Source organism: Serratia sp. TSO36 (assembly GCF_057808395.1).
Genome location: NZ_JBJZOU010000012.1, coordinates 449,214 through 505,078, shown reverse-complemented (window position 1 = coordinate 505,078; position 55,865 = coordinate 449,214). Strand labels below are relative to the sequence as shown.

Below are 55,865 nucleotides of genomic sequence, written 5' to 3'. Positions count from 1 at the left end.
GGCTGGGCGACAAAGTGCTGGGCGCCAAACGCGTGATCGTGCTCGGCGCGCTGGTGCTGGCCGCCGGTTACGCCATGGTGGCCTACTCCGGCCACGACATCTTCTGGGTCTACATGGGCATGGCGACCATCGCCGTGGGCAGCGGTCTGTTCAAGGCCAATCCGTCCTCCCTGTTGTCCACCTGCTATGAGAAAGACGATCCGCGTCTCGACGGTGCCTTCACCATGTATTACATGTCGGTGAACATCGGCTCCTTCTTCTCTATGCTGGCCACTCCGTGGCTGGCGGCGAAATACGGCTGGAGCGTGGCGTTCTCGCTGAGCGTGGTCGGCATGCTGATCACCCTGGTCAACTTTATGATGTGCCGCAAGTGGGTGAAGGAAAACGGTTCCAAGCCTGACTTCAAGCCGCTGCATCTGCCGAAACTGCTGATGGTGCTGGTCGGCATCGTGGCGTTGATCGCCGTGTCCAGCTGGCTGCTGCACAACCAGGTGATCGCGCGCTGGGCGCTGGCTCTGGTTTCCGCCGGCATCGTTCTGGTGTTCGCCAAGGAAACCTTCGCCCTGCACGGCGCCGCTCGCCGCAAGATGATCGTCGCCTTCCTGCTGATGCTGGAAGCGGTGGTGTTCTTCGTGCTGTACAGCCAGATGCCAACCTCGCTGAACTTCTTCGCCATCCACAACGTGGAACACAGCATCTTCGGCGTCGCCTTCGAGCCGGAGCAGTATCAGGCGTTGAACCCGTTCTGGATCATGCTCGCCAGCCCGATTCTGGCCGCGCTGTATAACAAAATGGGCGATCGCCTGCCGATGCCGCACAAGTTCGCTTTCGGCATGATCCTCTGCTCCTGCGCCTTCCTGGTACTGCCGTGGGGCGCCAGCTTCGCCAACGAACAGGGCATCGTGTCGGTCAACTGGCTGATCCTGAGCTACGCGCTGCAGAGCATCGGCGAGCTGATGATTTCCGGCCTGGGTCTGGCGATGGTGGCGCAGCTGGTGCCGCAGCGTCTGATGGGCTTCATCATGGGCTCCTGGTTCCTGACTACCGCCGCCGCCGCGCTGATCGCCGGTAAGGTTGCCGGTCTGACCGCCGTCCCAAGCGACATCAACGACGCGCACGCTTCGCTGGCCATCTACAGCCATGTGTTTATGCAGATCGGCATCGTCACCGCCGTCATCGCTATCCTGATGATGCTGACCGCGCCGAAGCTGTACCGCATGACGCTGGACACCACCGAAGACGCCAATCAGAAAGCGCAGGAAGCCACCGCGGCTCGCTGATCGCCGGCAGATTGAGCGTAAATAAAAACACCGGGGTTAACGCCCCGGTGTTTTTTTATGCCCGCAAGAAACGCGTTTACGCTGACTTGGGTTTTCCGCTCAGGTTGGCCCACATGAATTCGCTCACCAGCGCGCTGTGGAACGCCGCCTGTTGCTTGTCGGCGGCGGCGCTGTGCCCGCCTTCGGTATTTTCATAGAAATAGGCCTGCTGATACCCCATCGCCTGCATGCGCGCGGCCATTTTGCGGGCGTGGGCCGGGTTGACCCGATCGTCGCTGGTGGCGGTATAGAACAGCACCGGCGGATAGGCCGTTTTCGCCTGAATGTTGTGGTACGGCGAGAAGGTTTTGATATAAGCCCACTCATCCGGCTTGCTCGGGTCACCGTATTCGGCGATCCACGACGCGCCGGCGGAAAGCTGGGTATAACGCTGCATGTCCAGCAGCGGCACTTCGCAGACGATGCAGCCGAACAACTGCGGATACAGCGTCAGCATATTGCCCACCAACAGGCCGCCGTTGCTGCCGCCGCGCGCGCCCAAATGCGGCGCCGAGGTCACCTTGCGTGCAAACAGATCTTCGGCCACGGCGGCAAAATCCTCGTAGGCGCGATGGCGGTTCTGCTTGAGCGCCGCCTGGTGCCAGGCCGGGCCGTATTCGCCGCCGCCGCGGATGTTGGCCACCACGTACACCCCGCCGCGCTCCAGCCAGGCCGGCGCCTTGCCGCCGAGATAGCCCGGCAGCAGCGGCACTTCAAACCCGCCGTAGCCATACAGCAGCGTCGGCGTGCTGCCGTCCGGTTTGAGATCTTTGGCGGCAATCTGGAAGTACGGCACGCGGGTGCCATCCTTGGAGCGCGCAAAATGCTGGCTCACCCGGTAGCCTGACGCGTCAAAATCCTGCGGCGCCTGTTTCAGCAGCGTCGCCTCACCGCCGTCGAGATTGCCCATGTACAGCGAGGTCGGCTGCAGGAACCCGCTGACGGTCAGGAAATAGGCGTTGCTCTCTTCGTCGATGCCGCCGGCGGAAAGGGTGCTGATGGCGCCGGGGTTGCCCAGCGGGCGACGTTGCCAGCTGCCGCCCTGCGGCGTCAGCACTTCCAGCCGGTTGACCACGTTATCCATGATGCTGAGGATCAGATGATCGCGGGTGCCGCTGTAGCCGCTCAGCGCCTGCTCCGCCGTTGGGGTAAACAGCGGCTGCAGCTCGCGCTTGCCCGCCAGATAGTCATCGAAGTTGGCCGCCAGCAGCGCGCCGGACGGATAGCGCTTGCCGCCCACCTCCCAGTCGCTGCTCGGTTTAATCAGCAGCCATTCACGGTGCGTATCCAGCTCGGCGTCGGCCGGGATGTCGATTTTGATCTGCCGGCCGTCCTGAGCCAGCAAGAAGTAGTCGCGGCGATAGAAATCCAGGCTGCGGCCGACGAAATCGCGCTCAAAGCCCGGCGTGCGATCGTGATAGGCGAAGACCGCCATGTCCTCGGGCTGCGCTTCGTACAGCGTTTCGGCGGCGCTCAGCGGCGTGCCGCGCCGCCAGCGTTTGGCGATGCGCGCGTAACCGGACTGGGTCATCGAGCCGGGGCCGAAATCGGTGGCGATGAACAGCGTGTCCCGATCGACCCAGGAAACCCGGCTTTTCGCCACCGGCACGTTGAAGCCGTCCTTGACGAAGCGTTTGGCCATCAGATCGAATTCGCGGATTTCGGTGGCGTCGCCGCCGTCCGGCGACAGCTGCATCAGGCAATAGCGGTATTCCGGCGCCAGCGGCTGCGAGCCTTGATAAACCCAATCCTTGCCCTCCGCCTTGCCCAACGCATCGATATCCAGCACCGTTTCCCAGGCCGGTTTGGCCTTGCGGTACTCGTCCAGCGTGGTGCGCCGCAGCAAGCCGCGCGGGTTGGCCTGGTCCTGCCAAAAGTTGTAATAGTACTCGCCGCGCTTGCTCACCCACGGGATCTGGGTGTCTTTATTGAGGATATCCAGCACCTCGCGCTCAATGCGCTGAAAGTCTTCGCCCTGGCCGAAACGCGCCACGGTGCGCTGATTTTCCTGCTGCACCCATTGCAGCGCTTTTTTACCCTGCAGCTCCTCCAGCCACAGGAATTCATCGCCGGCGGCCGCGCCGCCCTCCGCCGCCATCGCCAGGCGGATACTGTTGGGTAATGAAGTCATCGCGAATACGGCTCCTGCGGTTTGCGCACTGAGTTTAATAAACTGACGTCGATTGGTGACCGGCAAAATCAAGCTCCTTTTGAGTCGGCTGCAACGCCGCCCCGTCGTGGGCGACAGCCTGTGAAATAAGCGTCATTTTCAACAAGGTAGGCGTTTGGCGGCGCGGAGTCAAAGCCCACGGCCGCCGCGTTGAGTCAGGATTGAGGGTAGTGGATCAGATCGTGGATACGCACCGTTTGTGAACTGGCGTTGCGATAAGCGTGCGGCCGATCGGCCTGAAAGCGCATCGCCTCGCCGGCGGCCAGGCTGTGCCATTCGCCGTCTATCGCCAACTCCAACCGGCCGCTGATCACGATGACATGCTCGATCACGCCCGGCTCATGGGGCGACGACTCGCTGAGCGCGCCCGGCGCAAGATCGATGACGAACATATCGAAACCCAGCGGGCGATCGTAGGGAAACAGCGGCACTACGCGCATGTCGGCGTTGTCCTGATCGTAGACCGGCAGATCGCCGTAGCGGTGCAGCGTCGCCTGCTGCTGCGCGGGAGAAGCCTCGAGAAAGGCGGAGAACGCCACGTTGAAACCGGTGGCGATCTTCCACAGTGTCGCCACCGTCGGGCTGGACTCGCCGCGTTCGATCTGCCCGAGCATCGCCTTGCTGACGCCGGTGTATTCCGCCGCCTGCGTCAGGCTCCAACCGCGCTGTGCGCGCAGCGTGCGAAGGGTGTGTGCCAAATGGCCGGCAAGTTCCTGCATCCAGTTCTCCTCTGCGTGTCGAGCCCGATTATACCCGCTTGTGCGCTATAGCGCACGATGCTATGCTGTTTTCTTGTCGTGCGTTATAACGCACAATCACCGATTGGAGCACCTCATGCGCCCAGCCCTCTCCCTGCGCCACCTGACCCTGCCCGCCGTCATGGCCGGCTTTGTCGCCGTTCTGGTGGGTTACACCAGCTCTGCCGCAATCATTTTCCAGGCCGCCGCCGCTGCAGGCGCCACGCCGGCGCAGATCGGCGGCTGGCTGAGCGCGCTGGGGATCGCGATGGGCGTCACCTCGCTCGGACTGTCGCTTTACTATCGCACGCCTATCCTCACCGCCTGGTCGACGCCCGGTGCGGCGCTGCTGGTCACCAGCCTGCCCGGCACGCCGATCAACGAGGCGATCGGGGTGTTTATCTTCGCTTCCGGTCTGATCCTGCTGTGCGGCGTCACCGGGCTGTTCGCCCGCCTGATGGACTACATTCCGCAGGCGATTTCCGCCGCGATGCTGGCGGGGATCCTGCTGCGTTTCGGCCTGGACGCCTTCGCTTCGCTGCAGCTCAATTTCCCGCTGAGCGCCGGCATGGGGCTGGCCTATCTGCTCAGCCGCCGTTATCTGCCGCGCTACGCCATCGTGCTGACGCTGGCGGCCGGGCTGGCGATCGCCGCGCTACAGGGCGATATCCAGCCGGCGCAACACGCGCCGGCGCTCGCCATGCCGGAATTTATCGCGCCGCACTTCAGCTGGCCGACGCTGCTGGGCATCGGCGTGCCGTTCTTCGTGGTGACCATGGCTTCGCAGAATGCGCCTGGCATCGCCACGCTGCAGGCGGCGGGCTACCGCGTCCCCACCTCACCGCTGATCGCCTGGACGGCGCTCACCGCGCTGCTGCTGGCGCCGTTCGGCGGCTTCTCGGTGTGCATCGCCGCGATCACCGCCGCCATCTGCATGGGCCCGGACGTGCATCCCGATCCGCAGCGCCGCTATATGGGCGCGGTGGCCGCTGGCGGCTTCTACCTGTTGGCCGGTCTGTTCGGCGGCGCCATCGGCCTGCTGTTCAGCGCGCTGCCCCTCGCCCTGATCCACACCATCGCCGGGCTGGCGCTGCTCGGCACCATCGGCGGCAGCCTGCAGCGCGCGCTGCATGATGAGAAACAGCGCGACGCGGCGCTGATCGCCTTCCTCATCACCGCCTCCGGCGTCACGTTACTGGGCATCGGTTCGGCCTTCTGGGGCATCGTCGGCGGCGCGATCGCCCATCTGCTGCTGTCGCTGCCGCAGCGAACAAGCCAAGCATAACGGGCGGTCTACATTGACAAGTGCCGCCATGGCGCCTTCACTTTCTCTGTCGTCTTGAGATCAATTCACAAAATAAGTGACGCCGTCACCAAGGAAGCCTATGACTGAGAAAGCTGCGCTGTTGGCTCAGCGCCTGATACGCAATGTCGAACGAGTAGATAAGCGGCACGATCGGCGGCCGCCGCTGTATGACAGCGTCGGCGCTCGCCTCGGCACCGGCACCGCCGCCGACAAGCTGGGCGCCTCTTTCGATTGTGTCGCGCCGGGTATGCGCTCCTGCCCCTACCATTTTCACTACGCTCAGGAGGAAATGTTCATCATTCTGGAAGGCAGCGGTACGCTGCGGGTGGCCGGAGAAATGCTGCCGATCGTCAGCGGGGATGTCATCTTCATTCCGCCGGGCCCGGAATACCCGCACCAGATCATCAACACCTCCGATGCGCCGCTGAAGTACCTGTCCGTCAGCACGCGCGAGCAGCCGGAGCTGGTGATGTACCCGGATTCCGGCAAATACCAGGCGATGGCGCGCGGCGCAGACGGCCAGCAGGTGCGCTACCTGCAGCGCCCTTCAACCTCGCTCGATTACTGGCAGGATGAACCCTGAGTCGCCGCCCGGCAGCGGGAGATCCAGCGCGCGCGCCGCCAGCTCAGCGACGCGAAAGTCGATGTCCGCCGCCTGCCCGTCTTCCATGAACCAGGCGGCGGACAGCCCCGACCAGGCCAGGATCCATTGCAGCAAGCGCCGGCGCTCCAGCCCGGCCAAGCGACAGACCTGTTCCACGCGGCGCTGGAAAATGGCCGGATCGGTGGCGATGCCGTAGTTGGGATTGCAGAAGATATTGGCGTAGTCGAAGCCCCGTTCGCCATACAAACGCTTGGGATCGATCGCCAGCCAGCCGCGTTCGCCGAAGTCCAGCACGTTGTCATGGTGAATATCGCCGTGCAGCACGCTCTCTTCTCGCGGGCTGTGCAGCAATTCTGCCGCCGCCGTGGCACAGAGACGCAGCATGCCGCCGTGCGCCTGCGCCGCCGGCCACAGTGAGCTGAACCACTCCTGCAACGGGATCAGCTCGGGCAACGGTTCCGCTCGCGGCGCATGCAAGGCGGCGATCGCCCGGCACAGGATTTGCGTGGCCTGCTCATCGTCGCCGTCACGCACCAGCTGCGCCAACGAGCCTTCACCCTGCGCGCGCTCCAGCAGAATGCCGTCGTCATGCCACGCCAGCACCTGCGCGGCGCCTTTCCCACGCCACCAGCACATCAGTTGGCCACCGAAGCGCTCCTCCTGCTCGCGGGCGATCTTCAGCATCGCCGCCTCGCCCCGGTAACGCACCGGCATCAGCAGACTGCTGTGGGTTTCGAAGGCTTTGCCGTCCTGTTCCAGTTGCCAGCGTTGCAGGTAGGGAGTAAAAAGCGGGTTCATCGTCTCATGCGTCCTTGTGGCCGATCTGCGCCGCACTGTCACATTCAGGTGAAAGACGACGTATAAAATAAAGAGGGATGATACTCTCAAATATCATCGGTGCGCGGCGTCTGGCCGCCGTTTCCTCAGTATCCTAACCAAGTTTGTCGATTTTATTAACCGGTCTTGCGCGGGGTTTGATCATGACATCATTAAAACGCACGAATTATCCGCAGTTGCCTACGCCGGGCGGCCCCTATGTGCATGCGGTGCGCCACGGCGATCGCCTGTACGTGTCGGGATTGACGGCCTTCGCCACCGACGCGCAAGGCTTGAGCGCGCCGGAGCAAACGCAGGAGATCCTCGAGCAGTTAGCCACTATCGCCGCCAGCGAAGGCGTTAATCTTAAAGCGTTGATTAAAATCAGCGTGTTCCTGACAGACATTGCCGATCTGGCGGGCGTGCGCCCGGTGCTGTTTGACTATTTCGATGGCGCGCTGCCGGCCTGTTCATTGGTGGCGGTCAGCGCGTTGTTTTCACCGCAGGTGTGCGTAGAGATAGAAGCGGTGATGGCGTTGCAATAATGCGCGGCTAGAGCGCGCCCTCATCCGGCACGCAGGGGCCGATCTTGAACCAGGCTTTGGCGATCCGCCCCTGTTCCACTTCGTAAATGGCGATGACATCCATTTTGCCACGCCCCTGCGGGAAGTTGCGCGTCACCACTTCCTGATCGACCACCATGTTCCCCACCGCCATGCGTTTTATCCGTTCACCGTACAGACTTGGCTCCTGGAAACGCACCAGATGCCGTTCGCGGATCGCCGCCTTGCCGCTGGCCAGCAACGTGTCGGGATGCTCGTAATACTGCGCGTCGTCCGCCCAGCAGGCCATGAAGGCGTCGATGTCGCGGGCGTTATAGGCGTCAAGCTGTTGTTGAACCACATCCTGCGGGCGTGCCGTTTTATCGTTCATCACATCCTCCTGCCGAAGTTAACCGCCGCATGTATCGAACCCATCACGTTAACCGCCCAGTGCTGCAGCTTGATGACACGGCGAATGTTGAATAAAAACCCAAAAATAGCGAATAAATAACCTACCACGCCCAATAGACAATTCAAGGCCCGCGCACAAATTTTCTGCCCCGCGCCAGGGGCGGGGAAAACCGCATGGCACCGCGCGTTAATCTTTGCGGCGGCGAGGGAAATTCTGCTAATTTAGCGTGAACAGCCTGATGATAACGAAACGCTATGCAGCAAAAACCGGTGTTGGACGAAGCCAGACAGTTAAAGCGACTTAACGCCGCCACGCGGCGTCAATCCCATATGTATAAATGGATCGCGCTGATTGCGGCGCTGGATGCGCTGCTGGTGTTTTGGTATGACCGGGATATGCGCAACGTCACCTTCTCGGGAGCGGTTGCGCTGGTGTGCGGCTATCTGTGGATCCGCGATCGCAACAAGGCCCGGGGCTACCGGCGCGAGTTCGACCGCAAATTCGGCAAGCGCAGCGGCGATTAAGGCTGCATCGCTTCCAGCACTTTGGCGCTGTCGACGATCTGCACGAACTTCACGATTTTGCCGCCGCGCAGCGTATAAATATGCGCAAAAGAGGCGCTGAAGGATTTGCCGGTGGCACGGTAGGTGCCGTGATAAAAACCTTGCGCGATCACATTGTCGCCAGCGTCGTAAAAGTGGTCGACATCGGCGCGGTAACCTTGCCATTCGCTGCCCAGGCGCTGATGCACGTTCTTGATGATGTTCTCCGGGCCAATATAGGTACCGGCGTAGGGGAAGCCAGCGGCCTCGGTCCACTCGGCATCGGGGGCCAGCGCCGCCAGCAGATTACGGCCGTTTTCTTCGGAACTGCCTTCATAGGTTGCGCGCACTATCTCAAGAGGGGTTGGCATGTCTCTTCTCCAATGGCTGATGAGGATATTCCGGCCATCTCCGCGGACACAGGCTCTCACCAAGCGGAGACGGCGGAATGCGGCTATTCTAGGTTGCTTGTTTCGCTGCAAAAACCGCAGTTATGACAATAGTGGGTTGCACTTTAGTAAACAATAGCCGTTTTGCTGTCATTCTCCCGGCATCCGGCGCGGCTATGCTGATTGACCGATTTCCCCCAACAGGAGCTGAACGTGTCTTTACCTTCGCTGACGCAAGAGCTGTTACAACCTTTCTCACCCTATCAGGCGCTGGCGCAAACGTTGCTGCCGCTCACCCTCGAGTCGGACGATGGTTCGCATGACGTCGCACATCTGCACCGGGTCTGGAAGAACTGCCGCCGGATCAGCAAGCTGGAAGGCGGCGACCGGCGCATTCTCTGTGCGGCGGTGCTGCTGCACGACGCCGTCGCGGTGGAAAAAAACTCGCCGCAGCGCCATCTGGCCTCGCGCATGGCGGCGGACCAAGCCACGTTGACGCTGACCCGGCTGGAGTGGGCGCCGGCGGATATCGCGGCGGTGGCTCACGCCATCGAAGCGCACAGTTTCTCCGCCGGCATCCCCCCGCAAACGCTGGAGGCGAAGATCCTGCAGGATGCCGATCGCCTCGACGCCATCGGCCTCATCGGCGTGGCGCGCTGCTTCTATATCGGCGGCCGCATGCGCAGTGCGCTGTACGATGCCGCCGACCCGCGGGCCGAACATCGTCAATACGACGACAAACGTTTCAGCCTGGACCACTTCGAAACCAAGCTGTTCAAACTGCAAGACGGCTTCCAGACCGCCGCCGGGCGGCACATGGCCGAGCTGCGCACCGAACGCATGCGACGCTTTGTCGACGATCTGCTGGAAGAGGTGTAATGCCGGCTTACCGCGCATTTCGTTATGCCCATAACATTTTCGGTCACATAACACCGTTAAACTGAAAGCCAACTTCACCGAACGGGCGGCACAGATGAAAAAGTTGACGTTGAAAGAGATGACGGAAAGCGAACAGCGGGAAGTGAAAACCGAACTGGACAAGGCGCGCAAAAGCCATGGCAGGCCGCTGACCAACGCCGAACAGCACAAGGTCAAGGATGAAGTGGTGGCGCGCATCATGGCCGCCAGAGCGAAGCTCGCCAAGGCGGAGCGTGCAGAACGCAAGGCCAACCGCTATCGGCCGAGCGGCGACACCTTCAGTTGGTCCGCCACCATCGGCTCCCGCCCGCCGCGCTGAACCAGCCAAACTCTCCCCGCCGCTGCGGGGATTTTTATTTATTAGCCAAACTCATCCTCGCTACCGAATCATGAATAACAATGTTATCAATCTGTTGTAAATTGACAGCCTGATGAAGACTATTCATTATCACCCCACTTCCCCTTTTCACGAGACCGCCATGGCCTACCCACGCAACGCTGACATGCTGATGATACCTGCGTTGCCCGTTGGCGGTTTGGCGGCGGTTAAATCGAAGAAACAGACGCTCATTTGACCGGGGCGAGCTGTCCCGTCAGATGAGCTGACTGGATGGCACGCAACGCCCCGCCTTCAATTTTCTCATCTGGCTTCTCTGTCGGTCACACAGAAGGAATATTTTATGGCCTCATTTTCGGGTATTTGGGTGGCGATGGTTACCCCTTTCAATCACGATGCCGTCGATCTGCCGGCGGTGAAACGCCTGGCGCGGCACCTGCTCGACGCCGGCATCGAGGGTCTGGTGGTCTGCGGCTCCACCGGTGAAGCCGCCGCGCTGAACAAAGAAGAACAGCTGGCGGTGCTCGACGCCGTGCTGGAAGTAGCGCCCGCACACCAGGTCGTGATGGGCCTTTCCGGCAATAACATGGCCGCCACGCTGCAGATGCAGCAGGCCATTCAGCTGCGCGACATCGCCGGCGTGCTGATCCCGGCACCTTACTACATTCGCCCTTCGCAATGCGGCCTGATCGATTATTTCACCCAGTTGGCCGACGCCTCCAGCGTGCCGGTGATCCTGTACAACATTCCGCAGCGCACCGGCATCGCCATGGAGCTGGCCACATTGCGCCGGCTCGCGCGCCATCCGCGCATCACCGCCATCAAGGACTGCGGCGGCAACCCTGACGCCACCATGGCGCTGATCGCCGACGGCGAAATCGATGTGATGACCGGGGAAGACAATCTGATCCTCACCACGCTGTGCCTCGGCGGCACCGGCGCCATCTCCGCCGCCGCGCATGTTCACCCGGAACGTTTCGTGCAGCTGGTGCAGCAGGTCGCCGCCGGCGATTTGGCCGCGGCGCGCAGCAACTTCTATGAGCTGCTGCCGATGATCCACCAGATGTTCAGCTTCCCGAATCCGGCGCCGGTCAAGACGGTGCTGGCTCAGCAGGGGCTGATCGCCAACGAGCTGCGCTCGCCGATGCAGGTAGCGCCGCAGGCGTTGCAACAGCAGATCGCCACAACGCTGGCGCAGCTGCAGCCCGCCGAGGCGATCATCGGTTAAATTTGTTAGCTAAGCCGCTGTAATTTTGGCGCTATGGGACTACGATGAGAGGTTAAGCATGCCCGTCATTCGTCATCAACAAGGAGCTTCCGATGAAACTGTTCTATAAAGCCGGCGCCTGTTCGCTGTCCCCGCATATCGTGCTGCGTGAAGCAGGGCTGGATTTTACGGCGGAGAAGGTCGATCTGGCGCAGAAGAAGACCGAGAGCGGCGCCGATTACCTCGCCATCAACCCCAAGGGACAGGTACCGGCGCTGCTGCTGGATGACGGCAGCCTGCTGACCGAAGGCGTGGCGATCGTGCAATACCTGGCGGACCGCGTGCCCGATCGCAACCTGATCCCGGCGGCGGGCACCCTGTCGCGCTACCACGCGATCGAATGGCTGAACTACATCGCCACCGAACTGCACAAAGGGTTCAGCCCGCTGTTCAACCCGAAAACGCCCGAGGAATACCAAACCATCGCGCGCGCCAAGCTGGAGCAGCAGTTCAGCTATCTGGATTCGGTGCTGGCGAAGCAGCACTTCCTGTTGGGAAGCCGTTTCAGCGTAGCCGACGCCTACCTGTTCACCGTGTTGCGTTGGGCGTTCGCCCTGCAGTTCGACGTGCGCAAGCACGCCCATCTGGCGGCCTGGTTCGATCGCGTTGCGGCGCGCCCGGCGGTAGATGCGGCGCTGAACGCCGAAGGATTGAAGTAAAGTTTCAGCCCCGGCGGCTGTCGCCGGGGCTCGATGCACTTACAGCTTTACCGCTTTGAATTCGCTGAGCGGCTGCACGATCCGATCCTGCGCCGCCACCACCTGCAGTTCGTATTCGCCCATCTCCTGCGTGGTCAGCATCACCTCATACACGGCGGCGGTCACGTGCTCCAGCGCTTTGTCCAGCGCCTCGCCCTTCAGCAGATCCACCAGCAGCAGACCGCTGGTCAAATCACCGACGCCGACCGGCTGACGCGCGCCGAAGTCCACCAGCGGCCGGCTGATGTGCCAGGCCTCGTCCGCCGTCACCAGCAGCATTTCGAAGCAGTCGGCGTGATAGCCGGCGCGGGCCAGGTGCTTGACCAGCACCAGCCGCGGCCCCTTGGCGATCAGCACGCGGGCGGCCTGCACCGCATCGGCCACGTTGGCGACGGCCATCTGGCTCAGCATCTCCAACTCCAGCAGGTTCGGCGCCATCATGTCGCTGCACGGCAGCGCCTGGCGGCAGTGAAACTCGGCCACGCCCGGCGCCACGATGCAGCCCTTTTCAGGATGCCCCATCACCGGATCGCAGAAATACCAGGCGTTCGGGTTCGCCTGCTTAACCTGACGCACGATCTCCAGAATATGGTCGCCCTGTTCCGGCGAACCGATATAACCGCTCAGCACCGCATCACAGCGTTGCAGCTGCTCGATTTTGGCAATACCCTGCGCGATCTCGGTCAGGTGGCTGGCAGGCATGACGCAGCCGGTCCACTGGCCGTATTGCGTATGGTTGGAGAACTGCACCGTGTTCAGCGGCCAGACATTGACGCCCATGCGGCGCATCGGGAATTCAGCCGCACTGTTGCCGGCGTGACCAAACACCACGTGCGACTGGATAGAAAGAATGTTTTTCATCGGAACAACTGACCTCGCCATGCCGTGTGCATCAGCCCGCGGCGAAATGATAATGGGTGCACGACGCTAAAACGTCATGCCGGCGCTGTTAAAAACAAGAAATGAGAGGGATTTTTATGCTTTCGACGGCGGCATATTGTAGCGAAAAGTCCGATCCAAAAAAAGCCGCGGGCCTGCAGCCATGGCTTCGACAGAGAGAAAAACCCGATCCACGCCAAGATATTTACGATAGTGGACTGCCACTATAGGGTTGCCCCAGTATCGAGCCTTTCGCCGCAGTGCTTTTACACAGAGGACAACCGCATTTTCGGCAGAAACAGAATTTCCTCATATTTCGCCGCATTGCAATAACCCGGTTTTGAACTGTACTTGTTGATGCTTATTTCTATGTCAACACAGGGGTTAACATGAGTTTATTGTCGTCACAACAGGATGTGGCCATCCTTTTTTACGCCACGCTCGGTAAAAAAGCCGATAGCGCCGCCTTGAACTTCTTTGCCCGCCAGTTGGAATCGGGGCAGTACAGCAGAGATCAACTGGCAGAAAAATTCATCCAGTCTCAGGATGGACATCATCGCTACGATGGCCTGACAACATCGCAAAAAATTCAATACATCTATAAAAATACGACAGGCGCGGATCCAGCGCCCGCAGTGCTGGCCACGCTGGTCGCGCAAGCCAATGCAGGAAAAACGCTGGGGCTGATTACCAAGGATCTCATCGCCGGCGTGAAAAGCTATATGGGCGACGCTGCGGCATCGGTCGCACAGCAACAGCATCTGTTTGATATTATTGATACAACCTTACACCCCGCTTTGTCCCCCTATCCCGCCAACGCCGAAGCGGCAGCCGATATTCAAGCTCTGTTTTACATCGTAGGCAGCCTTGCGGTGGCGGAAGGCGTCAATTACTGGAGCCAGGTTCTGGCGACGGGAAAAGCCGACGCCAGCTATATCGCCGGCCGTTTCGTCGATACGCGCAGCGCGTTGACCACGTTAAGTAATGAAGACTTCGTCAAAACCGTCTATAAAAATACGTTCGGCGTTGATGCAGGCGCAAGCGAGCTCGCCAATTACGTCACCGGGTTGAATAATCATACCGAAACGCGCGGCGACGTCATCATGCGTCTGATCGCCGATATTCGTAACGACACTGCCCATGACACAGCCAAACAGGCTTTTCTTAATGCTACCCATGTCTACGCTGCGGGTGAGATGGCTGCGACCAACTATCAGGAAAGCGTGGCGCTGCTCTTTCTGCAACTGGGGAAAAAGGCCACGCTGGAATCAACCGGGTTGGACAGTTACAGCAAATTCCTCGCCGCGGGAAATTCCGAGCTTGATCTGCTGACCATTCTGGCTAAATCCTCCCCCTTCAAAGATGCCGCAGACTTCGCCAGGGTTTATCACGAACTGTATTACGGCCCGGCGCTGAGCGAACTGCAAAAACAGGCAATTTTGCTCAAAGCCGGCAATAATCCGCTGCAGGCGACGCTGAATATTTTGCATGCGTTCCGTAACGGGGAAGCGCCGCTGGAGGGCGGAGTCAGCCCCAGTCACGAGCAACTCGTCAATCTCGAATACAAAATTGGCAGCGAGCTGGGGTATCAGATCCGTGGCAACGTCACGATGTCGAATGCCGACGGCGCCCTCAACGGCAGCCTGAATACCGGTAAGCAACATACGTTAAGTCATGCGGAAATCAGCCAACTGCGCGAGATCACCCTTAACGCGGAGGTCGGCTCCGCGGTCGATCTCAGCTTTGCCAAATCGTTGCAAAAAGTCACGCTGCAGGGCGATTTTGCCACCAATGACGCAATGCTGCAGTCGCTGAGAAACCTGAATATCACTCTCATTCTTAGCGAGGGCAATCTGCTGAACGCCCCCGAAGGGATTAACTTTACCAACGTTAAGAACAGCACCGTCGTCGCCGACCGGCTCGATATGACGACGGCGGCCGCGCAAATCAATCTGGCCGCCGGGAAACATCAGCTTGTCTGGCAAGGCAATGCCACCGCCGACAGCGGCAATAGGGTCAGCAGTGATTTCAAAGCGACGGCGCTTAATAGCGATCCCGAGACATCTTACTACAGTGTCTCAGCCAATTTTTTCACCAAGGTCGTCCACCTGACGGCCAGCGCCGGCGGTGGCTATGATGCTGAAATCACAAATAACGTTAATCAGTTCCTGTACTTCAACTATGTAGATTTGACCCATTATCGCGGTACCGGAGAGATTTATCTTAACGGGCAGCGGGTCGCCACCGAAGGCAACAAGGTCTTTGACTTTGGGTTGTTCACGCAAGAAGCCACCGTCTCCCATCCGATTTACGGCAACATCAACTCGCTAAAACAAGGCGAAATGGCGCAGCCCAATGCTTCGCAAAACGCTACGGGATCGGCTGGGGGGGTAATTACGGCCTACTCCGGAGATTTAACGCTGCTCAACGTCAGCAGCGGGCAATTTACCCTCGGCGGCGACTTGACCGCGAAAAGCCGTATCCATATCAGCGATACGGCGCAAAGCGACGACAGCTTTAAATTGTTCTTTACCGATGCGGCTAGCCATACGGTAACCAACCTCAATATGGGTACTTTCAGCTTTACATCGAACCATAAAGAAACGCTCGAAATCCGTATGGGCAGTAATCTCGACATTGTGCAAAATCGCACGTTGACCCTGAGCGGCGGGGACAACTCGATTAGCACGTTGATGCTGAGCGGCTATATGTACACAGGCGATAAGCCGCTGGTGCTTAATCTGACCGTCGCCGCAGATTTTAGCGATAACCTGAAGACCATCATAGGCAGCGAATTTACCGATGAACGCCGTTATTACTCCGACATGAAGCTGTACCTCGTCGCAGAAAAAGGCGGCACCGGCGGCGGCGCTTTCTACAACACGCTAAATACGCTGGCCAATAAAGACGATTTCGCCCATGTCATTGCCGAACTTGCCGGCGACCAGTTAACGGTCGACCGCACCGGATTGACCGTCTATAAAGCCGACGTTAAAGGCAACACGACGCTGGATAGCGCCGGTGCGTTACATTTTACCGATAGCAAAATAGACAATATGGTCACGCTCAATACTGGCTATGCCAACAGCGTCATCTCCGTGGGAGAAACCGATAACCCATGGGTTTTCTCCAAGACAGGAGACAAGACCGCAACCTTGTACGGCAGCGCCACCACCCAAGCTGAGTTACAAAATGCGTTCAGTGGCCTGAATGCGACGGACAATGCCCAAGCGCTGTTCTCGCAGGTTCTGGCGAAGATGACCAACGGCGCCAGCGCCAACAACCTGGCGGAAGTCGGATTGCTAAAGTTGGACAAATCGCTCTATGTCATCGTGGACAACAATCATAACCAAACGTTTGACGCCGATGATGTGGTGTTCTCGATCGGCAATCAGGATCCCTATCTGGCTGCCGTCTCTCTGCATTACCACTCGCCAGCCATTACCGTGAACGGTGTTGCGGCCGAAAACTCGCTGCCGGAGGCGTTTGCCTAATCTTCATCCGCGCCATGTGATAAAAAAAGCCCGGGGATCTCCCCGGGCTTTTCACGTCATATAGGCTGACTGACGCTTACTGCCAATCCACCAGGCAGTAGTGTTTCTTGCCACGGCGCAGCAGCGTGTAGCGGCCGAACAGACGGTCCGCATCGCTGAAGCGGTATTCGGCATCCGATTGTTTCTCGCCGTTGATGGTCACCGCGTTGGAGCCGATCATGGTGCGCGCCTGGCCGCGTGACGGCACCAGTTCGGCATTCACCAGTGCCTGCTGCAGATCGGCGTCGCGCTCCAGTTTAATGGTCGGCATGCCGTCCTGCGCCAGCTGGGCGAAGTCCGCTTCGGTCATGTCGTGCAGCGCGCCGGAGAACAGGCTCTGAGTGATGCGCTTGGCGGCCGCCAGGCCTTCCGCACCGTGCACCATGCCGGTCACTTCTTCCGCCAGCACGTACTGGGCGCGCGGCGCCTTGCCGCTGTTCTTGTCTTCTTCCTCCAGCGCGTTGATGTCTTCCAGGCTCATGAAGGTGAAGAACTTCAGGAAACGGTAAACGTCGGCGTCGGCGGTGTTGATCCAGAACTGGTAGAACTTGTACGGACTGGTTTTTTCCGGCGCCAGCCAGACCGCGCCGCCTTCGGTTTTACCGAACTTGGTGCCGTCTGCTTTGGTGATCAACGGCACGGTCAGGCCGAACACCTGCTTCTGGTGCTGACGACGCGTCAGATCGATGCCTGAGGTGATGTTGCCCCACTGATCGGAGCCACCAATCTGCAGCTCCACCTGGTGGCGGTTATACAGCTCGGAGAAATCGTAGCCCTGCAGCAGGTTATAAGAGAACTCGGTGAAGGAGATGCCGGAGTCGTCGCGATTCAGGCGCTGCTTGACCGCTTCCTTGTTGATCATCTGGTTGACGGAGAAGTGCTTGCCGATGTCACGCAGGAAGGTCAGCACGTTCATGCCGCCGAACCAGTCGTAGTTGTTGGCCGCGATAGCGCTGTTGCTGCCGCAGTCGAAATCGAGGAACGGGGAAACCTGCTTGCGGATCTTCTCGACCCACTCGTTCACCGTATCGGTGGTGTTCAGCTTGCGCTCCGCCGCTTTGAAGCTCGGATCGCCGATGAGGCCAGTGGCGCCGCCCACCAGTGCTACCGGCTTGTGGCCGGCCAGTTGGAAGCGCTTCAGGCACAACAGAGGAACCAGATGGCCCAAATGCAAGCTGTCAGCGGTCGGATCGAAACCGCAATACAGTGCAATTGGCCCTTGCGCCAGTCGCTCCGCTAACGCTTCCTCATCCGTAACCTGGGCAACGAGGCCCCGCTCTTGCAGTTGTTTAATCAAGTTGCTGCTTGCCATCAATGACTCCATGTATAAACGAATGCACCTTTGCCGGTACACGGCCTTTCGCCCAGTGGCGAAATAAAAATTCAGGGTAGCGCATAGAATAAAGCGCCGGCGGCGTCAGCACCAGCGCTTAGAGGGGATTTTCCGTCTTCAGGGTGCCAGTCGGTCAATTTTCCAGTCATTCCCGTCCCGCTGATACAGGAAACGGTCATGCAGGCGATGGGCGCCGCCCTGCCAGAACTCGACGGAGTCAAATTTCACGCGGAATCCGCCCCAGAAACTCGGCAACGGCACCTCGCCCTGCTGGAACTTCTGCTTCAGCTCAAGGAATTTGCTTTCCAGCACGCCGCGCGCGGAAATGCGCGACGACTGCTGCGACACCCAGGCGCCGATCTGGCTGTCTTTCGGCCGGCTGTTGAAATACTTCAGCACGTCTAGGGTCGACAGGCGCTCCGCCTGGCCGAGGAAAATCACCTGGCGATCGAGCATGTGCCAGGGGAACAGCAGGCTGATATGCGGGTTGTGCGCCAGCTGCTGCGCCTTGCGGCTGCCGAGGTTGGTGTAGAACACCAGCCCCTGCTCATCGAAATGCTTCAGCAGCACGATGCGTTGATAAGGCTGGCCGTGTTCGTCGACGGTCGCGACGCACATGGCGGTGGGATCGGCCAGGCGCGCGTCGCAGGCCTGTTTCAACCAACGCTCGAACAGTTCGAGCGGGTTGGCGGTCAGATCGTTGCGGCGCAGGCCGCCTCGGGTGTATTCACGGCGCAGGTCCGCAACATCAAACTCACTCTTTTCAATCATCTGGGTTATCGACCAACTGAAAAAATCCGTCGTTACATTCTGCGCCTGCGGCGTCAGGAACTCAATCGCTCCGACGCCGCCGTCGACCTTCACTCCGTCAACACGCAGTCGCTCATGACTACCTTGCCGTTGCGCTCAAGATAGGCGTTACGGTCTTTCGACCAAAAAGTGTATTTGCCGTCGCTGTATTTGGCGCCGGTCAGCGCCAGCACCTGCTTGAGATGCAGCTGTTCGCCGTCCATCAGCAGGCTGACTTCGCTCGCCTTGCCGTCAAGCGCCACCGTCAGCGGCGTGGTGCCGCACTGGTAGTGCATCGTCTGGCTGCTTTGCGGCAGGATGTAGCTGCAGCCGGACAGCGCCAGCGCGCCGGCGACGAAAATGACTTTTTTCATGCTATTGCTCCTTAGAAAAATCCTTCACAGGCTATCCTAACAGAGCTAACGGGCCCCCAATGGCAAAACCGGATAAATCCCACCCAACACCGTTTCACGGCTGGCGCCGGTCACCGAAGGCAGATTGCCGGCCTGGCCGGACAGCGTGCGGAAGGCCAGCCAGGCGAAGGCCAGCGCTTCCATATCGTCGCCGCTGACGCCGAAATCGTCGGTCAGCCCAACCTCCGTACCCGGCAGCAACGCAGACAGGCGCGCCATCAGCAGCGTGTTGCGCGCCCCGCCACCACAGACCAGCAGGCGCTCGCACCCGCCGGCCAGCAATACCTGCTCGCTGATGCTGACCGCGGTCAGCTCCGTGAGCGTGGCCTGCACGTCGACCGGCGCAATCGCCGGCAATCCGGCCAGCTGCCGCTCCAGCCAGGCGATATTGAAATACTCGCGGCCGGTGCTTTTCGGCGCCGGCAGCGCGAAGTACGGATCCGCCAGCATCTGCTGCAACAGCGGCAAGCAAACTCGCCCCTGCATCGCCCAGCCGCCGTCCTGATCGTAAGGCTGCGCGCGGTGGCGCCATACCCAGGCGTCCATCAGCATGTTGCCCGGCCCGGTATCGAAACCGCGCACCGGCGTACCGGGCAACAGCAGAGAAAGGTTGGCGATGCCGCCGACGTTCAGCACCATACGCCGCTCGACGGGATGCCCCAGCAGCGCCTGATGAAACGCCGGCACCAGCGGCGCGCCCTGGCCGCCGTAGGCCATGTCGCGCCGGCGGAAATCGCCGACGGTGGTGATATCGGTCAGCGCGGCGATGCGGTTGTTATCACCGAGCTGCATCGAGAAACGCGCGTCACCCTCCGGTTCGTGCCACACCGTCTGGCCGTGGCACCCGATGGCGGTGATCTGCTCCGCGCCGATGCCGGTTTGCTTCAGCAGGCCGAGCACCGCCTCGCCGAACAACGTGCCCAGCTGCGCGTCCAGGCGGCCGACGGCGGCCAACGTGGTTTGCTGCCCCTGGCACATGCCCAGGATCTCTTTTTTCAACGCCATCGGCATCGGATGGCTATAGCTGGCCTGCTGCGCCACCATGCGATCGTCGATCGCGGCCAATACCACATCGATTCCGTCCAGACTGGTGCCGGACATGACGCCTATATAGCGGCCTGACTTCATAGCAACATCCTCTAACCCGCGCGGTAAGCAAAATTCATCCTGACAAATAAACCAGAATTGCCGGATTAACGCCATGAATTATGATGCTTTTTTTACGGTTCGTGAGCCAGATGCCCCCCGATGCCGCTGTGGCACGGGTTATGTGTTAAACCGTGCCATAACAGGCGACGGAATGTCGCCAAGGCTGTCATAAAGGTAAACCGCGGTTTATTATTGGTTGAACAGAGAAAAGTTAAGCTGCATGCAGCGATGAAGCATGGCGGTGTGTCAACTTTCAGCCATACTTTGTCTATCGTTTTCACTGAATCTTGCCTGGGGAGCATTACCAGGTTATGGACTACTACCATCAGGAGTTTTGTATGATCAAGCGTCTTCTCGTCGTTGCCGTCGCCGCCGTTACGCTGGCCGGCTGTGCCAATGAATCCATGTCCGGTGATGTCTACTCGTCCTCGCAGGCCAAGCAGGTGCAGAACGTCACCTACGGGACGCTGGTTTCCGTGCGTCCGGTTAAAATTCAGGGCGGCGAAGGCTCCAACGCCATGGGGATGATCGGCGGCGCGGTGATTGGCGGGCTGTTGGGCAACACCGTTGGCGGCGGCACCGGTCGTACGCTGGCTACCGCGGCGGGCGCTATCGCCGGCGGCGCGGCAGGCAACAGCATCGGTGAAGTGGCCGGCCGTACCTCCGGCTACGAGCTGGAGATCAAAACCGACCAGAAAGAGAACATCGTGGTGGTGCAGAAAGCGGGCGACACCAAGTTCAGCCCTGGCCAGCGCGTGCGCATGGCGCGCATGGGCGACACCATCACCGTTTCCCCGCTGTAAGCCAGCCGGCGACAAGCGGCAAACCGGAGGCAATCGCCTCCGGTTTTATTTCTGATGCTGTGAAACTGTAATCGTAGAAAATAAGAATATTATTATTTGTTCTGCAGTTCGGTGATATTTTGTTCTAACTTGCCAATCAGCCCTACCAACAGATGCACTTCGTCGGCGGTAATGCCGCTTAAAATCTCACTGCGCGTAGACGTGATCACACTGTCCACTTCCCTGATGATCGGATCGGCCGCTTCGGTCAGCTTGATGCGCTTCGCGCGGCGATCGTTGGCACAGGTGTGACGCGTGATCAGCCCTTTCTCCTCCAGTTGGTCCAGCGTACGGACCAGTGACGGTTGCTCGATACCGATCGCCTTGGCCAGCTGGATTTGTGACTGCTCCGGCGGCAAGCGATTGATATTGTGCAAGGTGACCCAATGCGTTTGGGTCAGCTCCAACGGCTTGAGCCGATGATCGATGAGCGCGCGCCACACACGAACTAATCGTGCTAAATCTGAACCTAATGTTGACTCCACTTCCCCCTCCTTATAATTAGCATGCTAACATTACCTCCCAGAGCTTAGACTATTTTGGGTAACTCACATTAAAAACACAAATGTATATAATGTATATTGTGGAAATAGCCACTATTTTTAGCCGCTATTGTTTAATCGTTATGCAAATATTCAACATATTCACCCTTAGGGATTGTTAATGTGAATACATCATGGTTACACACCTCATCTCCCTTACCCGATTTGGTCCTGGGAGCATCGCTTTATTTTCCACCTATATTTAAAGCTTTTTTACTAGGACTGCTCTTATGGCTGCTGATTCATCAGCTGCTGAGAGACTGGATGTATTCCGGTGAAATCTGGCATCCCATGTTGATGGACCTGTCCATTTTCGTTCTGACCGTCAGCGGTTCCTTATGGATTTTAGCGAGTTGGTAACCCATGCAGCATAAAACATTAAAATACTTCTCTACGGTGATCGTCTGCGCCATTGCCGTCTGCGCCGGTTGGTGGCTCTGGAATTATTATATGCAATCCCCATGGACCCGTGATGGAAAAGTGCGCGCCGAACTCGTCAATATCACCCCTGAAGTCTCTGGAAGATTAGAGAAAATAAGCGCGAATGACAATCAGTTCGTACCTGCGGGAAGTCTGATTTTTACCCTCGACCCGGTGCCCTACCAGATTGCGCTGGACAATGCCGAGGCCGCGGTGGCAAAAGCGCAATCCGATCTGGCCAAAGCGGACCACGAGGCTGTCCGCCGCCGCGGTTTACCGCGTAACGTTATTTCCGCTGAAGATTTGGACGAGTCAAATTTAGCCGCGCAGGCAATGAAGGCCGCCTATAAAGCCGCCCTGGCCAATCTGGAACAGGCCAAATGGAATTTGAGCAAAACCAAAATTTACGCGCCAACCGACGGTTATATCACCAACCTGCAGGCGCGGGTCGGGAACTACGCCAACGCCGGTACGCCGCTGGTGGCGTTGGTGGATGTGCATTCGTTTTATGTGCTCGGTTATTTCGAAGAAACCAAGCTGAAGCATATAAAAGAAGGCAATAAAGCGGACATCGTTTTATATAACGGCAACACGCCGCTACAGGGGGAAGTAGAGAGCATCGGCCGCGCCATTTACGATCAGAGCGTTGACAGCAGCAACGATCTATTAATGGACGTTAAGCCTAATGTTCCTTGGGTGCGTTTGGCCCAGCGCGTGCCGGTACGGATAAAATTGCTCAACGTGCCCGCCGATTTGACGCTGGTCGCCGGCACCACCTGCACCATTTCGATTCATCAGCGGAACTAAAGTGTGAACCTGCCTTTTTTGGAGTGGAACCGCACCCCCTGGGGTAAGGCGACCGGCGGCCAATGGCGCTATGCGCTGCGCAACTCGCTCGCGATGTGTCTGGCGCTATGGGTAGCCTTCGTGCTCGAACTCGACGAACCCTATTGGGCGCTTACCTCCGCCGCGGTGGTGAGCTTCCCCACCATCGGCGGCGTGATCAGCAAAAGCATCGGCCGCATCTTCGGCAGCCTGGTGGGCGCCGCCGCGTCGGTGGCGATCGCCGGCCACTGCCTGAACGATCCCTGGCTGTTTACGCTGTTCATCGCCGCCTGGATCGGGCTGTGCACCTACGTCTCCAACCATTACCAAAACAACGTCTCTTATGCCTTCGCGCTGGCGGGCTATACCGCCGCCATCATCGCCTTCGGCACGGTCAACGTCACCGATACCCAGCAGATCTTCGATATCGCGCAGGCGCGGGTTTGCGAAGTGATCACCGGCATTCTGTGCGGCGGGTTGATGATGATGATCCTGCCCAGCACCTCGGACGGCGAAGCCCTGCTGACCTCGCTGCGGCGCATGCAGCTGCGCCTGCTGGAGCATGCCGCCATGCTGTGGCAGCCGGAGATCACCGCGCAGATGCGCACCTCGCACGAAGGGGTCATCGGCCAGATCCTGACCATGAACCTGCTGCGCATTCAGGCATTCTGGAGCCACTACCGGCTGCGGCGGCAAAATAACCTGCTCAACTATCTGCTGCACCAACAGCTGCGCATGACCAGCGTTATCTCCAGCCTGCGCCGCATGCTGCTGAACTGGCCGGATCGCCCCGCCAATCTGATGCCGGTGCTGACACAACTGCTGGACGAGTTGCGCGATCCCGCCACCGACAAATACCGTTTGGCGCGCCTGCTTCAGCAGATCGCCCCGCAAGAGGCTACGGACTACCGCCATCGCGCCTTCTGGCTGCGGCTGCGCGATTTCTGTTGGCTTTACCTGCGCTGCAACCGCTGGCTGCGGCGGTTGGAAAGCGCCACGGCGGTCAGCGATCTCCAACCGCCGCGCGTCACTTCGCTGGCGCGCCATACCGACAGCTACGAAGCCGCCTACAACGGCCTGCGCACCTTTTTGTGCATCGTGATCGGCTGCGCCTACTGGATCAACACGCAGTGGGACGCCGGCAGCGCGGCGCTGACGCTCACCGCCATCAGCTGCGTGCTCTACTCTTCCACGCCTTCGCCGATCAACAGCGTCAGCACCTTGCTCAAGGCGGTGCTGCTGCTCTCGGTCGCCTGCTTCGTGGTGAAATTCGGTTTGATGATCCAGATTGACGACTTCTGGGTGTTCTGCGCCTTCCTGTTCCCGATCCTGGTGACCATGCAGATGCTCAAGCTGCAGAATCCACCTTATGCCGCGCTCTGGGGGCAGCTGATCGTCTTTATGGGCTCGTTCCTGACCGTCAGCAATCCGCCGAGCTATGACTACCAGTCCTTTATCAATGACAACATCGCTAAAATCGTCGGCGTGCTGCTGGCCGGGCTGGCGTTTCAGATCCTGCGCCCCAGCTCGGACAAACGCAAAAGCCGCCGCATTATCCGCGCGCTGCGGCGCGACTTTATCGATCAGTTGAGCAAACGGCCGCAGCAGAGCGAAAGCCAGTTCGAATCGCTGATCTACCATCGCATCAGCCAGCTCAATCAAAGTCAGGATCAGGACGCTCGCACCTGGCTGCTGCGCTGGGGCGTGGTGCTGCTCAATTGCAGCCACATCGTCTGGCAACTGCGCGACTGGCAAACCCGTTCCGATCCGCTCTCGGCGGTGCGCAACGTCTGTATCCACTGCCTGCGCGGCATCATGACGGAGAAAGGCGTGCAGCACAGTTCGCTGGACGCCACGCTGCAGGAGTTGCTGCGCATGAGCAACGCGCTGGCGCACCACCCGGAACAGGCGGCGCGCGATCTGGCCGGCCTGATCTGGCGGCTCTACTGCTCGCTGCAGCAGTTGCAACAGGCGATGGGCCAGCCCGCCGCCGTACTGGCCGTTAGCGGCGGATAATCACTTGATCACACCGCAGGCGAAGCGTTCTCCGCCGCCGCCGAGCGGTTGTGGATGATCCGAATGGTTGTCGCCGCCGGCGTGCACCATCAGCGCTTTACCCTCAATGTCGCTGATTTTTTTCAGCCGCGGCGCCAACACCGGATAGTTCGCCATGCCGTCGGCGGTCACATAGATGGCCGGAAGGTCACCCAGGTGCCCGTCGGCATACGGCCCGAGGTGTTTTCCGGTCTTTTGCGGGTCGAAATGTCCGCCGGCCGCCAGCGCCGCCACCGCTTTGCCGTCCTTCATGCCCGGCTCGCAGCTGCCTTTCTCATGCACGTGGAAGCCGTGTACCCCGGCCGGCAATGCTTTCAGGCTCGGCGTGAACAGCAGGCCATACGGCGTTTCGCTGATGGCCACCTTGCCGATGTCCTGACCGATCCCCTGCCCGGTCACCAGGTGCATCTCGACGTCGGTTGTCGCCGCCTGAGCCGCACCACACGCCATCAGGCCGAGCGCTGCATACCAATAACGTTTCATCAATCAGTCTCCTTAATGACTATATCGAGCTATCAGTATAGGAGAGCCTGCGCCGGCACTGTTAACCAACGCACAATCTCGCTAATTTGATTCGCGGGCCTAATATTTAACACTAATAATAATTCTACCGATGTTGGTCCTCTGACCAGCTGTCGTTCGGCTAACGTTGTTTCCCTGTTTCCACCGCCGACGCGTGTGAGTTCACTTACAGGCCCGCGGCATACTTCATAAGGAACTGATATGGGCATCTTTAGCTATAAGGATCTGGACGAAAAGGCGTCGAAAGCGCTATTTTCCGACGCCTTGGCCATCTCTACCTACGCTTACCACAATATCGATAACGGCTTCGATGAAGGCTATCACCAGACCGGTTTCGGGCTGGGTCTGCCGCTGACGCTGGTCACTGCGCTCATCGGCAGCACCCAATCGCAGGGCGGCCTGCCCGGCATTCCCTGGAATCCCGATTCCGAACAGGCCGCGCAGCAGGCGGTGAATAACGCCGGCTGGTCGGTGATCAGCGCCGCGCAGCTGGGTTACGCCGGCAAAACCGATGCGCGCGGCACCTACTACGGCGAGACCGCCGGTTACACCACCGCTCAGGCCGAGGTGCTGGGCAAATATGACAGCGAAGGCAATCTCACCGCCATTGGCATCTCATTTCGCGGCACCAGCGGCCCGCGCGAGTCGTTGATCGGCGATACCATCGGCGATGTGATTAACGATCTGCTGGCCGGCTTCGGGCCGAAAGGCTACGCCGACGGCTACACGCTGAAGGCCTTCGGCCAGCTGCTGGGCGACGTGGCGAAGTTCGCGCAGGCGCACGGGCTGAGCGGAGAAGACGTGGTGGTCAGCGGCCACAGCCTCGGCGGGCTGGCGGTCAACAGCATGGCGGCGCAGAGCGACGCCAACTGGGGCGGCTTCTACGCGCAGTCCAACTATGTCGCCTTCGCCTCGCCGACCCAGTACGAAGCCGGCGGCAAGGTGATCAACATCGGCTACGAGAACGATCCGGTGTTCCGCGCGCTCGACGGCACCACGCTGACCGGGGCGTCGTTAGGCGTACACGATGCGCCCCATGCCTCCGCCACCAACAATATCGTCAACTTCAACGACCACTACGCGTCGGACGCCTGGAACCTGCTGCCGTTTTCCATTCTCAACATTCCGACCTGGCTGTCGCACCTGCCGTTCTTCTATCAGGACGGCCTGATGCGGGTGCTGAACTCCGAGTTTTATTCGCTGACCGACAAAGACTCGACCATCATCGTCTCCAACCTGTCGAACGTGACGCGCGGCAATACCTGGGTGGAAGACCTGAACCGCAACGCGGAAACGCACAGCGGGCCGACGTTTATCATCGGCAGCGACGGCAATGATCTGATCAAGGGCGGCAAAGGCAACGACTATCTCGAGGGGCGCGACGGCGACGATATCTTCCGCGATGCAGGCGGCTATAACCTGATCGCCGGCGGCAAAGGCCACAATATCTTCGATACCCAACAGGCGTTGAAAAACACCGAGGTCGCCTACGACGGCAACACGCTTTACCTGCGCGACGCCAAAGGCGGCATTACGCTGGCGGACGACATCAGCACCCTGCGCAGCAAAGAAACCTCGTGGCTTATCTTCAACAAACAGGTGGACCATCAGGTGACCGCCGCCGGATTGAAATCGGACTCTGGCCTCAAAGCCTATGCCGCCGCCACCGCCGGCGGCGACGGCGATGACGTCCTGCAGGCTCGCAGCCACGACGCCTGGCTGTTTGGCAACGCCGGCAACGACACCCTTAACGGCCATGCCGGCGGCAACCTGACCTTCGTCGGCGGCAGCGGCGATGACATCCTGAAGGGCGTCGGCAACGGCAATACCTTCCTGTTCAGCGGTGACTTTGGCCGCGATCAGCTGTATGGCTTCAACGCCACCGATAAGCTGGTGTTTGTCGGCACCGAAGGCGCCAGCGGGAATATCCGCGACTACGCCACGCAGCAAAACGACGATCTGGTGCTGGCCTTCGGCCACAGCCAGGTCACGCTGATCGGCGTCTCGCTCGATCACTTCAACACCGATCAGGTGGTGTTGGCCTAAAGATCGACGTAAAAAAGCCGGGTGCTTTCGCCGCCCGGCTTTGCTCTTTTTTACTCCGCCTTAAGGCACGTCATACCCCAGCGCCGCCTTGCGAATGCGGAACCACTGCTGGCGGTTCAGCACCAGTTTCTGCGCCTTCAGCGCCGAACGCACCCGCTCAATCTTGCCGGAACCGATAATCGGCAGCGGCGACGACGGCAGGCGCATCACCCAGGCGTACACCACCTGCTCGATGGTCTCGGCGCCGATTTCTTGCGCCACCCGCTGCAGCTCGTCGCGCAGCGGCTGGAACTCGGCGTCGTTGAACAGGCGCCCGCCGCCCAGGCAGGACCAGGCCATCGGCTTGATGCGCAGTTGCTGGCACTGGTCGAGCGTGCCGTCGAGAATAGCCGGTTGGTGAATCGGCGAGATCTCCACCTGATTGGTCGCCAGCGAGAACGGCAGGCGCGACTGCAGCAGCTGGAACTGCGCGGGCGTAAAGTTGGAGACGCCGAAATGGCGCACCTTGCCGCTTTTGTGCAGCGCAACAAAGGCTTCGGCCACGTCGTCGGCGTCCATCAACGGATCCGGCCGGTGGATCAGCAGCAGATCGAGGTAGTCGGTATGCAGATGGCGCAGCGACTGTTCCGCGCTCTGTACGATATGGTCGCGGTCGGTGATGTAGTGGCCGATCGGGTTGCCGGGCTTGGCGGTGGTGGCGATGCCGCATTTGCTCACCAGCTCCAGCGACTGGCGCAGCGCCGGCTTCAGGCGCAGCGCGTCGCCGAACGCCTGTTCGCAGGCATAGCCGCCATAGATATCGGCGTGATCGGCGGTGGTGACGCCCAGTTCGACATGCTGTTCGATGAACGTCAGCAGCTGCTGCGGCGACATGCCCCACTCCATCAACCGCCAGTAACCGCAAATCATGCGGGAAAATTCAGGCCCCTGCGGCGCGAGACGAATACGTTCTACCATTGCGAAAACCTCATGACATTAGTTGTCAGTCAGCATACACAAGCCGGTGAGGCACAGGGAAGGGGTAAGCCACACGAACGTGCGGCAGATCAGGAAAGGTTAAAACAGCGACGGCTGCTCCGGCAGCGGCTCGTCGGGCGCTTTATTGGCGCGCTGCAGGCGCAGGAAGCGTTGACGACACAGGCGCAGCACCTCGCGCTTTTGCGCGTCGCTCATGTTCATCCAGCCAAAACGCTCCTCGCGGCTGCGCAGGCAGCCACGGCAGAATCCGCGATCGTCGGCCTGGCAAATGCCGCGACACGGGCTGGGAATGTCGAAAAACTCAAGCTGCTGCGCCACGGGGCTCCTCCTGCGTTCTCTTGCTAATTGAAGACGCCATCGCCGCCGCTGGCAAGTCCCTTTTCGCCATTGCGGCGAAAATAGTCGCGCAAATAGCGCAGCGCCTGGCGGCTTTTCTCCGGCACGTTGCGCTCGAGCGTCAGCGCGTGCAGCCGCAGCGGCGCCGGCCGCCACTCAGGCAACAGCAGCAACAGCTCGCCGCGCTGAAGCTCGTCGCCAATTTCATACAGCGGCTGAACGGAAATGCCCAGCCCGGCGCGGGTAAAGGCGCGCATCACGTTCATGCTCTCGCTGACGATCTGCCCTTCCGCCAGCCGCAGCTTAACCTGCTGGCCGGACTGGTGCAGCAAGTCCAGATGGGCCCCGCTGTAGCCGCTGGAGATCCAGCGGTGCTGCACCAAATCCTGCGGCTTTTCCGGCACCCCATGCTGGCTGAGATAACGCGGCGCGGCGCACAGCACCATCGGCCACGCCGTCAGCGGATGCGCGATCATATTGGCGTCCGCCAGTTGACGGTTGGCCCGCAGCGCGATGTCGACCCGCTGCTCTATCATATCGACGATGCGATCGTCCGCCAGCACCCGCAGCGTCAGCTTGGGGTGCGCCTGCAACAGCGGCGCCAGCGCCTCCGCAAGCGATCGGCCGCCGATGCCGACCGGGGTGGCGATGCGCAGCTCGCCCACCAGCGTATCCCGCAATTCCGCCAGCCGCTGCTCCGCCTGCTGCGCCTGTTGCAGCATCGCCTCGCAGCCGGGGTAAAACGCCGCCCCGGCCTCGGTCAGCGCCAGACGGCGGGTGGAGCGATGCAGCAACGGCACCCCAAGCGCCTTCTCCAGCGAGCGCATGTGCTGGCTGACCGCCGACGGCGTCATGCCCAGCCGCCGCGCCGCGCCGGCCAGCGATCCCTCCGCCACCACGGTGGCGAATACCGCCATTCGATTGAGTTTATCCACGATTATGAAGTTTTACTTAATCAAGAAAGCATGAATATGGCACTAATCACGGCTATTGTTAAGGACTAGAGTAAACACCACGCAGCAGGCACATCGGCCTGCGTCACGATACTGAACCTATCCCCGAAGGAGCATGCAGATGAAAGTAGCCATTATTGGAGCAACCGGTTTTGTTGGCCGCCGCGTGGTGGATGAAGCGCTGGCTCGCGGTATTCAGGTGACGGCAATCGCCCGCCAGAAAAAAGATTTGCCGGAGCACGCCAACCTGACCGTCGCGCTGGGCGACGTTGCCGATACCGCCTGGCTGGCGGGGCAATTGCGCGGTCAGGATGCGGCGATCAGCGCCTACAACCCCGGCTGGGGCGAAGACAACCTGTATGAAAAAACCCTTCGCGGCGCCCAACAGATCCTCACCGCGGTCGAACAGGCCGGCGTCAAGCGCCTGCTGGTGGTCGGCGGCGCCGGCAGCCTGGAAGTGGCGCCCGGCGTTGAACTGGTGGATACGCCGCAGTTCCCGGAAAATATCCGCCCCGGCGCGCAGGCGGTGCGCGATCTGCGCAACAAACTGCGCAATGAATCGGCGCTCGACTGGACCTATCTCTCGCCGGCCGCCCTGCTGGAGCCGGGCAAACGCACCGGCCAGTTCCGCCTCGGCACCACGCAACTGCTGATGAACGGCGAAGCGCCGGCCAGCATTTCGGTAGAAGACCTGGCGGTCGCTATCGTTGATGAAATTGAAAAGCCTCAGTTTATTCGCGCGCAATTCACCGCCGCCTACTAAACCGCCCCACCGCCAGGCCGCCCGGCCTGGCGTTTTCCGCGCAGGCTCCGCCGCCAATATTCTGAGTTTCTAAGGTTTCCTTAAGTTTCATCCGGTAGATTTCAAAGCATTATCTACTTTCAGGATCCCAATTCGGCAATGTGGTTACGTCAACGCTTACGGTGCAACAGCCTCGGTTTTACCCTCGCCACCGCCCTGTTCTTCACTCTGTTTCAAAACGCGTTATTCCTGCATCGCGCCTGGTCGTATATCACCTTCGATAGCGTCCACAGCGTGATTTTCGCTGCCAGCATGCCGGTGGTGATCTTCTGTGCGCTGAATATCATCTTCAGCGTGTTGACCGTGCCCTACCTGCGCAAGCCGCTGATCATCTTTTTCTTGCTCGGCAGCGCCGCAGCCAACTATTTCATGTTCAGCTATGGTGTGGTGATCGACGGCAACATGATGCAAAACGCCTTCGAAACCAACCCTCAGGAGGCGACGGCGCTGCTGACGCCGCGCATGGGATTGTGGCTGGCGCTGCTCGGCATTCTGCCGGCGGTAGCGGTCTGCTTCACCCAGATTCGCCAGACTCGCCCCTGGTGGTACATGGTTGGACTGCGCGCCGCCAACGTCATGCTGTCGCTGGCGGTGATCCTGATCGTCGCCGCGCTGTTCTACAAAGACTATGCTTCGCTGATCCGCAACAATAAAAGCGTGGTGAAGATGTTGACCCCTTCCAACTTCGTCGCCGGCACCATCAAGTTTACCGAACAGCGTTACTTCACCCGCAATCTGCCGCTGGTCAAGATCGGCGAGGACGCGCGCAAAGGGCCGCTGATCGCCGGGCAGGCCAAGAAAACGCTGGTGATCCTGGTGGTGGGCGAAACCGCCCGCGCCGAAAACTTCTCTCTCGGGGGCTATCAACGCGAAACCAACCCGCGCCTGAAGCAGGACAACGTGGTCTACTTCAAGAACGCCAGCTCTTGCGGCACCGAAACGGCGATCTCCGTGCCCTGCATGTTCTCCAACATGCCGCGCAGAGAGTACGACGCGACTCAGGCAACGCATCAGGAAGGCATGCTCGACGTGCTGGCGCATGCCGGCGTCAGCGTGCTGTGGCGCGATAACGACGGCGGCTGCAAAGGCGCCTGCGACCGGGTGCCGCACATCGACATGACCAAGCTGAAACTGCCGCAGGACTGCGACGGCGAGGTTTGCATGGACAACGCGCTGCTGTACAAGCTGAAGGACTATATCAATAGCCTGAAAGACGACGGCGTGATCGTGCTGCACCAGATGGGCAGCCACGGCCCGGCTTACTACCGCCGCAGCACGCCAGAATTCCAGACATTTTCGCCGACCTGCAACAGCAATCAGATCCAGGACTGCAGCCATGAACAGCTGGTGAACACCTACGACAACTCCATCCTGTATACCGACGCGATGCTCGATGCCACCATCAAGCTGCTGCGGCAGTATGACGGGCGGTTCAATACCGCGCTGGTCTATTTGTCCGATCACGGCGAATCGCTGGGGGAAAACGGCATGTATCTGCACGGCACGCCCTATGTCTTCGCGCCGAGCCAGCAGACGCACGTGCCTTTCCTGATGTGGATGTCGGCCGACTATCAGCGCAATTTCGGCATCGATCGCCAGTGCCTGAACGCGCTGGCGGAAAAGGGCGACGTTTCGCAGGACAACCTGTTCCACACCCTATTGGGCATGCTGAACGTACAGACCCGCGAATATCAATCCCAGCTGGATATCCTGCAGCGTTGCCGCAACGCGGCGTAAGCGCTTAACTTCCTCGTGCCGCTGGGGCACAATAGTTTGCAGACAACCGGCGTTTTGTGCGCCGGTTTTTTTATTCCCATTGACCTAGACCAATCGGTCTATTATGCTCGGCACCATGATGACCAAATCAACGCATTGCAACGTGGATACACGTGAACATCTGCTCGCCACCGGCGAAACCCTCAGCCTGCGCCTGGGCTTTACCGGCATGGGGCTGAGCGAACTGCTGGCCACTGCGGGCGTGCCGAAAGGCTCGTTCTACCACTATTTTCGCTCGAAGGAAGCCTTCGGCGAAGCGATGCTGCAACGCTATTTCGCCCATTATGACGCACAAATGCAGGCGCTGTTTGCCGACAGGCGCGGCGATGCCCGCCACCAGCTGCTCGGCTATTACGCTCAGGCCATCAGCTACCACTGCCGCAGCGAATGCCACAACGCCTGCCTGGCGGTGAAGCTTTCCGCCGAGGTGAGCGATCTGTCGGAACCGATGCGTCATGCGCTGGAAACGGGCACCGCTCGCGTGATCGGCCACCTGCAGGAGGCCATCGAGCGCGGTATCGCCGAGGGCTCGCTGTCGGTGGCCATGAGCCCCGCGGCGACCGCAGAAACGCTGTATTCACTGTGGCTCGGTGCCTCGCTGCGCGCCAAGATCCGCCACTCGCTGGCGCCGTTAACGAGCGCGCTGGAAAGCATCGAGTTGCTGCTGCGCCCGCCGCAAGCGTAACGGTAACAATTTCTTTTTATTGAAAATGCAGTTCGTGGTTTTTTATCGCCCATTACTAGACGACCGGTCTATTAAATACAGGATGCACTATGAAGACTGAAAAATTGCTCTCTCCGCTGAAGGTTGGCGCCATCACCCTGCCCAACCGCGTGTTTATGGCTCCGCTGACGCGTTTGCGCAGCATCGAGCCGGGCGACATTCCTACGCCGCTGATGGCGGAATATTATGCACAGCGCGCCAGCGCCGGCCTGATCGTGACCGAAGCGACCCAGGTTTCCTTCCAGGCGAAAGGCTACGCCGGCGCGCCGGGGTTGCATACGCCGGAGCAGATCGCCGCATGGAAAAACATCACGCAGGCAGTGCATGATAAAAACGGCCATATCGCCGTACAGCTGTGGCACGTAGGCCGCATCTCCCACGCCAGCCTGCAGCCGGGCGGGCAAGCACCGGTCGCCCCTTCCGCAATCAACGCCGAAACTCGCACCACCGTGCGTGATGAAACCGGCGCCTGGGTGCGCGTACCGACCTCCACGCCGCGTGCGCTCGAAACCAGCGAGATCCCGGGCATCGTCAACGATTTCCGCCAGGCGACCGCCAACGCGCGGGAAGCCGGCTTCGACTTCATCGAACTGCATGCGGCGCACGGCTATTTGCTGCATCAATTCATGTCACCGGCTTCCAACCAACGTACCGATCAATACGGCGGCAGCATCGAGAATCGCACTCGCCTGACGCTGGAAGTGGTCGACGCCACCATCGCCGAATGGGGTTCCGAACACATCGGCATCCGCATCTCGCCGCTGGGGCCGTTCAACGGGCTGGACAACGGTGAAGATCAGGAAGAAGCGGCGCTGTATCTGGTGGAAGAGCTGAATAAGCGCAACATCGCTTACCTGCACATCTCCGAACCGGACTGGGCCGGCGGCAAACCGTATTCCGACGCCTTCCGCGACTCGGTGCGCGCCCACTTTAACGGGGTGATCGTCGGCGCCGGCGCCTACACCGCCGAGAAAGCCGAAGCGTTGATCGAAAAAGGCTTCATCGACGCGGTGGCCTTCGGCCGCAGCTACATCGCCAACCCGGATCTGGTAGAGCGTTTCCGTCAGCACGCTCCGCTGAACGAACCTAAGCCGGAAACCTTCTACGGCGGCGGCGCCGAAGGCTATACCGACTATCCGTTTCTGGCGAAGTAACCCTTCCTGACCCCAACGGCCACGCAATCGCATGGCCGTTTTTTTGTGCGCCGCGCGCAAAAAGGCCCGCACGAGGCGGGCCGGTGTTCCCTGGTGTTGTTCTCTATTGCCGTTCAATTTTTACACGATTGCCGCTGGAATAGATAATTGATTGTGCAGATCAATTACTCTGTATCGATCGGTACGCTCGATCAATATTTAGACACCGTTGACGGAAAACTAATACGTGACATCGTCACTCACTCGTCACGTTGAATTCCCTTGCGGGACAAGGCTATACTCGCTTGTGCTTCAATCCACCCGCCGTCTGCCACGGCACAGCCAATTCAGAGGAATTATGCGCTTACTCCATACCATGATCCGCGTCGGTGACCTGCAACGCGCCATCGACTTCTACACCAAGGTATTAGGCATGCGCCTGCTGCGCACCAGCGAAAACCCCGAGTACAAATACTCGCTGGCTTTCGTCGGCTATACGGAAGAGAGCGAAGGCGCAGTTATCGAACTGACCTATAACTGGGGCACCGACAGCTACGACATGGGCACCGCCTTCGGCCACCTGGCGCTGGGCGTGGACGACGTTGCCGCCACCTGCGACAGCATCCGCCGCGCAGGCGGCAAGGTCACCCGCGAAGCCGGCCCGGTGAAAGGCGGCACCACGGTCATCGCCTTCGTCGAGGATCCGGACGGCTACAAAATCGAGCTGATCGAAAACAAACACGCCGGTCAGGGCCTCGGCCACTAAGCCTCCCCTTCAGGGCGCGCTGCGCCCTGCTGATTCTCCGCGCGATAGCGCCTGCAACCGGGCGCAAAATTTGCCATAATGCGCGCTGCATTCGATGAAGATAAGAAACTGATGGCCGAAAAAAGTGATCTTAACGCCCTGAGTGGTCGTTTTCGTGGGTTTTATCCCGTAGTAATAGATGTTGAAACCGCCGGCTTTAACGCCAATACCGATGCGTTGCTGGAGATCGCCGCCGTCACGCTGAAAATGGATGAAGATGGCTGGCTGCAGCGGGACGAGACCCTGCACTTCCACGTGGAGCCTTTCGAGGGCGCCAACCTGCAGCCGGAAGCGCTGGCGTTTAACGGCATCGATCCGCACAACCCGCTGCGCGGCGCGGTCAGCGAATATGACGCGCTGCACGCCATTTTCAAAGCGGTGCGCAAAGGGCTCAAGGATCGCGGTTGCAACCGGGCCATTATCGTGGCGCACAACGCCAACTTCGATCACAGCTTCCTGATGGCCGCGGCCGAACGCGCCGGCCTGAAGCGCAACCCGTTCCATCCGTTCGCTACCTTCGACACCGCCGCGCTGAGCGGCCTGGTGCTGGGCCAAACGGTGTTGGCGAAGGCCTGTATCGCGGCCGGTATGCCGTTCGACAGCAGCCAGGCGCACTCTGCGCTGTACGACACCGAGCAAACCGCCCTGCTGTTTTGCGAGCTGGTTAACCGCTGGAAACGTCTCGGCGGTTGGCCGCTGCCCGCCGGCGATCTCGCCGAATAAGCCCAACGAAAAAGGCGGCCCAGTTTGCACTGGCGCCGCCCGTTACGCGATAACCGCAAGCCCGTCGATTAAGACTGCTGGTCTTCCTGCGCTTTATACTTTTCTGCCGTTTCTTTGATCAGCTGCTGCAGTTCGCCGCGCTGATACATTTCGATAATGATATCGCAACCGCCGACCAGCTCACCGTCTACCCACAGCTGCGGGAACGTCGGCCAGTTGGCGTATTTTGGCAGCTCGGCGCGGATGTCCGGGTTCTGCAGAATGTCCACGTAAGCGAAACGCTCGCCGCAGGCGGACAGCGCTTGCACAGCCTGTGCGGAGAAGCCGCAGCTCGGCAGCTTTGGCGAACCTTTCATGTACAGCAGAATCGGGTTTTCAGCGATCTGGTGCTGAATTTTTTCAAGTGTCGTCGTCATTTATTGCTTCCTCAAGCCACATTTCATGGCTACAACATGCATCACGCGGGCTATTGTAGCGGCTGGAACAGTCGCAAGAAAACGCCATCTTTTGCAAGGATATTCACCCGCCGCCGATCGCGTTTCACCGGCCACGTCATTCCGGTCAAAACATACGTTGAGAATAACATTTTTAATCCGACCATTTCACTAATATATTGCGCGGCGCTGACGGCGCGGATTAATTATATCCATAGCCCCCTGCCGGCGCTTTTTCATACACCAACGGGCTGATTTTGAACCAAAAAAAATGTCATTAACGTTTTCTCACAATATGGATTATTATTTATGAGTTCTTCGCTGTTTTATATGGCGAAATTCGGGAATACTGTAACTCTTTCGATATCCGTTTCGGGGCCAAGGTTGGTGACGTCGACATGCGTTTAATTCTTACGCTCTTTGCGCTGCTGTTTACGCAGCTCTTCTTCAATTTGGCGCACGCTGCGCCACAGGCGCGTGTTGCCGCCGAGCAGCGTAAAAGCCATGCTAATGAAGCGCGGCCCGATGACCGCAGAAAAAAGAAAGCGGACAAAACCGCTAAAAAAGCCAAAGTGACGGCCCCCGCGAAAAAAACCAAGACCGCCAAGGCGAAAAGCGAGAAAAGCGCGAAAAAGATCGCCAGCGCCAAACCCAAGGCCAAAGCGCAGAAAACCGCCAAGATTAAAGTCACCCCGCCGAAAAAGGGCTACAAAAAAGGCTACGGCCGCCACCGCGAAGCCGGTATGGCCACCGCCAAGCTGGCGCGTGATGAAAAACCGTTGAAACTCAGCCCGGCGCACAAAAAACGCTATCAGCATGCCAAGCAGACCGCGATGGCCAAGCTGATGGGCCAGATGGGCAAACCTTACCGCTGGGGCGGCAGCTCGCCGCGCACCGGTTTCGACTGCAGCGGCCTTATCTATTACGCCTATAAAGACGTGGTAAAAATCAAGATGCCGCGCACCGCCAACGAGATGTACCACCTGCGCGACGCGGCGCCGATCAAGAAAAGCGAACTGGAAAGTGGCGATCTGGTGTTCTTCCGCATCAACAACCGCGGCGTGGCGGATCATGTCGGCGTTTATCTCGGCAACGGCAAATTCATCCAGTCGCCGCGCACCGGCGAAGAGATCCGCATCAGCCAGCTCGACAACGACTATTGGCAAAACCACTACATCGGCGCGCGCCGCGTAGTAACGCCGAAAACCATTCGTTAATTCCCTGCTCTGCGCGGTTGCGGCACCGGTCGCAACCGCCTGCTCAAGCTATCGCCCCTCACACCGCCTCACGCGCATTTCTCGCTTTTCTTCCTGTTTTTTATGATGAAAATTGTTAAGATTGAAAGACCACAATAAAAAACGGCCCATTCGGCTCCCGCTCCGGCGGAAAAAGGAAAAAGAGTGGCGCTGTAAAGGAGGAAGCAATGTCGTTTGAATTACCTGCATTACCGTATGAGAAAAACGCGCTCGAGCCGCACATCTCCGCCGAGACCCTGGAATACCACTACGGCAAACACCACAACACCTACGTGGTTAACCTGAACAACCTGGTGAAAGGCAGCGAGTTCGAGGGCAAATCGCTCGAAGAGATCATCAAGACCTCAAACGGCGGCGTCTTCAACAACGCCGCGCAGGTGTGGAACCACACCTTCTACTGGCACTGCCTGTCCCCACAGGGCGGCGGTGAACCGCAGGGCGAACTGGCGGCGGCGATCGTCAAATCCTTCGGCTCTTTCGCTGCGTTCAAAGAGCAGTTTACCGATGCCGCAGTGAAAAACTTCGGTGCCGGTTGGACCTGGCTGGTGAAAAAACCGGACGGCGCGCTGGCGATCGTCAACACCTCCAACGCGGCCACCCCGCTGACCGGTGAAGACAAACCGCTGCTGACCGTTGACGTGTGGGAACACGCGTATTACATCGATTACCGCAATGCGCGTCCAAAATACCTGGAAAACTTCTGGGCGTTGGTCAACTGGACCTTCGCAGCGGAAAACCTGGCGTAAGCGCAGGTTCTGAGGTGATGAGGCGCAGCCAGGCTGCGCCTTTTTTATAACCGGGGGTAAATCAGTTCAACGCGGCAACGAAGCTGAAAGCGATAATGACCGCCAACGCGCAGACGGTGGTGAACAGCGACATCTTCAATTCGGTATCCATGACAACTCCTTTAAAATGGGCTTTCCTAAGGATAAAAGGCGTACAATTAGTACGTCAAATCATTTTCCCACAGTTCGCCGATAAAATCTTGTTATCATTTCCCGGTTTATAATCTCGATTACCTCTTCCACTTTTGTTCAATATGCGACAAAATTCGCAGTTCACAACTGCGTACCGGCATCCATGCCCCTCCTGATTAAGCGCTGAAGACTTCAACACACTAAAAACTCAGTTTTCGCTTCTCTGGAGAAGGATCTACGTAGGCAAACGATTAACATCACACTTACATGCTGTAAACATGTGAGTTCAGGAGTCATTCCTTACATGGCAACGATTAAAGATGTGGCCAAACGCGCGGGCGTTTCCACCACCACCGTTTCGCACGTCATCAATAAGACTCGTTTCGTCGCCGAAGAGACCAAAGCGGCCGTGTGGGCCGCCATCAAAGAGCTGCACTACTCGCCGAGCGCCGTGGCGCGCAGCCTGAAAGTCAATCACACCAAGTCGATCGGCCTGCTGGCCACCTCGAGCGAAGCGCCCTACTTTGCCGAAGTGATCGAGGCGGTGGAAAACAGCTGCTACAGCAAAGGCTACACCCTGATCCTGTGCAACTCGCACAACAATCTGGACAAGCAGCGCGCCTACCTGGCGATGCTGGCGCAAAAGCGCGTCGACGGCCTGTTGGTCATGTGCTCCGAGTACCCGGATCAGCTGCTGGGCATGCTGGAAGATTACCGCAACATCCCGATGGTGGTGATGGACTGGGGCGCCGCGCGCGGCGACTTCACCGACACCATCATCGATAACGCGTTCGAAGGCGGCTATCTGGCCGGCCGTTACCTGATCGAGCGCGGCCACCGCGATATCGGCGCCATTCCGGGCCAGCTGTCGCGCAACACTGGCGGCGGCCGTCATCAGGGCTTTATGAAGGCGCTGCAGGAAGCGCATATCGACATTCGCGAAGAGTGGATCGTCCAGGGTGACTTCGAACCGGAGTCCGGCTACAAGGCGATGCACCAAATCCTGTCGCAAAAACAGCGGCCGACCGCGGTATTCTGCGGCGGCGATATCATGGCGATGGGCGCCATCTGCGCGGCCGACGAGCTGGGGCTGCGGGTGCCACAGGATATTTCCGTGATCGGCTACGACAACGTGCGCAACGCCCGCTACTTCACCCCGGCGCTGACCACCATTCACCAGCCGAAAGAGCGTCTGGGCGAAATGGCCTTCACCATGCTGCTGGATCGCATTATCAGCAAACGCGAAGAGTCGCAGGTGATCGAAGTGCATCCGAAGCTGATCGAACGCCGCTCGGTCGCCGACGGCCCATTCATCGACTACCGCCGCTAATCCCCCGCGCCGGAAGCCTGCGCGGCTTCCGGTTCCACCTCGCTCAGCCACTCCTGATTCAGCGTCTCCCCATCGCCCAGATACGCCAGCAGCCAGCTCATCGCCGGTGACGGTTTATCCTGCTGCCAGGTCAGGCAGCAAGGGCTGGCGGGAAACGGCTGCTGCAGCTGCAACGCCGTCAGCTCACCGCGCTGCACCCGCGGCAGCGCCCGATGCGCCGGCATCATGCCGACGCACAGCCCGGCGCACAAACAGTCGAGCGCCGAAGTCCAATCCGGCACCACCAGCCGCCGCTGGTTATCCAGCGTCCAGGTGACGCGCTTGGGCAGATTGCGCGAGGTGTCCTCCAGGCAAAGCGAAGGGTACGGCCGCAGCTGATCGTCATTCAGCGGCCCCGTCAACTGCGCGAGAGGATGTTGCGGGCTGGCCACACACAGCCAGTTCATATAACCCATGTCGCGGAAGGCGAAGCCGCCGCCGACCGGCACCGCGCGCGTGGCGCCGATCGCCATGTCCGCCCTGCCGTCCACCAAGGCATCCCACACGCCGTTGAACACCTCGGGTTGCAGCATCAATTCGACGTCGGGGAAATGACGGTAGAAATCCAGCACCAGCTGGCGGCTGCGCTGCGGTTTGACGATGATGTCGACCGCAATATTCAGCTGGCCGCGCCACCCGTTGGCCACCTGCTGACAGTGGCGGCGGGTGTCGAGCATTTTTTTGATAACAACTCGCGCATCTTTGATAAACAGCGCGCCGGCGGGCGTCAACTCCACATCGCGATGACGCCGCTCAAACAGCGGCACCGCCAGCCATTGCTCCAGCTGCCGTACGGTATAACTGACCGCCGACGGCACCCGGTGCAGCTCCTGCGCCGCCGCGCTGAAACTGCCGGTGCGCGCCACCGCATCGACCACTTCAAGAGAATATTCAGACCACATCGCCTTGCCTTCAATTTTTTTAACAGCACTTTGCAAATATTACCGTTTCACAAGCAGAGATCCAGCCGGATACACTGGCCGGCGCTAAAAACCTGCGACATTAAAATATTAACGAGAAATACCATGCGAAATTCCTTTGGCTTTATGTTCTACCTCGCCGGCCTGAGCATGCTGGGTTATCTGGCGACCGATATGTACCTGCCCGCCTTCGGCGCCATGCGGGAAGAACTGCAAATTTCCGCCGGCGCGGTGAGCGCCAGCCTGAGCATCTTCCTGGCCGGCTTCGCCTTTGCGCAGCTGCTATGGGGGCCGCTCTCCGACCGTCTGGGCCGCAAACCGGTATTATTGATCGGGCTGACGCTGTTCGCCCTCGGCTGCCTGGGCATGCTGTGGGTGGAAAACGCCGTGCAGCTCTGGATCCTGCGCTTTATTCAGGCCGTCGGCGTCTGCGCCGCCGCCGCCATCTGGCAAGCGCTGGTGGTTGACCGTTACCGCGAAGGCCAGGCCAACCGCGTGTTCGCCACCATTATGCCGCTGGTAGCGCTGTCGCCGGCGCTGGCGCCGCTGCTCGGCGCCTGGTTGCTGAACCACGCCAGCTGGCGCGCGATCTTCGCCGCACTGTTGGCCATCACCGCGCTGCTGCTGCTGCCGACGCTGCTGCTCAAAGAGCGCGCCAAAACGCAACCCAGCGCCGATGCGCCAAAAAACGGCGTCAGCTTTTGGCAACTGTTGAGATCCCCGGTGTTCAGCGGCAACGTCGCCATGTACGCCGCCTGCTCGGCCGGCTTCTTCGCCTGGCTGACCGGCTCGCCGTTCATCCTCGGTGACATGGGCTACAGCCCGAGCGATATCGGCCTGAGCTACGTGCCGCAAACGCTGGCCTTCCTGCTGGGTGGCTACGGCTGCCGCGCCGCGCTCAAGCGCATCAACGGCAAAACCCTGCTGCCGTGGCTGCTGGTAGCTTATGGTGTCAGCATGGTGGCGCTGTATCTGGTGGCCACCCTGACCGATCCGACGCTCACCACGCTGCTGATCCCATTCTGCGTGATGGCGCTGGTCAACGGCGCCGGCTACCCGATCATGGTGGCGAATGCGCTGATGCCGTTCCCGGAAAGCAGCGGCAAGGCCGCCGCGCTGCAAAATACGCTGCAGCTGGGGCTGTGCTTTGTGGCGAGCATGCTGGTGTCGGCGTTTATTGCCCAGCCGCTGTTGGCGACGGTGACGGTGATGGTGTCTACGGTAATCCTGGCCGCGCTGGGGTATTTCCTGCAGCGGGGAAAAGCGGCCGATGCGCAGCAAAAGCCGCAGCGGGAACATGCTAACTCAGCGTCATAATTGCCAAGTTTAATAATCACTTAAAGAATATGCGTGCCGAGTGCGATTTACAGTTGAGTCAACGCCTCGGCACGCCTATACTCAAAAACAACCTTGTAAAGTAACACCTTATAATCTCTATATCTCAATTAGCGCTTGTGTACGCGCTTTGCGTCACACTCTTTTTTTTAAGGATGCGTTTATCCCGCGCCGTTCGCGCTGGGTCGCTTCTTTAAATTTCCTCTGTTCATAGTCGGATATCAGACGCCGCGGGCCTATTTTCCGCCGGTAAACGTATGCACCCGCAGAAATTGTCTAAGCTGTTTCCTAACGGGTCATCAGTCAGAAGAAGGTGATGGAGAAGCTATGAGTTCATCGTGTATAGAAGATCTGAGCATCCAGGACAATCAGTGGTACCGTATCGCGCACGAAATGCTCGGCCTGGCCGGCATTGAAATCAACGGTTCGCGCCCCTTCGATATTCAGGTTAAAAACCCCGATTTCTTTAAACGCGTCTTGCAGCAAGGTTCGCTGGGCCTGGGCGAAAGCTATATGGACGGCTGGTGGGAATGCGAGCGGCTGGATATGTTCTTCCAGCGCGTGGTCAGCGCCGGGCTGGAGAAGAAACTCCCCCACCACCTGAAAGATACCCTGCGTATCGCCGCCGCGCGCCTGACCAATCTGCAATCGAAAAAGCGCGCCTGGATCGTCGGCAAAGAACATTACGATCTCGGCAACGATCTGTTTACCCTGATGCTCGATCCTTACATGCAATATTCCTGCGGCTACTGGAAAGACGCCACCACGCTGGAGGAGGCACAGGAAGCCAAGCTGCGGATGATCTGCGAGAAACTGCAGCTGCAACCGGGCATGCGCTTGCTGGACATCGGCTGCGGCTGGGGCGGCCTCTCCGCCTATGCGGCGAAAAATTACGGCGTATCGGTGGTCGGCGTGACCATCTCCGCAGAACAGCAGAAGCTGGCTCAGGCGCGCTGCGCCGGGCTGGATGTGCAGATCCTGCTGCAGGATTACCGCGATCTGCATCAGCAGTTCGATCGCATCGTCTCGGTCGGCATGTTCGAGCACGTCGGGCCGAAAAACTACCGCACCTATTTCAATGTGGTAGAACGCAATCTGGCGCCGCACGGCCTGTTCCTGCTGCACACCATCGGCTCCAACAAAACCGACATGAACGTCGATCCGTGGATCAACAAGTACATTTTCCCGAACGGCTGCCTGCCTTCAGTGAGCCATATCGCCGAAGCCAGCGAGGGCCATTTCGTGATGGAAGACTGGCACAACATCGGCGCCGACTACGACCGCACGCTGATGGCCTGGTTCGAGCGCTTCAAACAGGCGTGGCCGCAGCTTGCACCGCGCTATTCCGAACGCTTCGAGCGGATGTTCAGCTATTACCTGAACGCCTGCGCCGGCGCGTTCCGGGCGCGCGATCTGCAGCTGTGGCAGGTGGTGTTCAGCCCCAAAGGCGTTGAAGGCGGCATCCGCGTCGCCCGCTAAGCGTTTGCCCGACAAAAAAGGCCCCGGCAGCAATATCGCCGGGGCCTTTTTTTGCTCGTTCGACGCGTACGGCTTAGCCGCAGTAGACGCGGATGATTTTATCGTCGCTGTCGCCAAGGAAGTTCAGGCGGCGCAGGTTGAAATCCATGGTGACGGCAGAGTTGTACGGAATGGCGCGCACCTTGGCGTCGATCCGCACGCCTTCCAGCGAGGTCATCGGTTTGCCGACGAAGTTTTGATACTGCGAAGCGCCGCAGGTATCGTCCGCATCGGCCATTTGCGCGCCCGCGCCCTGCTCAGGCGAACTGCTGCAGGCGCTCAGCGCCAGCAACGCGGTTAACAACAACGTTTTCCCATAAAACTTCACGCGTTTCTCCTCTCTGCTTATGATTCGATTCCGGCGGCAACGCCCGAATCGCTGTCAGTCTTTGTGCGCCGGCGCCGGCGCCATCGCCGCCGCCAGCGCCGCTTCCCGATTGGCCAGCACGCGCTCGACGGTGTCCACCACCGCCTGCGTTTGCGGATCGATCTCGATGTTCACCTTGTCACCCAAGCGTTTCTTACCCAGCGTGGTGCGATCCAGCGTTTCCGGGATCAGGTGCACGCAGAAACGGTTATTCACCACTTCGCCGATGGTCAGGCTAATGCCGTCGATGCCGATGAAGCCTTTGTGCAGCACATATTTCATCAATTCGGCATTCGGCATGCGCAGCCATACCTGCCGGTTATTTTCCGAGGTATAAATCTTGGCCACTTCCGCCGTGCAGATAATATGGCCGGACATCAAATGGCCGCCAATTTCGTCATTGAACTTCGCCGCGCGCTCGATATTGACGATGTCGCCCAGCGCCAGATCGCCGAGGTTGGTCAGGCGCAGCGTTTCCTTAATCAAATCGAAGCTGACGCGGTTGCCTTCCACCGCGGTGACGGTCAGGCAGCAGCCGTTATGGGCCACCGACGCGCCCAGCTCCAGCCCCGGCAGCAGCTCGGCAGGCATTTCGATCACGTGGGTGCGGAAATTGGGTTTCTCATCAATGGCGACCAGCGGCGCGGTGCCTTGTACGATACCGGTGAACATATGTGCCTCTTTTACTAAATAGGTTAAAACGCTATCGGCAGTTTGCCCCAGTTGGCGCTGAAAACCAAATCCGCGACGGCAAAAAACGAATGGCTGCGCATTTAATAACTATTTATCTGCGGCGTTTGCTTAACGACGCCGAGCAGGTACAATCTTTTTGACAAAATTCCGCTATTTTAATTGTTGTCCTCTCGCGGCAGCCCTCCCTCCCACATATATAAATAGAAAAGGTGTATGCGTGCAGAAGTACTTAATTGAAGCGCGTAGTTTATTGGCTCTCGCTATCCCGGTCATCATCGCGCAAATATCGCAAACCGCCATGGGCGTGGTGGATACCATCATGGCCGGCGCTTACAGCGCCACCGACATGGCGGCGGTTGCGGTCGGCACTTCAATCTGGCTGCCGGCCATCCTGTTCGGCCACGGCCTGCTGCTGGCGCTGACCCCGGTTATCGCCCAGCTCAACGGCGCCGGGCGTCGCGATCGCATCGCTCACCAGGTGCGCCAGGGCTTTTGGCTGGCTTCCGGCGTGTCCGTGCTGCTGATCGTCGTGCTGTATAACTGCAAGTTCGTCATCGACATGATGCACAACATCGATCCGCAACTGGCGGATAAAGCCGTCGGTTATCTGCACGCCATCATGTGGGGGGCGCCGGGTTACCTGTTCTTCCAGGTGATGCGCAACCAGTGCGAGGGGCTGTCCAAAACCAAGCCCGGCATGGTGATCGGCTTCCTCGGCCTGCTGGTGAATATCCCGATCAACTACATCTTCATCTACGGCAAATTCGGCATGCCGGAGCTGGGCGGCGTCGGCTGCGGCGTCGCCACCGGCAGCGTCTACTGGATCATGTTCCTGATGATGCGCGGCTACGTGAAGCGCGCGCCGTCGCAGCGCGACATCAAACGCCAAACCGGCGATCTCGGCGGCCCGGACTGGGCGGCGCTGAAGCGCCTGATCGGCATCGGCATGCCGGTAGCGCTGGCGCTGTTCTTCGAAGTCACGCTGTTCGCCGTGGTGGCGCTGCTGGTGTCGCCACTGGGGATCGTCGCGGTCGCCGGCCACCAGATCGCGCTTAACTTCAGCGCGCTGATGTTCGTACTGCCGCTGTCGCTGGGCGTCGGCGCCACCATCCGCGTCGGTTATCGTCTGGGGGAAGGCTCGGTCGAAGGTGCGCGCGTCGCCGCTTACTCCGCCATCGGCGTCGGCATCACCATGGCCGTCTGCACCGCGCTGTTTACCGCCGCCTTCCGCGAACCGATCGCCCTGCTGTACAACGACAGCCCGGCGGTGGTGGCGATGGCCTCGCAGCTGATGCTGCTGGCGGCGCTGTACCAGATCTCGGATTCTGTCCAGGTGATCGGCAGCGGCGTGCTGCGTGGTTATAAAGATACCCGCGCGATCTTCTTCATCACCTTCATTGCTTATTGGGTGTTGGGCCTGCCGAGCGGCTATCTGCTGGCGTTAACCGACGCGGTGGTGCCGGCGATGGGGCCGAGCGGTTTCTGGATCGGCTTTATCATCGGCCTGACCTTCGCCGCCATCATGATGGCGCTGCGCATGCGCTGGCTGCAGAAACAGCCGACCACCGTCATCCTGCAGCGATCCACGCGCTGAATCCGCTCCCGGCCGGTTTCATCCCCGGCCGGGCTGCGGTTTGCGGAAAAAAACGCCGGACTGCGCACAACCTCAGCAATCGCGTGAAATACCAAATAAAATTGCGCTTTTCCCCTTGCCAGCACGCGGGTAGCTCGTTAATATTCGTCCCCGCTGTCAGCCATGACAGACAGGAAAAGATGCGTCCGTAGCTCAGTTGGTTAGAGCACCACCTTGACATGGTGGGGGTCGGTGGTTCGAGTCCACTCGGACGCACCAAATTCCTGAAGCAGTACAGTGCGTCCGTAGCTCAGTTGGTTAGAGCACCACCTTGACATGGTGGGGGTCGGTGGTTCGAGTCCACTCGGACGCACCAAATTTCAGAAGCAGCGCAGTGCGTCCGTAGCTCAGTTGGTTAGAGCACCACCTTGACATGGTGGGGGTCGGTGGTTCGAGTCCACTCGGACGCACCATATTGCTGATTCACCTCCCCCTGTCGCGTTATACTTCCCGTTATTTCGTCTCTGCCCGACCGCCTGCTCGTTATGTCGATCGCGCCGTGCTACCGTCATCAGGAACGCCACATGACCACTTTTACCGCCAAAACCGCTTTTTTACCGCTCGACAATGGCCTTGCCCGCCGTGAAGGCGTGATGAGCGACGGTTCGCCGGCGGCGGAAGTGCGTTTCGAAGCCGGCGCCTTCGGCCAGTTGCAAAAGCCCCCGCACGCGCTGCAAACCCGAGTGATATCCGGTGAATTCGAGTTCACTCTCGGCGGCGATACGCGAGTGGTACGGGCCGGCGAGAGCCTGATATTGCCGGCCAACGTCGCCAGCGGCTGCTTCTGCCTGAGCGCCGGCGTGCTGCTGGAAATCCCCTAACGCGGTAAGCCATATTTACAGAAAGGTTATTTGCGCAACAAGCGGCCCACAACGCGTTGCATTTGCGCCACATTTGGCCCCGTTTTGCTATATCCGCCGCACCGCCGCGGTTTTTTATTTTGTTTCCCGCCGCTTAGCCTTTATAATGCGCAACGTCTATCAGTTGAATGGTTTCAGCCCTTGATCTGCGAAAACGCAATAACAACACGATGTGATCTTACCCCGTTGCGCAGCATCCCCGCGCCCCCGCGCGGGCTGAATTTTTCCGCCCCACTTCAACTGTCGTCACCTATCCTTAACTATGTTTTTCACCACCAGGCACGGCCCAAATTCCCTACCGGCGTAAACCGCGCCGGTCAAATTCGTTTTTTTATCCATCACAACTTGTAGAAAACTCCGCCATGAAAAAGACCAAAATTGTTTGTACCATCGGTCCAAAAACCGAATCGGAAGAAATGCTGACCAACCTGCTCAATGCGGGCATGAACGTGATGCGTCTCAACTTCTCTCACGGCGACTATGAAGAGCACGGCAACCGCATCAAGAACATGCGCGCCGTGATGGCGAAAACCGGCATCAACGCCGGCATCCTGCTGGATACCAAAGGCCCGGAAATTCGCACCATGAAACTGGAAGGCGGCAAAGACGCCTCGCTGGTCGCCGGCCAAACCTTCACTTTCACCACCGACCAGAGCGTGATCGGCAACAGCGAACGCGTGGCGGTCACCTACGCCGGCTTCGCTGCCGACCTGAAGATCGGCAATACCGTGCTGGTTGACGACGGCCTGATCGGCATGGAAGTCACCAACGTGACCGAGAACGAAGTCGTTTGTAAAGTGCTGAACAACGGCGACCTGGGCGAGAACAAGGGCGTCAACCTGCCGGGCGTATCCATCCAGCTGCCTGCGCTGGCCGAAAAAGACAAACGCGACCTGATCTTCGGCTGCGAGCAAGGCGTCGACTTCGTGGCGGCGTCCTTCATCCGCAAACGCTCAGACGTGCTGGAGATCCGCGAACACCTGAAAGCCCACGGCGGCGAGCAAATCCAGATCATCTCCAAGATCGAAAACCAGGAAGGCCTGAACAACTTCGACGAAATCCTCGAAGCGTCCGACGGCATCATGGTTGCCCGTGGCGACTTGGGCGTGGAGATCCCGGTCGAAGAAGTGATCTTCGCCCAGAAGATGATGATCGAGAAATGCAACCGCGCGCGTAAAGTGGTGATCACCGCCACTCAGATGCTCGATTCCATGATCAAGAACCCGCGCCCTACCCGCGCGGAAGCCGGCGACGTTGCCAACGCCATCCTGGACGGCACCGATGCCGTCATGCTGTCCGGCGAGAGCGCCAAGGGCAAATACCCGCTGGAAGCGGTCAACATCATGGCGACCATCTGCGAGCGTACCGATCGCGTGATGCCAAGCCGCATCGACGCCCTGAACGATCGCCGCAAGCTGCGCATCACCGAAGCGGTGTGCCGGGGTGCGGTTGAAACCGCCGAGAAACTGGACGCGCCGCTGATCGTGGTCGCCACCAGCGGCGGCAAGTCAGCGAAATCCGTGCGTAAATACTTCCCGAACGCGGTGATCCTGGCGCTGACCACCAATGAAACCACCGCGCACCAGCTGGTGCTGAGCAAGGGCGTCATCCCGCAGATGGTCAAGGAAATCGCCTCTACCGACGACTTCTACCGCATCGGTAAAGAAGCCGCCCTGGCCAGCGGCCTGGCACAGAAAGGCGACGTCGTGGTGATGGTTTCCGGCGCGCTGGTGCCGAGCGGCACCACCAACACTGCCTCGGTACACGTGCTGTAATATAAAACGTGACATAATTGCCTTGATCAAAACGCCGCTTTGCGGCGTTTTTTTTATCGGCAGTAAACTATTTTTCTCAAAACGCAACCGCGATCCGCTCATTATTTAGCTAATAAAGAATCGGAGTAGTCCCATGGAAGCCGGCTGTTTTCCCTCGTTTTTTTAACTAATTTGTAAAACCAGATGCAAGTTTGAGCGAACGATCAAAATAAAGCACCTCAACACTAAAAAATTATTCTCTTTCGAAAAAAGTTTGTGTAATACTTGTAACGCTACATGGAGATTAACTCAATCTAGAGGGTGTTATAATGAATCGTACTAAACTGGTACTGGGCGCGGTAATCCTGGGTTCCACTCTGCTGGCTGGCTGCTCTAGCAACGCTAAAATCGATCAACTGTCTTCTGACGTTCAGACTCTGAACGCTAAAGTTGATCAGCTGAGCAACGACGTGAACGCAATGCGTTCTGACGTTCAAGCTGCTAAAGACGACGCAGCACGCGCTAACCAGCGTCTGGACAACCAAGCTCACGCTTACAAAAAGTAAGATAGCTTTGGTTATTGAAAACGGCGCACATTGTGCGCCGTTTTTTTTTGCCTGTCCCTTGGACTGGTTTTTCCTGCACCGCAGGCAAAAAAAGAGGCTCAGCACGCTGAACCCCTCTTCGACCACACAATCCTGCAAACTTAGTTCACGGAACTGATTGGCGCTGCCTTGAATGGGCTCTTATTCGCCTCAGGCGTCGCTGCAGGCGTCAAACTCACCGCCGACGGGCTCTCCCCTACGTTGACCAGCACCGGCATGCCAGAACGGCGTACAACCGCGCTATCGAACACGGCGCGATCGGTCTGAGCATCCGCAGCGAAGGCTTTCTCCGCTTTAGACAACGCAATCGGCATGGTCTGCGGATCGTCGCTTTCTACCCGCGACAGCGGCTGATGCACTTCCACATAGCGTTTGCCGTCCGGCTCAACCGAAATCTTCACCGGATCGTTGATCACCTGCACCCGCGTACCGCGCGGCACCTGATTGAACAGCGCTTCGATATCCGTCGGACGCAGACGAATGCAGCCGGAGCTGACTCGCATGCCGATACCGAAGTTGGCGTTGGTGCCGTGGATCAGGTATTCACCGCGCCCCATCGCCAGACGCAGGGCGAACAACCCCATCGGGTTCTCAGGGCCGGCCGGCACCACCGCTGGCAGCGTCACGCCCTGGGACTGATAGCGTTTGCGGATATTGGCGGTTGGCGTCCAGGTCGGGTTAGGGATCTTCTGGCTGACGGAGGTCACCTCCAGCGGCGTGTGCATCCCGGTCTGGCCGATACCGATCGGATAGACGATCACTTTGTTCTCGCCTTTCGGGTAGTAGTAAAGACGCAGCTCGGCCAGGTTGACGATGATCCCTTCACGCTTGGTGTCAGGCAGCAGCATTTGGGTCGGAATGGTCAGCACCGTACCCGGCTTGGGCAGGAACGGGTCAGTGCCGGGGTTGGCTTCCAGCATGCCCAGCAGGCCGATCTTGTAGTCGGCGGCGATCGCCTCCAGCGGACGGCCGTCGTTTGGCACGGTATAAGTGGTGTTTTCACCGATCAGACGGCTGTCCGGCGGCGGCAGCGGGTACTCGGTCGCACTGGCGGCCTGAGTGCCGGCCAATACGGTGGCGAAGACCATGCCCATTAAACTCAACGCACGTTTCATTATCATCCCTATATTTTTTTATGACGGTTCGCCCCCAAGGCTAACGAGCGCCTGGCGGTGGGTAAATCAGACAATACCTGATTAATACTAGCAACGCTGGTATCAAAGGCAATAAGTCCTCTAAAAATCAACACGTTATAACGTAATCGCCGCCGCTGATTGTCAACGAAACGTCAATAGGTAAGCTGCTGAAATATCACTGAATTGGGAGCATTGCCCAGGGGAAAACTGCGGATTGTAAAGACTCATTGACAAAGCGAAGGTATCAATGAGCCTTGAGGATACGGGCGTTATGGGTCAGGCCAGCTGCGCCGCTTTGCTGCGAATGGCGCGGATCATCGCCTCCAACCCCTGTGAACGCGAAGGCGTCAGATGTTGGCTGAGCGCCAACTCGCTGAAAAACGGCCGCACATCGAGATCGACGATCTGCTGTGGCGTCAATTGACGATAAAGAATAAACACCACCGCCAGCAGCCCTTTGACGATCGCCGCGTCGCTGTCGCCGTGAAACTCGACCAGCCCCTGCTCATCACGGCGCATCACGATCCATACCTGGCTCTGACAGCCGGAGATCAGGTTGCCGGCCTGCCGCTCGGCCTCGTCCAGCGGCGGCAATTTGGCGCCGAGTTCAATCACGTACAGGTATTTCTCCTCCCAGTTCAAACAGCGGGAGAAATTACGCACCAATTTATCTTTGTCCGGCAAATTCGCCATGGGGATCCTTTTGTACCGCCGGGGACGCGCCCCGGCCTAGCCTAATAGCTGATGAATGCGTTGCAGCCCGGCCACCAGCCGGTCCACCTCTTCGCGGGTATTATATAACGCCAGCGAAGCGCGGCACATGCTCGGCACCTGATAAAACGCCATCAGCGGCATTGCGCAGTGATGGCCGGTGCGAATGGCGATGCCGTACTGGTCGAGGAAGCTGCCGACATCATAGGCATGGTGCTCCCCCAGGTTGAAGGCGATCACCCCGGCGCGATGGGCCGGACCATAAACTTTCAGCGTCGGCACCTGCCTGAGCGCCTCCAGCGCATAGTGCATCAGCGACTGTTCATAATCGTGGATCGCATTCAGGCCCAGGGCTTCGACGTAATCGAACGCCGCCCCCAGCCCCATGATGCCGGCGGTGTTCGGCGAACCGGCCTCGAAGCGCCACGGCGGATCGGCGAAGGTGGTGCCCGCCGTCAGGCTGACCTGGCTGATCATCGAGCCGCCCCCTTCCCACGGCGGCATCTGCTGTAACAACGCCTGGCGGCCGTACAGCATGCCGATGCCGGAAGGGCCGTACAGCTTATGGCCGGAAAATACGTAAAAATCGCAGTCCAGCGCCTGAACATCGACGCGCTGGTGCATTACCGCCTGCGCGCCGTCCACCAGCACCGTCAGCTCCGGCGCCAGGGCTCTGGCGCGGGCGATGATGTCGCGCACCGGGTTGACGGTGCCCAGCACGTTGGAGACCTCGGTCAGCGCCAGCAGTTTGCAGGACGAGTCGACCAGCTCCGGCAGCAGCGCCAGATCCAGCGTACCGTCCGGCTGCAGCGGCCACACCCGCAGCTGCAGCCCGCGCTCCTGCGCCAGCATCTGCCACGGCACGATATTGGCGTGGTGCTCCATCTCGGTGATGAGAATCGCATCGCCCGGCTGCAGCAGGTGGCGGCCAAAGCTGTTGGCCACCAAATTGATGCCTTCGGTGGTGCCCTTGACGAACACCATCTCTTCCGCCGAGGCGGCGTTGATAAAGCGCGCCGCCTGTTCCCGCACCGCTTCCATCTGCTGGGTCGCCTCGGCGCTCAGGGTGTGGATGCCGCGATGCACCGCCGCATAACCGTGGCGGTAGAACTCCAGCTCGCGGTCGATCACCGCCTGCGGTTTCTGCGCGCTGGCGGCGCTGTCGAGATAGGCCAGCGGTTGGCCATTCACCTCACGCGCCAGCAGCGGGAAATCGCCGCGCACGCGTTCAATCGGATAACTCATTCAGCCTCCCCCGGCAGGCGCTGGGCGATACGCGCCAGCACCCGTTCCCGGATGGTGTCATTGGCGATGCCTTCGGTGAGCTCGGCGGCGAAGGCGAAAATGATCATCTGCTGCGCCGCGTGTTTGTCGATGCCGCGCGACTGCAGATAGAACAGCTGCTCTTCATCGATGCGCCCCACGGTGGCGCCATGGCTGCATTTGACGTCGTCGGCGTAGATCTCCAGCTGCGGCTTGGTATCCACCTCCGCCACCTTGCCCAACAGCAGGTTATGGTTAGTCATCTGGCCGTCGGTTTTAATCGCGTGCTTGGCCACTTTGATCATGCCGTTGAACACCGCTTTGCCGCGATCGCTGACCACGGTTTTATGCAGCTGGCGGCTTTCGCAATAGCCCTTGTTGTGCTCCAGATAGGTGCGGGTATCGCAGATCTCTTTGCCCACCGGCAGCACCAGGCTGTTGATCACCAGGTTTGCGCCTTCGCCGTTCAGCTGCGCGCTGGTGTTGTGGCGCGTCAGACCGGCGCCCAGCAGGAAACTGTCGCTTTTCACCCGCGCGTCGCGGCCGATAACCAGATCGTTGTGGGCAAAGTGGTAGCTCGGCTGGCTCTCAAACGCCAGCTTGCAGTGCAACAGCCCGGCGTTGTCCGCCACGTTGGCGGTCAGACGCGCGCCGGTGAAGTGCGCGGCCTCGCCCAGGCTGACGTAGTGTTCAATCACTTCCGCCTCGGCCCCGCGCCCGATCTCCAGATGGTGACGATGATGCACGGTGTTCACTTCCCCGGTGGCGCCGCGTCCGCTGCTGATGTGCAGCAGGTACAGCGGGCGGGCCGGGGCCTTGCCGGCCGGCAAGCGAATCAGGCTGGTTTCCTGCGCCAGGCTTTCGGTCAGGTGCAGGAAAATTTCCGGCTGGATCGGCTCCGGCAGCGCCTGCGGCGTGCCGTAGGCAGTCAATTCGAACTGGTATTCGCCCAAATCGCCATCGCTCAGCGCGGCGCTGTAGCGGCCGTCGATAAACACCAGCCGACAGGCATCGATGCCGAGCGCCAGCGCCTCCAGCTGCTCAGCGCTCACCGGCGCGGGCTGCGGTTCGAGGAACTGCTGCTCCAGCAGGCTCTCCAGCGGCGTGTATTTCCAGTTTTCATGCTTGCGCGTTGGCCAGCCGAGGCGCAGCGCCTGCTGCCAGTGCGCCAGCGCATGCGGCGAACGCTCGCCGCCGCGGCCTTCGAACAGGCGATACAGCTGCTGCAGCGCGTTTGAATTACTGTTGGTCGGTAAGCCAGCCATAGCCCTGCTCCTCCAACTGTTTCACCAGCGAGAAATCGCCGGATTTGACGATGCGCCCCTGGGACAGCACGTGTACGTAATCCGGCTGGATGTAGTCCAGAATGCGCTGATAGTGGGTGACGATGATAAACGCGCGCTTGCCGTCCCGCAGCGAGTTGACGCCGTTGGCGACGATCTTCAGCGCGTCGATGTCCAGGCCCGAGTCGGTTTCATCGAGAATGCACAGATCCGGCTCCAGCGCCGCCATCTGCAGAATGTCGTTGCGCTTTTTCTCGCCGCCGGAGAAGCCGACGTTGACCGAACGGGTCAGCAGATCGGCCGGCATATCCAGCAGCGCGATTTTCTCTTCGATGAAATCGGCGAAGTCAAAGCGATCCAGCGGCTCCTGCTCGCGGTATTTGCGCACCGCGTTGACCGACGTCTGCAGGAAGAAGTGGTTGCTGACACCGGGGATCTCCACCGGGTACTGGAAGGCCAGGAACACGCCTTCGCCGGCGCGATCTTCCGGATCCAGCTCCAGCAGATCCTTGCCCTTGAAAGTGACTTCCCCTTCGGTCACTTCGTACTCTTCACGCCCGGCCAGCGTGGCGGACAGCGTGCTCTTGCCCGAGCCGTTCGGCCCCATGATGGCGTGCACTTCGCCCGGTTTGATCTCCAGATCCAATCCCTTGAGGATCTCGTTGCCTTCCACGCTGACTTTCAAATTCTTGATGCTTAACATGCTGTGTCCTCAGATAGCGCCGGCGGCGCTAAAAATGCGGCGATTAACCCACGCTGTGTTCCAGGCTGATGGCCAGAAGTTTCTGCGCCTCGACGGCGAACTCCAGCGGCAGCTCGGAGAAAACGTCCTTGCAGAAGCCGTTGACGATCATCGAAATGGCGTCATCCTCGCTGATGCCGCGCTGCAGGCAGTAGAACAGCTGGTCGTCGCCGATCTTCGAGGTGGTGGCTTCGTGCTCCAGCTGAGCGCTGTTGTTGCGCGCTTCAACGTAAGGGAACGTGTGGGCACCGCTGTCCGGCCCGATCAGCATCGAGTCGCACTGGGTAAAGTTACGGGCGTTTTCCGCCCCCGGCAGGATTTTCACCAGGCCACGATAGGTGTTCTCGCTGTGGCCGGCGGAGATGCCTTTGGCGATGATGGTCGACTTGGTGTTTTTGCCGATGTGGATCATCTTGGTGCCGGTATCGGCCTGTTGATGGCCGCTGGTCAGCGCCACCGAGAAGAATTCGCCGATCGAGTTGTCGCCCTGCAAAATCACGCTCGGGTATTTCCAGGTGATGGCCGAGCCGGTTTCCGACTGGGTCCAGGACATTTTCGAGCCGGCGCCTTCACACAGCGCGCGCTTGGTGACGAAGTTGAGGATACCGCCCTTGCTCTCGCCGCCGGAGAACCAGTTCTGCACCGTCGAGTATTTCACTTCGGCGTCTTTATGCAGGATCACTTCCACCACCGCCGCGTGCAGCTGATAGCTGTCGCGCACCGGGGCGGAACAGCCCTCGATATAGCTGACGTAGCTGCCTTCGTCGGCGATCAGGATGGTGCGCTCGAACTGGCCGGTTTTGGCGGCGTTGATGCGGAAGTAGGTCGACAGTTCCATCGGGCAGCGTACGCCCTTCGGCACATAAACGAAGGTGCCGTCGGAAGCCACCGCGGCGTTCAGCGCGGCGAAGAAGTTATCGTTGGACGGCACCACGCGCCCCAGATACTGACGCACCAGATCCGGGTATTCCTGGATCGCTTCGCCGAACGAGCAGAAAATCACCCCGCTCTCCGCCAGTTTTTCACGGTAAGTGGTAGCGACAGAGACCGAGTCGAAGATGGCGTCCACCGCCACCTCGCTGCCCTCGCGCACCGGCACGCCGAGCTGGTTGAACGCCAGCTCCACTTCACTGGTCAGGTAATCTTTTTCCGTCGCCGCGCCCGGTTGCTGCTCGGCGCCGGGTTGCGAACCGCAGGCGTCGTCGCAGCTGCCGCAGGACGGCGCCGAATAGTAACTGTAGTCCTGGTAGTTCAGGCGATCGTAATTGGCCTTCAACCAGTGCGGCTCTTCCATCTGCAGCCAGGCGCGGTAGGCCTCGAGGCGGAATTCCAGCATCCACTCGGGTTCGTTGCGCTTGGCCGAGATGGCGCGCACCACCTCTTCGTTGATGCCTTTGGCCAACTCATCGGTTGCCAGCTGGGTGAAGAAACCTT

General features: G+C 59.5%; 56 protein-coding genes and 3 tRNA genes (2 of these 59 cut by a window edge). 33 read left to right on the top strand and 26 right to left on the bottom strand.

Annotation, left to right across the window (positions count from 1 at the left end; genetic code table 11):
* Positions 1-1,280, top strand: partial view of a dipeptide/tripeptide permease DtpA gene (gene dtpA, locus ACK3CV_RS11860; RefSeq protein ID WP_033638407.1) — the 3' portion only. 235 nt of this gene lie to the left of the window's left edge; 1,280 of the gene's 1,515 nt are visible here — the last part of the coding sequence; its start codon lies off the left edge, out of view; it ends in the stop codon at positions 1,278-1,280.
* 76 nt (positions 1,281-1,356) lie between these two features.
* Here dtpA and ACK3CV_RS11855 read toward each other — a convergent pair whose 3' ends face one another.
* Together ACK3CV_RS11855 and ACK3CV_RS11850 are read right to left on the bottom strand one after the other, a co-directional pair.
* Positions 1,357-3,450, bottom strand: coding sequence for a prolyl oligopeptidase family serine peptidase (locus tag ACK3CV_RS11855; RefSeq protein WP_164038316.1), 2,094 nt, complete (start codon positions 3,448-3,450; stop codon positions 1,357-1,359).
* A 194-nt stretch (positions 3,451-3,644) separates the two neighbouring features.
* Positions 3,645-4,208 (bottom strand): helix-turn-helix domain-containing protein, encoded by a 564-nt coding sequence (locus ACK3CV_RS11850; protein ID WP_164038313.1) that lies wholly within the window; start codon positions 4,206-4,208, stop codon positions 3,645-3,647.
* Positions 4,209-4,323: 115 nt separating this feature from the next.
* Between ACK3CV_RS11850 and ACK3CV_RS11845 the strand changes: the two genes are divergently transcribed.
* Both ACK3CV_RS11845 and ACK3CV_RS11840 read left to right on the top strand, forming a co-directional pair.
* Positions 4,324-5,511: a benzoate/H(+) symporter BenE family transporter gene (locus ACK3CV_RS11845; protein ID WP_164038311.1), complete on the top strand. Its 1,188-nt coding sequence runs from the start codon at positions 4,324-4,326 to the stop codon at positions 5,509-5,511.
* A gap of 100 nt (positions 5,512-5,611) precedes the next feature.
* Positions 5,612-6,115, top strand: coding sequence for a cupin domain-containing protein (locus ACK3CV_RS11840; protein WP_033638403.1), 504 nt, complete (start codon positions 5,612-5,614; stop codon positions 6,113-6,115).
* On the opposite strand, the gene ACK3CV_RS11835 is transcribed toward ACK3CV_RS11840, so the two are convergent.
* Positions 6,080-6,934 (bottom strand): aminoglycoside phosphotransferase family protein, encoded by an 855-nt coding sequence (locus tag ACK3CV_RS11835; protein WP_060420865.1) that lies wholly within the window; start codon positions 6,932-6,934, stop codon positions 6,080-6,082. The two genes, ACK3CV_RS11840 and ACK3CV_RS11835, sit on opposite strands and share 36 nt — an antisense overlap.
* A gap of 182 nt (positions 6,935-7,116) precedes the next feature.
* Between ACK3CV_RS11835 and ACK3CV_RS11830 the strand changes: the two genes are divergently transcribed.
* On the top strand, positions 7,117-7,497 hold the full coding sequence (locus ACK3CV_RS11830; protein WP_038874872.1) for a RidA family protein: 381 nt from the start codon (positions 7,117-7,119) through the stop codon (positions 7,495-7,497).
* A gap of 7 nt (positions 7,498-7,504) precedes the next feature.
* Here ACK3CV_RS11830 and ACK3CV_RS11825 read toward each other — a convergent pair whose 3' ends face one another.
* The gene (locus ACK3CV_RS11825) at positions 7,505-7,885 is read right to left on the bottom strand and encodes a nuclear transport factor 2 family protein (RefSeq protein ID WP_033638401.1); all 381 of its coding nucleotides are present in this window, start codon (positions 7,883-7,885) and stop codon (positions 7,505-7,507) included.
* 275 nt (positions 7,886-8,160) lie between these two features.
* Here ACK3CV_RS11825 and ACK3CV_RS11820 point away from each other — a divergent pair, with 275 nt between their 5' ends.
* Positions 8,161-8,430 (top strand): hypothetical protein, encoded by a 270-nt coding sequence (locus ACK3CV_RS11820; protein WP_004938382.1) that lies wholly within the window; start codon positions 8,161-8,163, stop codon positions 8,428-8,430.
* On the opposite strand, the gene ACK3CV_RS11815 is transcribed toward ACK3CV_RS11820, so the two are convergent.
* Entirely contained in the window at positions 8,427-8,819 is a 393-nt protein-coding gene (locus tag ACK3CV_RS11815; protein ID WP_033638399.1) for a nuclear transport factor 2 family protein, read from the bottom strand. The genes ACK3CV_RS11820 and ACK3CV_RS11815 overlap by 4 nt on opposite strands.
* A 201-nt stretch (positions 8,820-9,020) precedes the next feature.
* Between ACK3CV_RS11815 and ACK3CV_RS11810 the strand changes: the two genes are divergently transcribed.
* The 4 genes from ACK3CV_RS11810 (at position 9,021) to gstA (ending at position 12,018) form a co-directional block, all read left to right on the top strand.
* Complete coding sequence (locus tag ACK3CV_RS11810) at positions 9,021-9,716, top strand: HD domain-containing protein (protein WP_164038309.1); 696 nt, start codon at positions 9,021-9,023, stop codon at positions 9,714-9,716.
* A gap of 94 nt (positions 9,717-9,810) precedes the next feature.
* The gene (locus ACK3CV_RS11805; RefSeq protein WP_004938373.1) at positions 9,811-10,074 is read left to right on the top strand and encodes a YjbD family protein; all 264 of its coding nucleotides are present in this window, start codon (positions 9,811-9,813) and stop codon (positions 10,072-10,074) included.
* A gap of 361 nt (positions 10,075-10,435) precedes the next feature.
* Positions 10,436-11,320: a 4-hydroxy-tetrahydrodipicolinate synthase gene (dapA, locus tag ACK3CV_RS11800; protein ID WP_164038306.1), complete on the top strand. Its 885-nt coding sequence runs from the start codon at positions 10,436-10,438 to the stop codon at positions 11,318-11,320.
* Positions 11,321-11,412: 92 nt separating this feature from the next.
* Positions 11,413-12,018, top strand: a complete 606-nt coding sequence (gene gstA, locus ACK3CV_RS11795; protein ID WP_033638396.1) for a glutathione transferase GstA — start codon at positions 11,413-11,415, stop codon at positions 12,016-12,018.
* A gap of 39 nt (positions 12,019-12,057) precedes the next feature.
* Here the strand turns inward: gstA and pdxY are convergent, their stop codons facing one another.
* Complete coding sequence (pdxY, locus tag ACK3CV_RS11790; RefSeq protein WP_164038303.1) at positions 12,058-12,918, bottom strand: pyridoxal kinase PdxY; 861 nt, start codon at positions 12,916-12,918, stop codon at positions 12,058-12,060.
* A 407-nt stretch (positions 12,919-13,325) separates the two neighbouring features.
* On the opposite strand from pdxY, the gene ACK3CV_RS11785 reads away from it, so the two are divergent.
* Positions 13,326-16,430: a DUF4214 domain-containing protein gene (locus ACK3CV_RS11785; protein WP_164038301.1), complete on the top strand. Its 3,105-nt coding sequence runs from the start codon at positions 13,326-13,328 to the stop codon at positions 16,428-16,430.
* Between the two features lie 76 nt (positions 16,431-16,506).
* Here the strand turns inward: ACK3CV_RS11785 and tyrS are convergent, their stop codons facing one another.
* From tyrS to anmK, 4 genes are all read right to left on the bottom strand, one after another.
* Complete coding sequence (gene tyrS, locus ACK3CV_RS11780; RefSeq protein WP_033648189.1) at positions 16,507-17,781, bottom strand: tyrosine--tRNA ligase; 1,275 nt, start codon at positions 17,779-17,781, stop codon at positions 16,507-16,509.
* A 138-nt stretch (positions 17,782-17,919) separates the two neighbouring features.
* Entirely contained in the window at positions 17,920-18,573 is a 654-nt protein-coding gene (gene pdxH / locus ACK3CV_RS11775) for a pyridoxamine 5'-phosphate oxidase (RefSeq protein WP_033638763.1), read from the bottom strand.
* An 89-nt stretch (positions 18,574-18,662) separates the two neighbouring features.
* Entirely contained in the window at positions 18,663-18,965 is a 303-nt protein-coding gene (locus ACK3CV_RS11770) for an MliC family protein (protein WP_004931294.1), read from the bottom strand.
* A gap of 45 nt (positions 18,966-19,010) precedes the next feature.
* A complete protein-coding gene (anmK, locus tag ACK3CV_RS11765; RefSeq protein ID WP_033638392.1) occupies positions 19,011-20,132 on the bottom strand; it encodes an anhydro-N-acetylmuramic acid kinase in 1,122 nt (373 codons plus the stop codon).
* Between the two features lie 359 nt (positions 20,133-20,491).
* On the opposite strand from anmK, the gene ACK3CV_RS11760 reads away from it, so the two are divergent.
* A complete protein-coding gene (locus ACK3CV_RS11760; protein ID WP_033638390.1) occupies positions 20,492-20,956 on the top strand; it encodes an outer membrane lipoprotein in 465 nt (154 codons plus the stop codon).
* Between the two features lie 92 nt (positions 20,957-21,048).
* Here ACK3CV_RS11760 and slyA read toward each other — a convergent pair whose 3' ends face one another.
* The gene (gene slyA / locus ACK3CV_RS11755) at positions 21,049-21,480 is read right to left on the bottom strand and encodes a transcriptional regulator SlyA (RefSeq protein WP_004931301.1); all 432 of its coding nucleotides are present in this window, start codon (positions 21,478-21,480) and stop codon (positions 21,049-21,051) included.
* Positions 21,481-21,660: 180 nt separating this feature from the next.
* Between slyA and ACK3CV_RS11750 the strand changes: the two genes are divergently transcribed.
* From ACK3CV_RS11750 to ACK3CV_RS11740, 3 genes are read left to right on the top strand one after another with little or no spacing between them, the layout of a single operon-like run.
* Positions 21,661-21,897 (top strand): DUF1656 domain-containing protein, encoded by a 237-nt coding sequence (locus tag ACK3CV_RS11750; protein ID WP_049234481.1) that lies wholly within the window; start codon positions 21,661-21,663, stop codon positions 21,895-21,897.
* Positions 21,898-21,900: 3 nt separating this feature from the next.
* On the top strand, positions 21,901-22,764 hold the full coding sequence (locus ACK3CV_RS11745) for an efflux RND transporter periplasmic adaptor subunit (protein ID WP_086579740.1): 864 nt from the start codon (positions 21,901-21,903) through the stop codon (positions 22,762-22,764).
* 3 nt (positions 22,765-22,767) lie between these two features.
* Entirely contained in the window at positions 22,768-24,798 is a 2,031-nt protein-coding gene (locus ACK3CV_RS11740; RefSeq protein ID WP_164038298.1) for an FUSC family protein, read from the top strand.
* Here ACK3CV_RS11740 and sodC read toward each other — a convergent pair whose 3' ends face one another.
* On the bottom strand, positions 24,799-25,320 hold the full coding sequence (sodC, locus tag ACK3CV_RS11735; protein WP_033648185.1) for a superoxide dismutase family protein: 522 nt from the start codon (positions 25,318-25,320) through the stop codon (positions 24,799-24,801).
* Positions 25,321-25,560: 240 nt separating this feature from the next.
* Here sodC and ACK3CV_RS11730 point away from each other — a divergent pair, with 240 nt between their 5' ends.
* On the top strand, positions 25,561-27,405 hold the full coding sequence (locus tag ACK3CV_RS11730; protein ID WP_033638384.1) for a polyurethane esterase: 1,845 nt from the start codon (positions 25,561-25,563) through the stop codon (positions 27,403-27,405).
* Positions 27,406-27,465: 60 nt separating this feature from the next.
* Here ACK3CV_RS11730 and ACK3CV_RS11725 read toward each other — a convergent pair whose 3' ends face one another.
* The 3 genes from ACK3CV_RS11725 to ACK3CV_RS11715 all read right to left on the bottom strand — a co-directional run bounded on the left by ACK3CV_RS11725 (position 27,466) and on the right by ACK3CV_RS11715 (position 29,654).
* Complete coding sequence (locus ACK3CV_RS11725; RefSeq protein WP_033638383.1) at positions 27,466-28,362, bottom strand: aldo/keto reductase; 897 nt, start codon at positions 28,360-28,362, stop codon at positions 27,466-27,468.
* A gap of 99 nt (positions 28,363-28,461) precedes the next feature.
* Positions 28,462-28,701 (bottom strand): DUF1289 domain-containing protein, encoded by a 240-nt coding sequence (locus tag ACK3CV_RS11720; protein ID WP_015377731.1) that lies wholly within the window; start codon positions 28,699-28,701, stop codon positions 28,462-28,464.
* Between the two features lie 23 nt (positions 28,702-28,724).
* Positions 28,725-29,654 carry a LysR substrate-binding domain-containing protein gene (locus ACK3CV_RS11715; RefSeq protein WP_187325707.1) on the bottom strand — a complete coding sequence of 310 codons (930 nt, stop codon included), beginning with the start codon at positions 29,652-29,654 and terminating at the stop codon, positions 28,725-28,727.
* A 139-nt stretch (positions 29,655-29,793) separates the two neighbouring features.
* On the opposite strand from ACK3CV_RS11715, the gene ACK3CV_RS11710 reads away from it, so the two are divergent.
* From ACK3CV_RS11710 to rnt, 6 genes are all read left to right on the top strand, one after another.
* Positions 29,794-30,435, top strand: coding sequence for an NAD(P)-dependent oxidoreductase (locus ACK3CV_RS11710; protein ID WP_033648179.1), 642 nt, complete (start codon positions 29,794-29,796; stop codon positions 30,433-30,435).
* A gap of 138 nt (positions 30,436-30,573) precedes the next feature.
* On the top strand, positions 30,574-32,211 hold the full coding sequence (gene eptA / locus ACK3CV_RS11705; protein WP_049196709.1) for a phosphoethanolamine transferase EptA: 1,638 nt from the start codon (positions 30,574-30,576) through the stop codon (positions 32,209-32,211).
* A gap of 103 nt (positions 32,212-32,314) precedes the next feature.
* On the top strand, positions 32,315-32,935 hold the full coding sequence (locus tag ACK3CV_RS11700; RefSeq protein WP_033648177.1) for a TetR/AcrR family transcriptional regulator: 621 nt from the start codon (positions 32,315-32,317) through the stop codon (positions 32,933-32,935).
* 89 nt (positions 32,936-33,024) lie between these two features.
* Positions 33,025-34,128 carry an alkene reductase gene (locus ACK3CV_RS11695; protein WP_033654776.1) on the top strand — a complete coding sequence of 368 codons (1,104 nt, stop codon included), beginning with the start codon at positions 33,025-33,027 and terminating at the stop codon, positions 34,126-34,128.
* Positions 34,129-34,465: 337 nt separating this feature from the next.
* Positions 34,466-34,873 (top strand): lactoylglutathione lyase, encoded by a 408-nt coding sequence (gene gloA, locus ACK3CV_RS11690; protein ID WP_004931325.1) that lies wholly within the window; start codon positions 34,466-34,468, stop codon positions 34,871-34,873.
* Between the two features lie 78 nt (positions 34,874-34,951).
* A complete protein-coding gene (rnt, locus tag ACK3CV_RS11685; protein ID WP_016927925.1) occupies positions 34,952-35,635 on the top strand; it encodes a ribonuclease T in 684 nt (227 codons plus the stop codon).
* A 68-nt stretch (positions 35,636-35,703) separates the two neighbouring features.
* Here rnt and ACK3CV_RS11680 read toward each other — a convergent pair whose 3' ends face one another.
* Positions 35,704-36,051, bottom strand: a complete 348-nt coding sequence (locus ACK3CV_RS11680; protein WP_004931329.1) for a Grx4 family monothiol glutaredoxin — start codon at positions 36,049-36,051, stop codon at positions 35,704-35,706.
* Between the two features lie 416 nt (positions 36,052-36,467).
* Here ACK3CV_RS11680 and ACK3CV_RS11675 point away from each other — a divergent pair, with 416 nt between their 5' ends.
* A complete protein-coding gene (locus ACK3CV_RS11675) occupies positions 36,468-37,286 on the top strand; it encodes a C40 family peptidase (RefSeq protein WP_033638376.1) in 819 nt (272 codons plus the stop codon).
* Positions 37,287-37,492: 206 nt separating this feature from the next.
* Positions 37,493-38,071 carry a superoxide dismutase [Fe] gene (sodB, locus tag ACK3CV_RS11670; protein WP_004931333.1) on the top strand — a complete coding sequence of 193 codons (579 nt, stop codon included), beginning with the start codon at positions 37,493-37,495 and terminating at the stop codon, positions 38,069-38,071.
* A 61-nt stretch (positions 38,072-38,132) separates the two neighbouring features.
* Here the strand turns inward: sodB and cydH are convergent, their stop codons facing one another.
* Positions 38,133-38,222 (bottom strand): cytochrome bd-I oxidase subunit CydH, encoded by a 90-nt coding sequence (gene cydH / locus ACK3CV_RS11665; protein WP_019455989.1) that lies wholly within the window; start codon positions 38,220-38,222, stop codon positions 38,133-38,135.
* A 324-nt stretch (positions 38,223-38,546) separates the two neighbouring features.
* On the opposite strand from cydH, the gene purR reads away from it, so the two are divergent.
* On the top strand, positions 38,547-39,572 hold the full coding sequence (gene purR, locus ACK3CV_RS11660) for an HTH-type transcriptional repressor PurR (RefSeq protein WP_033638375.1): 1,026 nt from the start codon (positions 38,547-38,549) through the stop codon (positions 39,570-39,572).
* Here purR and punR read toward each other — a convergent pair.
* Complete coding sequence (gene punR, locus ACK3CV_RS11655; protein WP_033648176.1) at positions 39,569-40,513, bottom strand: DNA-binding transcriptional activator PunR; 945 nt, start codon at positions 40,511-40,513, stop codon at positions 39,569-39,571. The two genes, purR and punR, sit on opposite strands and share 4 nt — an antisense overlap.
* Before the next feature lie 123 nt (positions 40,514-40,636).
* Between punR and punC the strand changes: the two genes are divergently transcribed.
* On the top strand, positions 40,637-41,848 hold the full coding sequence (gene punC, locus ACK3CV_RS11650) for a purine nucleoside transporter PunC (RefSeq protein WP_033638373.1): 1,212 nt from the start codon (positions 40,637-40,639) through the stop codon (positions 41,846-41,848).
* Positions 41,849-42,193: 345 nt separating this feature from the next.
* Entirely contained in the window at positions 42,194-43,345 is a 1,152-nt protein-coding gene (gene cfa / locus ACK3CV_RS11645) for a cyclopropane fatty acyl phospholipid synthase (RefSeq protein WP_033638372.1), read from the top strand.
* A gap of 73 nt (positions 43,346-43,418) precedes the next feature.
* Here the strand turns inward: cfa and ACK3CV_RS11640 are convergent, their stop codons facing one another.
* Together ACK3CV_RS11640 and ACK3CV_RS11635 are read right to left on the bottom strand one after the other, a co-directional pair.
* The gene (locus ACK3CV_RS11640; protein ID WP_016927929.1) at positions 43,419-43,712 is read right to left on the bottom strand and encodes an I78 family peptidase inhibitor; all 294 of its coding nucleotides are present in this window, start codon (positions 43,710-43,712) and stop codon (positions 43,419-43,421) included.
* Between the two features lie 54 nt (positions 43,713-43,766).
* Positions 43,767-44,423 carry a riboflavin synthase subunit alpha gene (locus ACK3CV_RS11635; RefSeq protein WP_164141401.1) on the bottom strand — a complete coding sequence of 219 codons (657 nt, stop codon included), beginning with the start codon at positions 44,421-44,423 and terminating at the stop codon, positions 43,767-43,769.
* A gap of 238 nt (positions 44,424-44,661) precedes the next feature.
* On the opposite strand from ACK3CV_RS11635, the gene ACK3CV_RS11630 reads away from it, so the two are divergent.
* The 7 genes from ACK3CV_RS11630 to ACK3CV_RS11600 all read left to right on the top strand — a co-directional run bounded on the left by ACK3CV_RS11630 (position 44,662) and on the right by ACK3CV_RS11600 (position 49,257).
* Entirely contained in the window at positions 44,662-46,038 is a 1,377-nt protein-coding gene (locus ACK3CV_RS11630; protein ID WP_033638369.1) for an MATE family efflux transporter, read from the top strand.
* Positions 46,039-46,219: 181 nt separating this feature from the next.
* Positions 46,220-46,296: transfer RNA gene (locus tag ACK3CV_RS11625), tRNA-Val, on the top strand.
* Positions 46,297-46,316: 20 nt separating this feature from the next.
* A tRNA-Val gene (locus tag ACK3CV_RS11620) sits at positions 46,317-46,393 on the top strand.
* A 20-nt stretch (positions 46,394-46,413) separates the two neighbouring features.
* A tRNA-Val gene (locus ACK3CV_RS11615) sits at positions 46,414-46,490 on the top strand.
* Between the two features lie 111 nt (positions 46,491-46,601).
* Positions 46,602-46,898: a cupin domain-containing protein gene (locus ACK3CV_RS11610; RefSeq protein WP_164141399.1), complete on the top strand. Its 297-nt coding sequence runs from the start codon at positions 46,602-46,604 to the stop codon at positions 46,896-46,898.
* A 401-nt stretch (positions 46,899-47,299) separates the two neighbouring features.
* Positions 47,300-48,712, top strand: coding sequence for a pyruvate kinase PykF (gene pykF / locus ACK3CV_RS11605; RefSeq protein WP_033638367.1), 1,413 nt, complete (start codon positions 47,300-47,302; stop codon positions 48,710-48,712).
* A 308-nt stretch (positions 48,713-49,020) separates the two neighbouring features.
* On the top strand, positions 49,021-49,257 hold the full coding sequence (locus tag ACK3CV_RS11600; RefSeq protein ID WP_004931354.1) for a major outer membrane lipoprotein: 237 nt from the start codon (positions 49,021-49,023) through the stop codon (positions 49,255-49,257).
* A gap of 140 nt (positions 49,258-49,397) precedes the next feature.
* Here the strand turns inward: ACK3CV_RS11600 and ACK3CV_RS11595 are convergent, their stop codons facing one another.
* The 6 genes from ACK3CV_RS11595 to sufB form a co-directional block, all read right to left on the bottom strand.
* Complete coding sequence (locus ACK3CV_RS11595) at positions 49,398-50,411, bottom strand: L,D-transpeptidase family protein (RefSeq protein WP_033653930.1); 1,014 nt, start codon at positions 50,409-50,411, stop codon at positions 49,398-49,400.
* 297 nt (positions 50,412-50,708) lie between these two features.
* Positions 50,709-51,125: a cysteine desulfuration protein SufE gene (sufE, locus tag ACK3CV_RS11590; protein ID WP_489009854.1), complete on the bottom strand. Its 417-nt coding sequence runs from the start codon at positions 51,123-51,125 to the stop codon at positions 50,709-50,711.
* Positions 51,126-51,161: 36 nt separating this feature from the next.
* The gene (gene sufS / locus ACK3CV_RS11585) at positions 51,162-52,388 is read right to left on the bottom strand and encodes a cysteine desulfurase SufS (RefSeq protein WP_041034889.1); all 1,227 of its coding nucleotides are present in this window, start codon (positions 52,386-52,388) and stop codon (positions 51,162-51,164) included.
* Positions 52,385-53,671, bottom strand: coding sequence for a Fe-S cluster assembly protein SufD (gene sufD, locus ACK3CV_RS11580; RefSeq protein ID WP_164038294.1), 1,287 nt, complete (start codon positions 53,669-53,671; stop codon positions 52,385-52,387). Before sufD ends, sufS begins: the two co-directional genes overlap by 4 nt.
* Positions 53,646-54,392 (bottom strand): Fe-S cluster assembly ATPase SufC, encoded by a 747-nt coding sequence (gene sufC, locus ACK3CV_RS11575; protein ID WP_016927936.1) that lies wholly within the window; start codon positions 54,390-54,392, stop codon positions 53,646-53,648. The genes sufD and sufC overlap by 26 nt, the downstream gene beginning before the upstream one ends.
* A gap of 43 nt (positions 54,393-54,435) precedes the next feature.
* Positions 54,436-55,865, bottom strand: partial view of a Fe-S cluster assembly protein SufB gene (gene sufB, locus ACK3CV_RS11570; protein ID WP_033638360.1) — the 3' portion only. It continues 67 nt past the right edge of the window; 1,430 of the gene's 1,497 nt are visible here — the last part of the coding sequence; its start codon lies beyond the right edge, outside the window; the stop codon is at positions 54,436-54,438.

What these genes read in the sequence shown, in the direction of transcription:
- ACK3CV_RS11635 (WP_164141401.1), bottom strand. Translation starts at nt 44,423, where the DNA reads ATGTTCACCGGTATCGTACAAGGCACCGCGCCGCTGGTCGCCATTGAT.
- sufC (WP_016927936.1), bottom strand. Translation starts at nt 54,392, where the DNA reads ATGTTAAGCATCAAGAATTTGAAAGTCAGCGTGGAAGGCAACGAGATC.
- ACK3CV_RS11835 (WP_060420865.1), bottom strand. Translation starts at nt 6,934, where the DNA reads ATGAACCCGCTTTTTACTCCCTACCTGCAACGCTGGCAACTGGAACAG.
- ACK3CV_RS11805 (WP_004938373.1), top strand. Translation starts at nt 9,811, where the DNA reads ATGAAAAAGTTGACGTTGAAAGAGATGACGGAAAGCGAACAGCGGGAA.
- sodB (WP_004931333.1), top strand. Translation starts at nt 37,493, where the DNA reads ATGTCGTTTGAATTACCTGCATTACCGTATGAGAAAAACGCGCTCGAG.
- ACK3CV_RS11760 (WP_033638390.1), top strand. Translation starts at nt 20,492, where the DNA reads ATGATCAAGCGTCTTCTCGTCGTTGCCGTCGCCGCCGTTACGCTGGCC.
- ACK3CV_RS11675 (WP_033638376.1), top strand. Translation starts at nt 36,468, where the DNA reads ATGCGTTTAATTCTTACGCTCTTTGCGCTGCTGTTTACGCAGCTCTTC.
- pdxH (WP_033638763.1), bottom strand. Translation starts at nt 18,573, where the DNA reads ATGATTGAAAAGAGTGAGTTTGATGTTGCGGACCTGCGCCGTGAATAC.
- cydH (WP_019455989.1), bottom strand. Translation starts at nt 38,222, where the DNA reads ATGGATACCGAATTGAAGATGTCGCTGTTCACCACCGTCTGCGCGTTG.
- ACK3CV_RS11770 (WP_004931294.1), bottom strand. Translation starts at nt 18,965, where the DNA reads ATGAAAAAAGTCATTTTCGTCGCCGGCGCGCTGGCGCTGTCCGGCTGC.
- sufD (WP_164038294.1), bottom strand. Translation starts at nt 53,671, where the DNA reads ATGGCTGGCTTACCGACCAACAGTAATTCAAACGCGCTGCAGCAGCTG.
- ACK3CV_RS11595 (WP_033653930.1), bottom strand. Translation starts at nt 50,411, where the DNA reads ATGAAACGTGCGTTGAGTTTAATGGGCATGGTCTTCGCCACCGTATTG.
- pdxY (WP_164038303.1), bottom strand. Translation starts at nt 12,918, where the DNA reads ATGAAAAACATTCTTTCTATCCAGTCGCACGTGGTGTTTGGTCACGCC.
- punR (WP_033648176.1), bottom strand. Translation starts at nt 40,513, where the DNA reads ATGTGGTCTGAATATTCTCTTGAAGTGGTCGATGCGGTGGCGCGCACC.
- ACK3CV_RS11730 (WP_033638384.1), top strand. Translation starts at nt 25,561, where the DNA reads ATGGGCATCTTTAGCTATAAGGATCTGGACGAAAAGGCGTCGAAAGCG.
- ACK3CV_RS11825 (WP_033638401.1), bottom strand. Translation starts at nt 7,885, where the DNA reads ATGAACGATAAAACGGCACGCCCGCAGGATGTGGTTCAACAACAGCTT.
- ACK3CV_RS11680 (WP_004931329.1), bottom strand. Translation starts at nt 36,051, where the DNA reads ATGACGACGACACTTGAAAAAATTCAGCACCAGATCGCTGAAAACCCG.
- ACK3CV_RS11855 (WP_164038316.1), bottom strand. Translation starts at nt 3,450, where the DNA reads ATGACTTCATTACCCAACAGTATCCGCCTGGCGATGGCGGCGGAGGGC.
- ACK3CV_RS11695 (WP_033654776.1), top strand. Translation starts at nt 33,025, where the DNA reads ATGAAGACTGAAAAATTGCTCTCTCCGCTGAAGGTTGGCGCCATCACC.
- rnt (WP_016927925.1), top strand. Translation starts at nt 34,952, where the DNA reads ATGCGCGCTGCATTCGATGAAGATAAGAAACTGATGGCCGAAAAAAGT.
- ACK3CV_RS11820 (WP_004938382.1), top strand. Translation starts at nt 8,161, where the DNA reads ATGCAGCAAAAACCGGTGTTGGACGAAGCCAGACAGTTAAAGCGACTT.
- dapA (WP_164038306.1), top strand. Translation starts at nt 10,436, where the DNA reads ATGGCCTCATTTTCGGGTATTTGGGTGGCGATGGTTACCCCTTTCAAT.
- punC (WP_033638373.1), top strand. Translation starts at nt 40,637, where the DNA reads ATGCGAAATTCCTTTGGCTTTATGTTCTACCTCGCCGGCCTGAGCATG.
- gstA (WP_033638396.1), top strand. Translation starts at nt 11,413, where the DNA reads ATGAAACTGTTCTATAAAGCCGGCGCCTGTTCGCTGTCCCCGCATATC.
- ACK3CV_RS11785 (WP_164038301.1), top strand. Translation starts at nt 13,326, where the DNA reads ATGAGTTTATTGTCGTCACAACAGGATGTGGCCATCCTTTTTTACGCC.
- ACK3CV_RS11850 (WP_164038313.1), bottom strand. Translation starts at nt 4,208, where the DNA reads ATGCAGGAACTTGCCGGCCATTTGGCACACACCCTTCGCACGCTGCGC.
- ACK3CV_RS11830 (WP_038874872.1), top strand. Translation starts at nt 7,117, where the DNA reads ATGACATCATTAAAACGCACGAATTATCCGCAGTTGCCTACGCCGGGC.
- ACK3CV_RS11700 (WP_033648177.1), top strand. Translation starts at nt 32,315, where the DNA reads ATGCTCGGCACCATGATGACCAAATCAACGCATTGCAACGTGGATACA.
- ACK3CV_RS11725 (WP_033638383.1), bottom strand. Translation starts at nt 28,362, where the DNA reads ATGGTAGAACGTATTCGTCTCGCGCCGCAGGGGCCTGAATTTTCCCGC.
- ACK3CV_RS11610 (WP_164141399.1), top strand. Translation starts at nt 46,602, where the DNA reads ATGACCACTTTTACCGCCAAAACCGCTTTTTTACCGCTCGACAATGGC.
- gloA (WP_004931325.1), top strand. Translation starts at nt 34,466, where the DNA reads ATGCGCTTACTCCATACCATGATCCGCGTCGGTGACCTGCAACGCGCC.
- ACK3CV_RS11710 (WP_033648179.1), top strand. Translation starts at nt 29,794, where the DNA reads ATGAAAGTAGCCATTATTGGAGCAACCGGTTTTGTTGGCCGCCGCGTG.
- ACK3CV_RS11845 (WP_164038311.1), top strand. Translation starts at nt 4,324, where the DNA reads ATGCGCCCAGCCCTCTCCCTGCGCCACCTGACCCTGCCCGCCGTCATG.
- eptA (WP_049196709.1), top strand. Translation starts at nt 30,574, where the DNA reads ATGTGGTTACGTCAACGCTTACGGTGCAACAGCCTCGGTTTTACCCTC.
- tyrS (WP_033648189.1), bottom strand. Translation starts at nt 17,781, where the DNA reads ATGGCAAGCAGCAACTTGATTAAACAACTGCAAGAGCGGGGCCTCGTT.
- ACK3CV_RS11745 (WP_086579740.1), top strand. Translation starts at nt 21,901, where the DNA reads ATGCAGCATAAAACATTAAAATACTTCTCTACGGTGATCGTCTGCGCC.
- ACK3CV_RS11840 (WP_033638403.1), top strand. Translation starts at nt 5,612, where the DNA reads ATGACTGAGAAAGCTGCGCTGTTGGCTCAGCGCCTGATACGCAATGTC.
- cfa (WP_033638372.1), top strand. Translation starts at nt 42,194, where the DNA reads ATGAGTTCATCGTGTATAGAAGATCTGAGCATCCAGGACAATCAGTGG.
- anmK (WP_033638392.1), bottom strand. Translation starts at nt 20,132, where the DNA reads ATGAAGTCAGGCCGCTATATAGGCGTCATGTCCGGCACCAGTCTGGAC.
- sufE (WP_489009854.1), bottom strand. Translation starts at nt 51,125, where the DNA reads ATGGCGAATTTGCCGGACAAAGATAAATTGGTGCGTAATTTCTCCCGC.
- ACK3CV_RS11600 (WP_004931354.1), top strand. Translation starts at nt 49,021, where the DNA reads ATGAATCGTACTAAACTGGTACTGGGCGCGGTAATCCTGGGTTCCACT.
- sodC (WP_033648185.1), bottom strand. Translation starts at nt 25,320, where the DNA reads ATGAAACGTTATTGGTATGCAGCGCTCGGCCTGATGGCGTGTGGTGCG.
- ACK3CV_RS11815 (WP_033638399.1), bottom strand. Translation starts at nt 8,819, where the DNA reads ATGCCAACCCCTCTTGAGATAGTGCGCGCAACCTATGAAGGCAGTTCC.
- pykF (WP_033638367.1), top strand. Translation starts at nt 47,300, where the DNA reads ATGAAAAAGACCAAAATTGTTTGTACCATCGGTCCAAAAACCGAATCG.
- sufS (WP_041034889.1), bottom strand. Translation starts at nt 52,388, where the DNA reads ATGAGTTATCCGATTGAACGCGTGCGCGGCGATTTCCCGCTGCTGGCG.
- purR (WP_033638375.1), top strand. Translation starts at nt 38,547, where the DNA reads ATGGCAACGATTAAAGATGTGGCCAAACGCGCGGGCGTTTCCACCACC.